A 56,359-nucleotide genomic window follows, 5' to 3' on the forward strand; every position below is an offset into this window, starting at 1 on the left:
CGAGGCCGGGGTGCCGTCGGCGTGGGTCAGCTCGATGCCGCGCATCGCGCCGACGCCGGTCAGGCGGCCCAGGTAGGGCGTCAGCCCACGGTTGCGCCAGGATTGGTAGCGGCTGACGATCGCCTCTTCCTGTTGCGAGCCCCAGGCGTGCAGGTTGGCGTCGGTCATTTCATCCAGGGTCGCCAGGGCGGCGGCGCAGGCGATGGGGTTGCCCGAGTAGGTGCCGCCGAGGCCGCCCTTGGGCAGGTTGTCCAGCAGCGCCTTGCGTCCCACCACCGCGCCCAAGGGCACGCCGCCGGCGATGCTTTTACCGAGCAGGATCAGGTCCGGTTCGATGCCCAGTCGCGAGAAGGCAAAGCGCTGGCCGGTGCGGCCGAAGCCGGACTGGATTTCATCGATGATCAGCACAATGCCCTTGTCATCACAGAACTGCCGCAGGGCCTGGGCGAAGGGCACGTCCATCGCCAGGAAGCCGGCTTCGCCCTGCACCGGTTCGACAATGAAACAGGCGACGTCATTCACGTCGATCTCGACGCTGAACAGCCGCTCCATGGCCTTCAAGGCTTCTTCGCCGGTGACGCCGTTGTCCTGGCTGGGGTACGGCAGGTGATACACCGGCCCGGGCAGTACGCCGACTTTCTGCTTGTAAGGCGCGACCTTGCCGTTGAGGTTGAGGGTCGCCAGGGTGCGGCCGTGAAAGGCGCCATCAAACGCGATTACGGCGGTACGGCCCGTGGCGCCGCGTACGATCTTCAAGGCGTTCTCCGCCGCTTCGGCGCCACTGTTGGTGAGCATGCCGCTGACCGGATAATCCACCGGGACAAACGCCGCCAGGCGTTCCATCAATTCAATGTAGGGCGCGTGGGGCGCGGCATTGAATGCGTAGTGCGTCAGCCGGGTGGCCTGTTCACGGATTGCCTCGACAATGTGCGGATGGCAATGGCCGAGGTTCAACACACCGATGCCGCCGACGAAATCGATGTAGCGTTTACCGTCGATGTCCCAAACCTCGGCATTCTTGCCGTGGCTGAGGCTGACGGGATGCACGATGGAGATCGATTGGCTGATGGTTTCGCTGCTCATGGATGACGGCTCGGACGATGGAGAAATTTCCGTTATCTAAGCCGCGAGCAGAGGGGCCCGGCAAACGAAATAAAGTTGCCGGGTCAATCTTAAAAGTCGGGATGTGGAGCGGGAGGATTTATTTGCGGGAGGAAGACCTGTGGGAGCATGGCTTGCCCGCGATGAACGATAACGCGGTTCGGCTGTTAAACCTCGGCGCGCCCATCGCGGGCAAGCCATGCTCCCACAGATGAATGCCCTCGCCACAGAAGAGGGCTGCAAGAATTTGTGGATCAGCGCCGCTGCAGCGGCTGTGCCTCGAACGTCACGCCGGCCAGCCCATGGGCCATCAGCGCGCGGATATTGCCGTGATCGCTGCCTTCTGGCGTGGTCAGCACCGAACGGTAATGTTCGCCGAACGCCAGCAGTGCTTCTTCATCGCTCAAGCCTTCGAGCAGCGCCAGGCCCAGGGTCTTGCACGAGCCTTCGTTCTGCCCGGCGGCGTTTTCCACGCCACCGTTGTTGAAGGCCTGGGGCTGGTAGTCGTAACCGGCGGCGATGAAGGCCAGGGTGTCGGCGAAGGCATGTTCGCCACTCTTGAGGCGGGTACGCAGGGTATTGAGATCAGGCATCGGGTTTTCCTTTGGCGAACGCCGCCTGTTGTTCGGCGCTGGCTTCTTTCTGGTATTGGGCTTTCCACTCGGCGTACGGCATGCCGTAGACCACTTCGCGGGCGTCGTCGAGGCTGACCTCGACCTGGCGTTCATCGGCGGCGGCCTTGTACCACTTGGACAGGCAGTTGCGGCAGAAGCCGGCGAGGTTCATCAGGTCGATGTTCTGCACATCCTTGCGGCTGTCCAGGTGGGCAACCAGCCGACGGAAAGCGGCGGCTTCGAGTTCGAGGCGTTGTTGGTCGTTCATGGTGTTCCCTGACGGGCAGCTGCAAGCGGCGAGCTTCAAGCTGCAAATTGGATGGCGTTGATCAGGCTTGAAGTTTACCGCTTGAAGCCAGTAGCGGCTACGAAGCCGCCCGGCTTGCCGCAAGGGTAATCGACACCGACTCGGCAAATCGCAAGGCGTGGGGTTTGTCGACTTCGACTTCGGCGTACAGCACCGATTCGTTGGCCATGACCAGGTCGAGCAATTCCTGGGTCAGGCGTTCGAGCAGGGCGAAGCGGTTGCCTTCCACGTGGGCGATGATCGCCTTGGTGATGGTGCGGTAGTTCAGCGCGTGGTCGATGTCGTTGTCGCGCACCGCTTCCTGGGCGGCGTAGAGGATGGTCAGGTTGATCAACACATCCTGCTTGTTGAGGATTTCATCCTCGTTGATGCCGATGAAGGTGCGTAGGCGCAGGTCCTTGACCTTGATGCGTGCCATGGCTGGCTGAAGTTGTGGCATTTAATTGCTCCGTCGAATCAATTGCAGGAACTCCTGGCGCGTGGTGCTGGAGTCGCGAAAGGCGCCGAGCATCACCGAGGTGTTCATGGTCGAGTTCTGTTTTTCGACACCGCGCATCATCATGCACATGTGCTGGGCCTCGATCACCACCGCCACGCCGGCGGCCTGGGTGACCTGCTGCACCGCGTCAGCGATTTGCCGGGTCAGGTTCTCCTGGATTTGCAGGCGGCGGGCGAACATGTCCACCAGCCGGGCGATCTTCGACAGCCCCAGGACCTTGCCCGTAGGAATATAAGCCACATGGGCCTTGCCGATGAAGGGCAACAGGTGATGTTCGCAGAGTGAATAGAGTTCGATGTCGGCGACGATCACCATTTCATCGCTGTCAGAGGCGAACAGCGCGCCATTGACGATCTGCTCGACGCTTTGTTCATAGCCATGGCAGAGGTACTGCATGGCCTTGGCGGCACGGACCGGGGTATCGAGCAGACCCTCGCGCTCGGGGTTTTCCCCCAGGCCTATAAGGATTTCGCGGTAGTTCTGGGGCAGGGATAGCGTCATGGTGCATCCTCGAAACAAGGCTATTTGACGTGCCGCCCGCCGTTGACGGTCAGGGTCGTGCCGGTGACATAAGGGTTGTCCAGCAGATAACGCAGGCTCTGGTAGATCACTTCGCTGCCGGGTTCGATGCCCAGCGCGGACTTGGCCAGGGCCTTGGCGCGGTAAGCCGCGTCGTCTTCGGGGTTGAACAGTAGCAGGGCCGGGGCGATGCCGTTGACCTTGATCGCCGGGGCGAACTTCGCCGCGAACGACAGGGTCAGGCTTTCCAGGCCGGCCTTGGTGGCGCAATAGGCGATATGCCGGGCGCTGCCCTTGCGGGTCACGTCATCGCTGATGTGCACGATATCCGCCGGAGTTGAACGCTGCAGCAGCTCGGCGCCGTGCAGGTTGATCAGGTAAGGCGCAAGCATGTGCACGCCGAACATGGCGTTGAAGGCCGCCGCTTCGCTGCCCGGGCCCTCGGCCAGCCAGGCCGAGGCGTTGTGCACGATGGCCCGCAGCCGGTCGGTGTGCTGCTTGAGTTGTTCGATAAAGGCCAGGATCCCCGCTTCGCTGGAGAAGTCGGCAAACAGCATGACCGCGCCCAGGTCTCGCAACGTTTGCACGCCTGGGCGTTCGCTTCGATAGGTCGCGATCACCGGTTGTCCGTCTTCCAGCAATCGCCGGGCGCAATGCAGGCCGACGCGCTGGGCTGCGCCAGTGATCAGGATCGGAGCGGTGGCGCTGGACATAGGACGGCTCGGTTCACGGCAAGAGCAAAACTATAACAGCGACGGGTAGTGTGTACCTATTGATGGCTAATCCAGCGGATATATCGCCGTATTCCACTGTGGGAGCGAGCCTGCTCGCGATGTGCTGGGTCAGCCAACACAAATATCGCCTGACACACCGCTATCGCGAGCAGGCTCGCTCCCACAGAAACCGCTGCCAAGGCTGGCAGCATCACCGATTCTGTGTGAAAGGCTTGGCCGGCAACGTCCGCTGTGGCGCGCCGTTGAGCCAGTTCGCCAGCAGATGGGTCGACATCGGGATAAACAGATAGACCATCAGTGGCGTCAGGATCAGCGTGCTGATGAACACCCGGCTCAACAGGCCCAGTTCGCTCAGCAGCGGCCCCAACAGGAAATTGAACAACAGCGAGACGGGAAAAAACGCCAGCCAGATGGCCACGGCCTGTTTCCAACGTGGCGGACGCTGACCGACTGCGCCGAACCAGCCATCGATGCCACGCACCCGGTGTTCGGAGGGATGGGCAAACAGATCGCTGCCCCGTCCCAGCCAGGCCGTGCGGGAGGCCGAGTGTTCCCAGGCGTGCAGCGTCTGCTCGTCGGCAAAACGGAAGATGATCTGGAATTCATCGTCCTCGGGCGGTGGAGCGAGCACGCCGGAACCCAGGTAGCCAGGAAAGTCGGTTGCCAGTTGTTCGCCTTCGCGCAACCAGGCGATCAGGTCCTGATAACGTCCATTGGCAACGCGGCGGGCAACCATCAAAGTGACGGGTGAGGTAGACATTATGTATCTCCGTAAGACAGGCGCGGCACTCCGGGTAGGAGGTTCGCTGGGGACGCCCCGGGGTGGTGGGTAGCGTCTGGTCGCCAAAAAACAGGCAAGGATTATTCCTGATTGTGCGTAAAACAACAAAACCGCACATCGAGTACGTTTATCCTTGTCATGACATGTCCTGGGAGGGGTAAACTAGGATCCAATTTGCCAGCCGGAATTGTCTGCCAAAATGAGTGTAATCACAGAGGATGGCTTCGTTTTCCAGGCATCAGGTGCCTTGAAGCGGGAAGACCTGTTTCCCATTCGCGAAGTCGCGCGCATGACCGGCGTTAACCCCGTGACCCTGCGTGCCTGGGAGCGGCGCTACGGTTTGATCCAACCTACCCGCACCGAAAGCGGGCATCGCCTGTACTCGTTGGGCGATATTGAAAAAGTGCGCAGCATTCTGGCTTGGATAGAGCGCGGGGTGGCCGTCAGCAAAGTGGGAAAGATCCTGGCGAAGACCGAGTCGGTGCAACCGGTTTCCACGCTGATCTCATCCGATCTGGTCAGGGCCGATCACGCCCGCTGGCAACAACAGGTGGCGGACGCGGTTAGCACCTTTGACGATGTGGAGCTGGATCGCGTCTACGGGCAGGTCTTTTCCACTTACACCGTGCCGGTCGTATTCCAGGACATCCTGATGCCGCTCTGGCGACAAATGCTGTATCGCCAGCCAGAGTTCGGGCAAATCAGCGAATGGGTGTTTTTCGATGGGTTCCTGCGTTCGCGCATCATCCAGCGGCTTTTGCTCAAGCGCGAAGCTGGGGCGCCGCGTGTCCTGGTCTGTGCCATTGCCGGCCAATGCCGTGAGCTGGAGTTGCTGGTCGCGGCGCTGTTCCTCTCCAAGGCGGATGTGGGCGTCAGGGCGCTGTCGATCGGCCTGCCATTCAACGAGCTGACCCTGGTGTGCCAGAAGATCCAGCCGGTGGCATTGGTGCTGGTTTCCAATCATGCGCCGCTCCCGGATTTGCCCAAGCGCCTGGGCAAATTGGCGATGAGCCTGGACTGTCCGGTGATGCTGGCCGGTGAAGCATCCGACTTGGCGCAGGAAAGCCTGGCTAGCTCGTCAATCGGCTGCCTGGGCAATGAAGGAACGGTGATGCGCCAGCGCCTGTGTCAATTTCTGGCAGGCAACCTCGACACCTAGAGATGCATGGAAGGATGGGTCAGGCGATGTTGCTGCAGGATGTACTGGCGCAGGCGCTCCGTCTCGTCCTGGTCATTCTGGCTCAGGTGGTAGGCAAACAGGCCGCGATCGGTTTCCCGTTCGAAGGTGCCTCGCAACGAAATTCTCTCGTAGCCTGATGGGCTGAACCACAAGGCAAACTGCTTTGGCGGTTTGGTCCGACTGCGGTTTTCCAGCAATACGCCCTTGCAGGAGACTTCGTGGACCCACAGCGGTCCCGGCTGACCCTTGATATTTTCCAGCGCCACCGGCTCTTCGAGCGCCAGACGCCATGGGCGTATCTTCGGTCCGTCCTCGTAGATGCTTGGTACACCCAAGCGCAGGTGCATCGCATGGAATTCGTCTTCCACCAGATGCAGCGGAAAGGTCATTTGCTGGTTTTCGAAATTGGCTTGCAGCGTAACCTGCTCATTTGCCGCCAGACGTGTCAGCAAGTCACGGATCTGCGACCCACCGTTTACCAGCAAGCTCGACGTGACATCCCGCTCGTTCAGCTGCGGGTTGTGTTGCATGGTTCGGATGAAATCCAGTTCATCCTGCGTCAGAAGGGCATCGCGCTGCATGATCTGCTCGAAATAATAATTTACGTGTTCACTGGTGATTGTAGTGACTGACCATTAATTCGTGGTTTTGTTTGAACCGTTCGTCGCTTCGAGCCGGGCAATTGTCTCCCGCGCGTCGGCCAGCTCCTTTTCCAGCTGTGCGACGCGTTGTTGAGCCTTGACCTGGGTTGTGACGTCTTTTTGCACACCCACGAAATAGGTATGTCCGTCAGCCTGGTTTTTTACCGTGGACAGTGACAACTCATTCCAGAACGGCGTGCCGTCCTTGCGGTAATTGCGCAGCACCTCACGACAGGTACCGCCCTCTTGCAAGGCTTTGCGAATCGGCTCCAGCGAGGGCTGGTCCCGATCACCCGATTGCAGGAACCGGCAATCCTGATAGAGGATTTCGTCGCGGTGATAACCGGTCAATCGTTCGAAGGCCGGGTTCACGTAGATCAGGATATTGTCTTCACCTTCTTTTTCGGCGATGACAATCCCGTCGTTCGAAGCATTGATGACCAGTTGCATCAGTTGAGCGTTGATCATGGGGAGAACCCTTTGAACATCCTTGTAGAAGCAGCATTCTAAAAGAAATCGATAGACTGTCCACTGGCCATTAGGGCCGTTGAGAGCCATTCGCAGCCTGACAGGTGCAACTGTTACTATCCCGGCTCTTTTTTCAGGTTCAGGATCAGATTGATGAAAGTCGCCATTCTTTCCGGCTCGGTGTATGGCACCGCCGAAGAAGTCGCCCGGCACGCCGCCAAACTGCTTCGCGAGGCAGGTTTCGACGCCTGGCACGACCCGCGTGCGACCCTGGCGGATGTGCAGGCATTCGCCCCAGAGGCCGTGCTGGCAGTGACTTCCACCACCGGCATGGGTGAGTTGCCGGACAATCTGATGCCGTTGTATTCGATCATCCGCGACCAATTGCCGGGGTTCTTTCGTGGTTTGCCTGGCGCGGTGATCGGCCTGGGCGACGCCAGTTATGGGGATACCTTCTGCGCCGGCGGCGAGCAGATGTGCGAACTGTTCGTCGAATTGGGCGTACGCGAGGTGCTGCCGATGCTGCGCCTGGATGCCAGCGAAAGTGTCACGCCGGAAACCGACGCCGAGCCATGGCTCGCTGAGTTGATCGACACATTGCGCGCTTGAAGCGGGTGCGCTGACTCGTTCGGCCAGTAAGCTGGCTGCCAACGCAACTACCGCCTCTTAAAGAGCTGACTAGACTGATTTTCTTGCGTACGACGTTTCGATCGAGACATATAACAAGAAACCAGAGGTCAGAGCCGTGAGCGTAGCGCCCGTCCAAACGATACTCAGCATCAAGGATCAGGTCAGTGCGGCCGAATGGCAAACCCGGGTGGACCTTGCCGCCTGTTATCGGCTTGTCGCGCTGCATGGTTGGGATGACCTGATCTTCACCCATATTTCCGCAAAGGTTCCCGGTACCGAGGATTTCCTGATCAACCCGTTCGGGATGATGTTCCATGAAATCACCGCCTCGAGCCTGGTCAAGGTCGATCAGGCCGGCAACAAATTGATGGACAGCCCCTACGAGATCAACCCGGCCGGCTACACCATCCACAGCGCGGTGCATGAGGTGCGCCATGATGTGGCCTGTGTGCTGCACACCCACACCGCTGCTGGCGTGGCGGTATCGGCCCAGAAGCAGGGGGTGCTGCCGATCAGCCAGCAATCGCTCTTCGTGCTGTCGAGCCTGGCTTATCACGCCTACGAAGGGGTGGCCTTGAATCACGAAGAAAAGGCTCGCTTGCAGGCGGACCTGGGCGAGAGCAACTTCCTGATGCTGCACAACCATGGCTTGCTGACCTGCGGCGGGACCATCGCCGATACCTTCCTGATGATGTTCACCTTTCAGCGGGCCTGTGACATTCAGGTCCTGGCGCAGAGCGGCGGGGCCGAACTGATTGCCATCGAGCCGCAGATCCTGGCTGGCGCCCGGGCGATGATCGCCGGGGTGACCAAAAGCGCCCAGGGCATGGGTGGCGCGTTGGCCTGGCCGGCGTTATTGCGCAAGCTCGATCAACAAGATGCCGGGTATAGAAGTTGATGGCCCTGGCCCAGATTCCCCTGCGTATCTGGCGCCAGCGCAGCCAGATCTTCATGTTCCGTGGCCATGCCATTCGTTACTGGGTGGCCGGGCAGGGTGAGCCGCTGCTGCTGATCCACGGTTTTCCCACCGCCAGCTGGGATTGGCATTACCTGTGGCAACCGCTGGCGCAACGCTACCGGGTGATCGCGTGTGACATGCTCGGTTTCGGTGACTCCGCCAAACCGACGGATCACGTCTACAGCCTGCTGGAGCAAGCCGATCTGCAACAGGCCTTGCTCGCGCACCTGAATGTGCGGGGCGCGCTGCATGTGTTGGCCCACGATTACGGCGACAGCGTGGCCCAGGAGCTGCTCGCACGGCATTACGAAGCGCGCATCCACCTCGCCAGTTGTGTCTTTCTCAATGGCGGCCTGTTCCCGGAAACCCACCGCCCGGTCTGGGTCCAGAAACTCTTGCTCAGCCCTCTGGGGTGGCTGTTGGGGCGGGCGTTCTCCCGGGAAAGCCTGGTCAGCAGCTTTCGGCAGATTTTCGGCCCCAGGACCACCCCCACTGAAAGCGAGTTGGATGATTTCTGGAGCCTGGTGCAAGCCCATCACGGTCCGAGGATCATGCACAAGCTCATCGCCTATATTCCCGAACGCCGTGTGCAGCGTGATCGCTGGGTGCAGGCGATGCAGCGCGGCGACGTGCCGTTGCGGGTGATCGACGGCGCGCTCGACCCGATTTCCGGTGAACACATGGTGGCGCGCTACGAGGCCCTGATCCCAAACCCTGACACGGTGTTGTTGCCCGACATCGGTCATTACCCGCACATCGAGGCACCCGTGCAGGTGCTCAAGCATTACCTGGCGTTTCGCGAAGCCATCGCCGCACCGCACAGACAAATGGCCTGTTCATGACGACTTGGCATTGCAGCAGACCTGTGGGAGCGGGTTTGTGTGGGAGCGGGCTTGCTCGCGAAGGCGTCAGCACATCCAGCATCTATCCTGACTGAAAGACCGCTTTCGCGAGCAAGCCCGCTCCCACAGTTTTTCGGGTGTTTACGAGATTGCATTCCACTGCAAATCCCTTGTGGGAGCGAGCCTGCTCGCGATAGCGGTGCCTCTGCCAGCAGGAACATCGAATATGCCGCTGTGGCCTGGGCCTGCATCATCCCCTCACCTTATCGGTCACTATTCACTTGCAACCGTGTTGATTGTGACCGGCCGACTTGTGCCGGACACTCGTGCCCATTGTCCTGTCCGCCTGCTGGAGTTCTGCCATGAGTGAGTCTGTGCGCTTCGAAGATAAAGTCGTGATCGTCACGGGGGCCGGCGGAGGCCTGGGACGCGCCCATGCGCTGCTGTTCGCCAGGCAAGGTGCGAAAGTGCTGGTCAACGACCTTGGCGGCTCGGCTCAAGGGGAAGGGGCCAACGCCTCGGCAGCAGACCGGGTGGTCGCCGAAATCCGCGAGGCGGGCGGCATCGCCGAGGCCAACCACGACTCGGTGACCGATGGCGACAAGCTGGTACAAAACGCCCTCGACGCGTTTGGTCGCGTCGATGTGGTGGTCAACAACGCCGGGATCCTGCGGGACAAGACGTTCCACAAAATGGACGACGCCGATTGGGACCTGGTCTACCGCGTCCACGTCGAGGGCGCCTACAAGGTGACCCGGGCCGCATGGCCGCACTTGCGCGAGCAAAACTACGGGCGGGTGATCTTCACCGCTTCCACCTCGGGCATCTACGGCAACTTCGGCCAATCCAACTACGGCATGGCCAAGCTCGGCCTCTATGGTTTGACTCGGACCCTGGCTATCGAAGGCCGCAAGAACAACATCCTGGTCAATGCCATCGCCCCCACCGGCGGCACGCGCATGACCGAAGGCCTGATCCCGCCGCAGGTGTTCGAACAACTCAAGCCCGAACTCGTCAGCCCGCTGGTGGTGTACCTGGCCAGTGAGAATTGCCAGGAAACCTCCGGCCTGTTCGAAGTGGGCGGCGGCTGGATGGGCAAGGTGCGCTGGGAGCGCAGCCTGGGGGCGGGCTTTGATCCGCGCAAAGGGTTTTCGCCCGAAGACGTCGCCGCCCGTTGGCAGCAGATCTGCGACTTCGAGGATGCGGTGCACCCGAACGACAACCTGGAAGCCTTGAAAGAAATGATGGCGAACCTGCAACGCCACGCCATCTAGACCTCACTGCCCGGGTCGGTTGCCGTCAGCCGCGGCAACCGTGCTCATGGACAATACTTTCGCCAGGGCCGCCGGGTTCTCGGCGGTCTCGATACCCATCACACCGTCATATCTCGCCGGGCGGAAGTGCCCTTGGGAATCAGTGACGAGGTCGACGATTTCAATGCGGTCGAAGTCTCGTTCAGGTTGCGTCGATTCCCCCAACTGCTCATCCCCGAATGCCAGGCGCACTGTTTTTGTCCGCATAAAAAAGGCCGCTGCAAAAAGCAGCGGCCTAAACATGACGTTGCAAAGGAGCTACAAATCAACGTCGGTCAACACGGGATGATGGATCGATGCGCCAATCCATCCGAAGGACGGTGCGCCAGGCGTGAGGGATGCCGTGGCGGCTTGGGCTTGCAGGCCCGTTGCCCTGAAAGCCCCGCCAGCATAAGGATCGAGTGCTTCGGGAAACAGCCTGGATTCGGACATGCACCGTTACGGGGGCCGCAACAGTCGCGAGGGCTGTGATGAATATGCGCGCGGCTGATAACCCATCATCCAGTCCGTCGATGCTCGACGCAGAGGCCCGCCCCGCATGGGCAGTAATCCTTTTTAGGTACAGCGCGAATACCTCCTTGGTGCGCTTATCGCCCATGGCGTGCGGCAGTAGGGTGAAGCTTCTGTCACTCACCGGGGAAGACGCATGACAACAATAACAATGCGCGCCATCTTCAAGCCGCAGGCGCTGGCCGTTGCGGTGGCCTTGGGTTGCTGTGCCCAGGCGCAGGCCGTTTCATTCAACATTGGCGAGATCGAGGGTCAGTTCGATTCGTCGCTGTCCGTGGGCGCGAGCTGGGGCATGCGCGACGCGGACAAGGACCTGATCGGCACGGTCAACGGCGGTACGGGCCAGTCCTCCACCGGTGACGATGGGCGGCAGAACTTCAAGAAAGGCGAGACCTTTTCCAAAATCTTCAAGGGCCTGCACGACCTCGAACTCAAGTACGGCGATACCGGCGTGTTCGTGCGCGGCAAGTACTGGTATGACTTCGAACTCAAGGACGAGAGCCGTCCGTTCAAGGACATCAGCGACAGCAATCGCAAGGAAGGCGCCAAGTCCTCGGGGGCGCAGATTCTCGATGCCTTCGTCTATCACAACTATTCCATCGCCGATTTGCCGGGCACTGTGCGCGCCGGTAAGCAGGTGGTCAGTTGGGGGGAAAGTACCTTCATCGGCAATTCCATCAACAGCATCAACCCGGTGGACGTGTCCGCGTTCCGTCGCCCCGGTGCGGAGATCAAGGAAGGCCTGATCCCGGTGAACATGCTGTTCGCCTCCCAGGGTTTGACTGACAAGCTGACCATCGAAGGGTTCTACCAACTGGAGTGGGACCAGACGGTTGTTGATAACTGCGGTACGTTCTTCGGCAATGACGTGGTGGCCGATGGTTGCACCAGTGGCTACACCGTGGGCAGCCCGGCGATCGCGCCGTTCGTGCCATTGACTCAGGCCTTTGGCCAGGGCATTGAGGTGAATGACGAAGGCGTTGTCATTGCTCGCAGCGGCGACCGTGACGCCCGTGATTCCGGCCAGTGGGGCACGGCGTTGCGCTGGCTCGGCGATGACACCGAGTACGGTTTGTACTTCATGAACTATCACAGCCGCACGCCTACTGTCGGCACCACCACGGCAGACGCCTCTACGCTGGCCGTGCTTGGGAACCTGGGGCCAGGGGGTATGATCCCGATTGCCGAAGGACTTGCCCCCGGCAGCGGTGCGGGCCTGGCGCAAAGCGTGATGCTGGGACGCGGTCAGTACTACCTCGAGTACCCCGAGGACATTCGCCTGTACGGCGCCAGTTTCTCCACGACGTTGCCCACCGGTACCGCGTGGACCGGCGAAGTCAGCTACCGCCCCAACGCACCGGTGCAGGTCAATACCAACGACCTGACCCTGGCGCTGCTTAACCCGATTGCCGGTGGCGCGGCTTCACCCATCGCGACCTCGGCCGGGGCGGATAACACCGGCTACCGCCGCAAGGAAATCACCCAGGTCCAGAGCACCCTGACGCACTTCTTCGATCAGGTACTGGGCGCCGATCGCCTGACCCTGGTCGGCGAGGCGGCGGTGGTGCACGTCGGCGGTTTGGAATCGAAGGACAAGCTGCGTTACGGCCGCGATTCGGTCTACGGCCAGTACGGGTTCAATGGCGACACCGATGGCTTCGTCACCTCGACGTCCTGGGGCTATCGCGCCCGGGCGATTCTCGATTATTCCAACGTGATCGGCGGGGTGAACTTCAAGCCCAACGTGTCCTGGTCCCATGACGTGGCCGGCTATGGCCCCAACGGCCTGTTCAACGAAGGCGCCAAGGCCGTCAGCCTCGGTGTCGATGCCGATTACCGCAACACCTACACCGCCAGCCTCAGCTACACCGACTTTTTTGGCGGCGATTACAACGTTCTCGAAGACCGCGACTTTCTCGCGTTGAGCTTCGGCGTGAACTTCTGATCTGGCTGACAAGGAAAACCCAATGCGCAAGATGATCCTGCAATGCGGTGCCCTGGCCTTGAGCCTGCTGGCCGTGAACGTGATGGCGGCAGTCTCGCCGGATGAAGCGAACAAACTGGGCACCAGCCTGACGCCGTTGGGCGCGGAAAAAGCCGGCAATGCCGATGGCTCGATTCCGGCCTGGACCGGCGGCATTGCAAAAAACGCCGGGGCCGTGGACAGCAAGGGCTTTTTGGCCGACCCATTCGCCAATGAAAAACCGTTGTTCACCATCACCGCCGCGACTGTGGACAAGTACAAGGACAAGCTGTCCGAAGGCCAGGTCGCGATGTTCAAGCGCTACCCGGAAACCTATAAGATCCCGGTCTACCCGACCCATCGCAGCGTCGGCCTGCCGCCGGAAATCTACGAGTCGGCCAAGCGCAGCGCCCTCAACGTGACGTCCATCAATGACGGTAACGGCCTGTCGAATTTTACCGGCAACCGCTACTACGCTTTCCCGATCCCCAAGAACGGCGTGGAAGTGCTGTGGAACCACGTCACCCGTTATCACGGTGGCAACCTGCGCCGGGTCATCACCCAGGTCACGCCGCAGACCAATGGCAGCTTCACGCCGATCCGCTTCGAAGAAGAAATCGCCGTGCCGTTCCTGATCAAGGATGCCGACCCGGAAAAGGCCAGCAACGTGCTGACCTATTTCAAGCAGTCGGTCACTGCCCCGGCGCGCCTGGCCGGTAACGTGCTGCTGGTGCATGAGACCCTCGACCAAGTGAAGGAACCGCGCCTGGCCTGGATCTACAACGCCGGCCAACGCCGTGTGCGTCGCGCCCCGCAAGTGGCCTACGACGGCCCGGGCACCGCCGCCGACGGGTTGCGCACCTCCGACAACTTCGACCTGTTTTCCGGCGCGCCGGACCGTTACGACTGGAAGCTGATCGGCAAGAAGGAAATGTACATCCCGTACAACAGCTACAAGCTCGATTCGCCAAGCCTCAAGTACGACGATGTGATCAAGGCCGGCCACATCAACCAGGACCTGACCCGTTATGAGTTGCACCGCGTCTGGGAAGTGGAAGGTACGGTCAAGCCCAGCGAGCGGCACATCTATGCCAAGCGCCACATGTACTTCGACGAGGACAGCTGGCAGGCGGCGCTGGTGGATCACTACGACGGTCGCGGCCAACTGTGGCGCGTGGCCGAAGGTCATGCCCAGTTCTACTACGACCATCAGAACCCGGGCTACACCCTCGAGGCGCTCTACGACATCATCGCCGGCCGCTACATCGCGCTGGGGATGAAGAACGAAGAGAAACACAGCTACCAATACGGTTTCGAAGCCAAGGCAGCCGACTACACGCCGGCGGCGCTGCGTTCGGAGGGGGTTCGATAAGTCTGACTGTTGGAAAGATAACTGTGGCGAAGGGATTTATCTGTGGGAGCAAGGCTTGCCCGCGATGGCCACACCGCGGTCTGAAAGCTGAACCGCGTTATCGTTCATCGCGGGCAAGCCTTGCTCCCACAGTGAATCCTTTCCCCACAAGGTTGTGTCTGATTTGATCATCGTGATCGACCGGCAGCGCTCCTGCCGGTCGTTTTTTTATGGGCGCCAATCAGCGCGCTGAATACTTCTCCAAAGCTCGGCGACACAGGACTAGGGTGGTGAGATAACAATAAACAGGATCTTCCCCCATGACCGCCATGACTCCGTGTCCGGACCGTCCAGGATTGCTGCCGCGCCTGTCCTCGACGCATCTGCCGCGGCGGTCCCTGAGCGAGCCGCTGCTGACGTCCGAAGCGCGGGTAAAACTGCTCTGCGCGCCCGCGGGCAGTGGCAAGAGTGCGTTGTTCGCCGAGTGCTTCCTGCAGGCCCCCAGCGACTGTCGGCTGCATTGGTTGCCATTGGGGGGCGCGGCGTTGAGCGCGGCGCAAATGTGCGAGCAGCTGGCGCAGACCCTCGGGCTGCCCCTGCAGGACGAAGCGGGACTGCTGGCCCACCTGGCGCGTTTGCAAACCCCCACATGGTTGTTCCTGGATGATTACTGCCGGGCGCCGAATCCCGAACTGGACCAGTTGCTCGACCGTCTGTTGAACACCAGCAGTCCGGCGTTGCACCTGTGGTTGAATGGCCGCCGCCGTCCCCACTGCAACTGGCCGCGGCTGTTGCTTGATGACGAGCTGCACGAGTTTGATGCGCAGGCGTTGTTCTTCACCCCTGACGATATCCAGCCACTGCTTCGTCATCTGCCCGGCCCCCAGGCTGCCCGCACCGCCCGCGAGGTGATTCAGCGCAACGGTGGCTGGTGTGCCGGGGTGCGCATCACCTTGCTTTCGCGCTGCGAATGGGCGCGCAGTCAGGCGACGCCAGGACGACCGGGGACCTTGCTCGACTACTTGGAGTACGAACTGTTCAGCACCCTGACCCCGGATCTGGCGCAGGCCTGGCGTGTGCTGGCGCATCTGCCGCGCTTCAATGCCCGGTTGTGTGAGCACCTGTTCGGCGACACCGTGGGCGCGCAATGCCTGCCGTTGTTGCTGGAGCTGGGGTGTTTCATCGAGCCGTGGGAACAGACCACGGACTGGTTGCAGATCTTCCCGGCCCTGGCCCGACTGGTACGCGAAGAGCCCTGGTCGCAGGGGCGTTCCTGGCATCGACGGGCCTGTCAGTGGTTTGCTGCCGAGCAGGACTGGCAAATGGCGTTCGAGCAAGCCATGTTGGCCGAGGAGTTCGAGACTGCCGTGAGTTTCTTGCAGCATCTGAGCTTCGAGCACGTCTTGCAGCGCCGCAACGTGGTGCTGTTGCTGGGCTTGCACGATCAACAAGGCGAAGCGTTGAGCCTCGGTACGCCGCAATCGGTGGGGTTGGTCACCGCTGCGCTGTTGTTCGCCGGGCGCTTCGACGCGGCATCGACATGCATTGAGCAACTGGCCCGGTTCATGCCGCAGCCTTCGGCCTGCCGGCAGCGACAGGTGCTGGCCAGGTGGCTGGTCTTGCAGGGCTGGTTGTCGCACCTCTCGGGTGATGGTGAACTGGCGCGCGAGCATTTCCTCCAGGCCCAGGCCAGTCTGGACCCCGACGCCTGGGCCCAAAGGGTGCTGTGCCTGGGAGGGCTGACGCAGCAGGCGCTGCTTGCAGGCGAACTGGCTTCTGCGCATCGGATCAACCGCCAGGCACTGTGCCTGGCGCGTGCGCAAGGCTCGCTGGTATTCGAAGGGTTGCTGGAACTGGACCACGCCCAAGTCCTGGAACAACGTGGCGCGCCTCACCGAGCGGATCATCTGCTGGCCGCCGTTCAGGCGCTGCTGGATAAACCGGGCCAGGATTTTTCCCCGTTGTTGGGACGTATTGCCCTGCGGCGCGGGCGCCTGGCATTGCGCATGGGCTTCGAGGAACGGGCCGCCGAGCAGTTTCAAACGGGCCTGGAAACGGGCCTGCACAGCCAGGACAAACAGGTGCTCTATGGCTTTCTCGGCAAGGCCAGCCTGGCGGCCAACCAGGGCGACTATGGCGAGGCTTTCATGCAATTGCGCGATGCCGAGCGGATCATGCAGCAGCGGCACATCCCCGACACCGTCTACCGTGGCGTGTTGTTGCAAACCAGTTGCCAGTTCTGGTTGCAACAGGGGCGGGCGGAACTGGCCCATGAGGCCTTGATCCGCGTCCTGCGCCATTTTCACGGACCGCAGGCCAAGCACGCACCTCCCGCGACCCTGGAGTTGATTGCGCGGCTTGAATACCTGCTGGTGCTGGCCGAGGTCTACCTGCAACGGGCACAGGATCCGCAGGCGCGCCTGCAAGCCATGATCGACCGGGCACAGCAGAGTGAAATGCACAGCTTGGAAACCGAACTGCATCTGGTATTGACGGAGGTTGTCTGGTTGTCCGGCGATCGTTCCCAGGCCCGGACACTCCTGCAAGAGGGGCTCAAGCGAGTCACTTGCTGGCGGGCCCAGCAAGCCTTGTGCGAGCTGCGCTTGCGCCAGCCCGAGCTGGTGCGCGGGGCACAATCGGCAGAGCCGGTCGAGCTACCTGCCAGCGCCGAGGACACCTTGCTCAGTCATCGCGAACTGGAAGTCCTGGAGCTGATTGCGCAAGGTCATTCAAACCAACAGATTGCCGAAAAACTGTTCATATCGTTGCACACGGTGAAAACCCATTCGCGGCGAATCCACAGCAAGTTGGGCGTCCAGCGGCGTACGCAGGCGGTGGCAAAAGCCAAGGTCATGGGGGTGATGGGCTAATGTCCCCATCGGCAACTGATCACCCTCATCTCAATGATCTAGTGATCAGGATTGTCCCAGATTTACTGGGCTGATCCCGGACTCGCTTCATACCCCATCCGCCAACTCACGGCCCGGGTCGCCGCCAACAGGCGTTGCGCCGCCGGGCCGTTTTCGTCGGCGTGGAACAGCGAGGTCGGACCAACGATGGTCATCACCGCTTTCACCTCGCCGACGGCATTGAAGACCGGAGCGGACAAGGCATCCACGCCCGGCATCAGCAAACCATGCACATGGTGCAGGCCGCGACTGCGAATCTGCTCGCACAGGGCGGCATAGACGTGGTCGTCGGCCAGAGCGTGGCGCTCGGTGCCTTGTACTTCCTGCTCGCGCAAGCCGATGGTCTCGCGCGCCGGCAGATAAGCGCTGAACACCAGCCCAGTGGACGAACTGAGCAGTGGCAATACCGAGCCCAGTTGCGTCACCACGGTCACGGCCCGCACGGCGGGTTCGATGCGCACCACGGTCGCGCCATGGTTGCCCCACACCGCCAGGAAGCAGGTTTCGTTCAAGTCGTCGCGCAATTCGGCCAGGGGCAGGGCGGCCACTTGCAGCACGTCCATGCCGTTGAGCGCTGCCAGGCCTACGCGCAGGGCCTCGCGGCCCAGGCCGTAGTGGTTGGTGGCGGCGTTCTGCTCGGCAAACCCACTGGCGATCAAGGCCTGCAGATACCGATGAACCTTGCTCGCCGGCATTTGCACGTGTTCGGCCAGCCGCGACAGCGACGTGGAGGGCGACAGTTCGGCCAGGGCCTTGAGGATGTCGGTGCCGACTTCGGCCGAGCGGACTTTCTGTTTACCGTTGCTGAGCGGGGTTTCCATAAAGGCGCAGGGTCCAGAGGCGAATGGGCGTCTTTATAGCTTGACGGTCGCTGTCGAGCAAATTACGTTATGCGTAATCGAATTACGATAAAAATAACCCGGTGCGCCTCAACCACTCCGTTGAGTGACGGGCCGCATTCCTGGAGGCTCCATGAACCTCGATTCCCCAGCGTCGGACCTGGCTTACCAATCAGGCTTGGGCAACGAATTTGCCAGCGAAGCTTTACCCGGCGCACTGCCCGTCGGCCAGAACTCGCCGCAGAAAGCCCCGTACGGCCTCTATGCCGAGTTGTTCTCTGGCACGGCGTTCACCATGGCCCGCAGTGAAGCGCGGCGTACCTGGATGTATCGCATCCGGCCGTCGGCCAATCACCCGGCCTTCACCAAGCTTGAACGGCAACTGGCGGGTGGCCCGTTGGGCGACGTCACACCCAATCGCCTGCGTTGGAACCCGCTGGAGATCCCCGCCGAGCCCACCGATTTCATCGACGGGCTGGTGTGCATGGCGGCCAATGCCGGCGCGGACAAACCGGCCGGCATCAGCCTTTATCAGTACCGGGCCAACCGCTCCATGGAGCGGGTATTTTTCAATGCCGACGGTGAATGGCTGATCGTGCCGCAACTGGGACGGCTGCGGATCACCACCGAGTTGGGCGTGCTGGAACTGGCACCGCTGGAAATCGTCGTGCTGCCCCGGGGCCTGAAATTTCGCATTGAACTGCTCGACCCGCAGGCCCGTGGTTACCTCGCCGAAAACCATGGCGCGCCGCTGCGCCTGCCGGACCTCGGGCCCATCGGCAGCAATGGCCTGGCGAACCCGCGGGACTTCCTGACGCCGGTCGCCCATTACGAGAACCTCGCGCAACCGACCCCGCTGGTGCAGAAATTTCTCGGTGAGTTGTGGGGTTGCGAGCTGGATCATTCGCCCCTCGACGTGGTGGCCTGGCACGGCAACAACGTGCCGTATAAATATGATCTGCGCCGTTTCAACACCCTTGGCACGGTCAGCTTCGATCACCCGGACCCGTCGATTTTCACCGTATTGACCTCGCCCACCAGCGTCCACGGCCTGGCCAACCTCGATTTCGTGATTTTCCCGCCTCGCTGGATGGTGGCAGAGAACACCTTCCGTCCACCGTGGTTCCACCGCAACCTGATGAACGAATTCATGGGCCTGATCCAGGGTGCCTACGATGCCAAGGCCGAAGGTTTCCTGCCGGGCGGCGCGTCCTTGCACAGCTGCATGAGTGCCCATGGCCCGGACGGCGAGACCTGTACCAAGGCAATCAACGCTGAACTTCAACCAGCGAAAATCGACAACACCATGGCGTTCATGTTCGAGACCAGCCAGGTGCTGCGTCCCAGCCGTTTCGCCCTGGACTGCCCGCAGCTGCAAACCGACTACGATGCTTGTTGGGCCTCGCTGCCTGTCACGTTCGACCCGACCCGGAGATAACCCATGACTCAACTTTCCCCTGCCCGTAGCTGGGTCGCCTGTGCCAACGGCCATGCGGACTTTCCGTTGCAGAACCTGCCATTGGGTATCTTCAGTGTCGATGGCGGTGCCCTGCGCAGCGGCGTGGCGATTGGCGAGCGGATTTTCGATCTGCAGGCGGCGCTGCACGCGGGCTTGTTTGACGGCGCGGCACGCCAAGCTGTCGAAGCCATGGCCGACGGCCAGTTGAATGGGTTTTTCGACCTGGGCCGAGGCGCCCGGGTTGCCCTGCGTGAACGACTGCTGGAACTGCTGCGCGAGGACAGCTCCCTGCGTGGCAAGGTAGAAGCCCAGGGCGCGAAATTGCTGCTCCTCGCTGCCGACTGCCAAATGCACTTGCCGGCCAGGATCAACGACTACACCGACTTCTACGTCGGTATCGAGCACGCGCAGAATGTTGGCAAGCTGTTCCGCCCCGACAATCCGTTGCTGCCCAACTACAAATACGTCCCCATCGGTTACCACGGTCGCGCCTCGACCATTCGCCCGTCTGGCACCGACGTGCGCCGCCCCAAGGGCCAGACCCTGCCGGCCGGCCAGACCGAGCCGACCTTCGGCCCGTGTGCGCGGCTGGACTATGAGCTGGAGCTGGGCATCTGGATCGGCAAGGGCAATGCCCTGGGCGAACCGATCCCCATCGGCGATGCCGCCGAGCACATCGGCGGGTTCTGCCTGCTCAACGACTGGTCGGCCCGAGATATCCAGGCGTGGGAATACCAGCCCTTGGGACCATTTCTGTCGAAGAGTTTCCTGACCAGTATTTCGCCATGGGTGGTGACGGCTGAAGCCCTGGAGCCGTTCCGCCGCCCGCAACCGGCGCGCCCGCAAGGCGATCCGCAACCGCTGCCGTATCTGCTGGACAAGCGTGACCAGGCCGGCGGTGCCTTCGACATCGAACTGGAAGTCCTGTTGCTGACCGAGGCCATGGGCGAGCAAAACCTGCCGGCCCAGCGCCTGACCCTGAGCAACACCCAGTACATGTACTGGACCGTGGCGCAAATGGTTGCGCACCACAGCGTCAACGGTTGCCAGTTGCAGGCCGGCGACCTGTTTGGCTCGGGCACCTTGTCGGGCCCTGAAAACCATCAATTCGGTAGCCTGCTGGAAATCACCGAAGGCGGTAAAAAGCCGATCGAACTGGCGTCTGGCGAAGTGCGCCGATTCCTCGAGGACGGTGACGAAATCATCTTGCGAGCCCGCTGCCGCCGCGAGGGTTTCGCGTCCATCGGCTTCGGCGAGTGCCGGGGCAAGATTCTGCCGGCGCGTTGAGGGGCAGCGCATGGAACTCTATACCTACTACCGCTCCACCTCGTCCTACCGGGTACGCATTGCGTTGGCGCTCAAGGGCCTGGATTACCAAGCCTTGCCCGTCAACCTGATCGCTGCGCCTGGGGGCGAGCATCACCAGCCGGCCTACCTGGCGATCAACCCCCAGGGCCGGGTACCGGCGTTGCGTACCGATGAGGGTGCGCTGCTGGTGCAATCGCCCGCCATCATCGAATACCTGGAAGAACGTTATCCACAGGTGCCGCTGCTCAGCGCCGACCTGGCGGTGCGCGCCCATGAGCGTGGCGTCGCCGCGCTGATCGGTTGTGATATTCACCCCCTGCACAACGTCAGCGTGCTCAACAAGCTGCGGCAGTGGGGCCACGATGAAACGCAGGTGACGGAGTGGATCGGGCACTGGATCAGCCAGGGATTGGCGGCGGTGGAGCAGTTGATTGGCGACGACGGCTATTGCTTCGGTGCAGTGCCGGGGCTGGCGGATGTGTACCTGATCCCGCAGTTGTACGCGGCCGAGCGGTTCAATGTTTCGTTGCTGGCATATCCGCGGATCCGTCGCGTCGCGGCCTTGGCGGCTGGGCATGCGGCATTCCAACAGGCGCATCCGGCGAAGCAGCCGGATACCCCTGCTTGATATTGATGTTGGCTGGTCTGCCGTCTTCGCGAGCAAGCCCGCTCCCACATTGATTCGGGTGTACGCCGATCAAATGTGTGGGAGCGGGCTTGCTCGCGAAGGCGATTCAACCGTCGACAAAGATGTGCAGCCTTACGACCACTCAATGCACCACCGAATTCGGCGGCAAATGCCCCAGCCGCTCCGTCAGCCGGATTCGCTGGATCGGATCGTCGCTGAGCATCAGGGCATGCTCCAGGTCGAAGCGTTCGGCGTTGGGGCAATCGAGTCGTTGATACAGGCTGGCGCGGGCCAGGTAGTCGGCGGCGCTGGCGTTGCCCAGTTCCAGCACCCGTTCGGCGTCGATCAGGGCCGCGATGTAATCGTCGTTCGCCAGATGCAATTGACGCAGGTTGCGCGACAGGCGTTGCAGCATCTGCATCGGCTCGGCGTTGACCAGGTGCTCAGCCTTGAGCGGCATGTTCGCGCCGTATTGGCGCTGTAGCAGTTCCCGGCAGTCATTGGGGTACAACCGCCGGCCACCGCACGGATCGAGCAGGTGATCGGCGCCGGGTACCTTCAACAGGAAATGCCCGGGGAAATTGACACCGACCATCGGAATTTCCAGGCCTCGGGCCAGTTCCAGGGCAATCAGGCCGAGGGCCAGGGGTTGCCCGCGTTTGCGTGCCAGGACTTTGTCCAGCAGCGCCGCTTGCGGCCGTAGAGGTGTGAAGTCGTCCTGGGCGAAGCCCAAGTCATTGAGTCGCCGCAGCAAGGGCTGGCCCAGTTCGCTGACTGGCAGCATCGGCAGGCCATGGCTGACCCGCTGTTGCAGCTCCTTGAAATCCTTCAGCAAGGCCGGTACGTCGACCTCGCGATCATGTTCGGCAGCGATCCACAGCGCCGCTTCGAACAGCGCCGGTGGCGAGCGGTGCAGACAATCAAAAAAGGCTTGGCGCGGTTTCATCAAACTCTCCGGGCTATGCTCCCGTTTTAGCCCTGCCATGGATTTTCGTCCAGTCTCGGAAAGAGGCTGTAACAGGTTATGCCGAAAAAGACTGATCACCCTGGGTACTTATTCCGGCGTGCTCCAGCAAATTTCGACCGCACGCCTATACTGGCGAAACAAACAAAAGTGATTCGGGAGCCTTTCGATGTTTGCTCTCATGCAAAGCTCCCGCCTTGAATCGCTGCACCTAAGCGTAGACCCGGCAACCGGGTTGAAGGCGGTGATTGCCATTCATTGCAGCCGTCCGGGGCCCGCCCTGGGGGGCTGTCGTTACCTTGCCTACCCCGACGACGAAAGTGCCGTGGTCGATGCCGTGCGACTGGCCCAAGGCATGAGCTACAAGGCGGCGCTGGCCGGCTTGCCCGTGGGCGGCGGGGTGGCGGTGATCATGCGCCCGGCCCATGTCGAGAGTCGGGCCGCGTTGTTCGAAGCTTTCGGCCGTTGTATCGAGCAATTGGACGGTCGCTACATCACGGCCATCGACAGCGGCACGTCGGTGGCCGACATGGATTGCATCGCCCAGCAGACTCGTCATGTCACCAGTACCACGGCCTCGGGAGACCCCGCGCCCCATGCGGCGATGGGAGTCTTTGCCGGCATCCGTGCCACCGCCATGGCCCGTCTGGGCAGCGATAACCTCGAAAGCCTGCGGGTAGCGATCCAGGGCCTGGGCAATGTCGGTTATGCCCTGGCCGAACAGCTGCACGCGGCGGGTGCCGAACTGCTGGTCAGTGACATCGACCCCGGCAAGGTGCAATTGGCGATGGAGCAACTGGGCGCCCACCCGATCGCCAACGACGCGTTGCTCAGCACGCCCTGCGACATCCTTGCCCCCTGCGGACTGGGTGGGGTGCTCAACAGCCAAAGTGTGGCGCAACTGCGCTGCTCGGCCGTTGCCGGCTCGGCCCATAATCAGTTGAGCAACCTGCAAGTGGCCGACCAGTTGGAAAGACGTGGAATTCTCTATGCGCCGGATTACGTGATCAACTCCGGCGGGCTGATCTACGTCGCGCTGAAGCATCGCGGCGAAGAACTGTCGACGATCACTGCGCATTTGTCGAAGATCGGTGCCCGGCTCACGGAAGTCTTTGCCCACGCCCAGGCGGAGAAGCGCTCACCGGCGCGGGTGGCCGATGAGCTGGCGGAGCGTTTGTTGTACCGCTGAAAATCAAAAGGAAGTAATGGGTAGCAGTGAAGCAGCCTATCTGTGGGAGCAAGGCTTGCCCGCGATGCAGGCGCCGCGACTGTTCAGGCTAACCGAGTCATCGTTCATCGCGAGCAAGCTTTGCTCCCACAGATGCAATTACCTCAGCAGATACACCGGAAAGCACTCGCACAAATGCATCACTCGGCGTCGGGTGTTTTCCAGACGCGCCGCGTTGTCCGGCTGTTCCAGCAGGTCGGCGATCAAGTTCGCCACTTCGGCACATTCCGCTTCGCCAAAGCCGCGCGTGGTCAGTGCCGGCGTGCCGATGCGAATGCCGCTGGTGATGGCCGGTTTCTGCGGATCGTTGGGGATCGCGTTTTTGTTCAGGGTGATGTGGGCACTTTCCAGCAGCGCCTCGGCGTCTTTGCCGGTGATGTTCATCGAGCGCAGATCGAGCAGGAACATGTGGCAGTCGGTACCGCCGGACACCACCCGCAAGCCGCGTCGGGTCAGGACGTCGGCCATGACCCGGGCGTTGTCGATCACCCGCTGCTGGTAATGCTTGAACCCGTCGCCCAAGGCTTCGTTGAACGCCACGGCCTTGGCGGCGATGACGTGCATCAGCGGGCCGCCCTGGTACACCGGGAAAATCGTCTTGTCGAGCAGGGCGCCATATTGCGCCTTGGCCAGGATCAGACCGCCGCGCGGGCCGCGCAAGGTCTTGTGGGTGGTAGAGGTGATGAAGTCGGCAATCCCCACCGGCGACGGGTACACGCCGGCAGCGATCAACCCGGCGTAGTGCGCCATGTCCACCATCAGGTAGGCGCCGATTTCATCGCAGATTTTGCGAAAGCGCTGGAAGTCGATGGTCCGCGAATAGGCCGAGGCCCCGGCGATGATCATCTTCGGCCGGTGTTCCCTGGCCAGGGCTTCCATTTGTTCGTAGTCGAGGGTTTCGGTTTCCGTGTCCAGGCCATAGGAAAATGCCCGGTAGATCTTGCCGGAAAAATTCACCGAGGCGCCGTGGGTCAGGTGGCCGCCATGGGCCAGGGACATGCCCAGGATGGTGTCGCCGGGTTCAAGTACCGCCAGGAAAACCGCCTGGTTGGCCTGGGAACCGGAGTGCGGCTGCACGTTGACGTATTCGCAGTTGAACAACTTGCGGGCGCGTTCGATGGCCAGGTTCTCGATTTCATCGACGACCTTGCAGCCGCCGTAGTAACGCTTGCCTGGATAACCTTCGGCGTACTTGTTGGTGAGCACGGAGCCTTGGGCCTGGAGCACTTGCTCGCTGACATAGTTTTCCGAAGCGATCAGCTCCAGGTGGGTTTCCTGGCGGTTGCGCTCGCGGTCGATCAGGCGGGCAATGGCGGGGTCGAAATTGTGCAGGCTCATGGTTTGATTCCTTGGGTAAGTGCTTCGGCCAGTGGCGCAGTCACGTAGTGCGGCAACACCCATGGCTGGCTTCAGTCGAGTCGGTCAGGCTGGTGGATGGCAAGCGTTCGATTGGTTGCATCGAGCGGTCATGGTCGGCTGCCCTCGGCGATAACGGCGGCTTTGCGTTCGCGGGTGTAGGTCAGCACGAAGTGCGCCACGAGGCCGAAGATCAAGCCCCAGAATGCAGCGGCCAGGCCGAGGAAGCTCATGCCCGAAGCTGTTACGAGGAAGGTGATCAGCGCGGCTTCGCGTTGTTTCTCGTCAGCCATGGCGCCGGTCAGTCCGGCACTGATCGCGCCAAACAAGGCGAGGCCGGCGAGGGAGGCGATCAATTCTTTCGGCAGTGCGGAGAACACCGAGGCCAGGGTGGCGCCAAAGGTGCCCATCAGAATGTAGAACACCCCGCAGGCGATCCCGGCCATGTAGCGTTTATCGCGGTCTTCGTGGGCTTCGCGGCCGGTGCAGATCGCTGCGGTAATGGCCGCCAGGTTAAAACCGTGGGAACCGAACGGGGCCATCAGGATCGAGCCAATCGCGGTGACCGAAATGATCGAGCGTGCTGGCGTGTTGTAGCCCGAGGTGCGCAACACGGCCATGCCTGGCACGTACTGGCCGGTCAAGGTCACCAGCGCCAGGGGCAGGCCGATATTGATGATTGCGTGCCAGCTCCATTCAGGGGCGATGAAGACCGGCTGGGCCACGGCGATGGTGATCGAGGTGCTGTTGAGTTCACCGAACGAGGCGGCCACCGCGCAACCGACGATCAGCACCGACAGGATCGCGTAGCGTGGCGAAAAGCGCTTGAAGATCAGGTACGCCGCGATCATCGCCAACACCAGCGCCGGCTGCAGCTTGATCGAGGTGAACAGCTCGGCGCCGAAGCGGAACAGGATCCCGGCGAGCATGGCGGCGGCAATGGCCTTGGGCAGGCGGCTCATCAATTTGTCGAACGCACCGGACAGGCCGACCAGCGCGATGATCACCGACGCCACCACATAGGCACCGATGGCCTGGGGCAGGGTCACGGTGGGCAGCATCGACACCAGTAACGCTGCCCCCGGTGTCGACCACGCGGTGATGACCGGAACACGCAGGCGCCAGCTCAGGAGCAGGCCGGTAATCCCGCTGCCAATGGAAATGGCCCAGATCCATGAAGACACCACGTCGTTGGGCAGGTGCGCTTCCTTGGCTGCCTGGAACACGATGATGAGCGGGCCGGCGTAGGAAATGATCACGGCGATGAAGCCCGCGATGATCGCCGACAGGGATAGATCCTTTCTGAATGTGTCCATGATGTCTCGACTTGGCGCGACAGGAGCGCGCAGTGAATGATTGAGTCGATTGCTTTGATTCGAAATTAGTGTATTTGAATGAATTGAGTTGATTCAATAGGGGGCGGGATTGTTAGGAGATATTTTTCTGCTATGACGGGTTGTTTTCGCGTCTTTTAATAGTTAACTATTTGATTTTAATTAATATTATTTACTGTAAAAAATTCTCAATGTCGCATCGAGAAACGATTCAATAATCGTATCAATCGATTCAATGGGTTGATTGTGTCGAATTATTAGTTGCCTAACCTCCATGTGATATGCTCGGATATTCATCATTTCTACGATGGGCAGTGATCATTCATGTGGGTTCCCCAGCTAAGCGAGTTCAGCCAGCCGATGTATTTGTCGATTGCCGATGCATTGGCGCGCGATATCAACAACGGCGTGCTGAACGAGGGCGATCGCCTGCCGACCTTGCGTGAGCTGGCCACCACCTTGAATGTCACGCCGGGGACCATCAGCCGGGCCTATAGCGAGGCTCATCGGCGTCGGTTGGTGCAGGGGGAAGTAGGGCGCGGCACCTACGTGCTCAACCAGAAGCAGCTGGAACTGCCGGCCAGCAACAGCGCCTCCGCGCCGCTGAACCTGGGGCAATCCGAACTGCTCGATCTTTCGATCATCAAGCCCTACAGCGAAACCCTGGAGTACTGGTTGCGCGGCGCGCTGGTGGGCATGGCAAAAAGCACCGATTTCGCGCGTGCACTGGATTACGCGCCGGATGGCGGGCACCCGGCGCATCGCGAGGCGGGGGCGCAATGGTTGCGTCATTCATTGCCCGACGCGCAATGGCAGCAAGTGGTGATCACCGCAGGGGCCCAGCATGGCTTGATGGTCGCGATGAGCGCCCTGACCAATGCGGGTGACCTGGTGCTCTGCGAAGCGCTTTGCTACCCCGGCATCATTTCCCTGGCCCATGGCCTGGAGCGCCGCCTGCGTGGCGTGCCGATGGATGACGAAGGCATCATTCCCGAAGCCTTGCGCGAACTGTGCCTGCGCGAGAAACCGGCGATGCTGGTTTGCGTGGCGACCTGCCAGAACCCGACGGCGGCGATCATGTCGCAGAAACGTCGGGCCCAGATCGCCGCGCTTGCCGAGGAATTCGACTTCATCATCCTGGACGATGATATCTATGGCTTCCTCGCCACCGATCCGTCGATCAAGCCACTGTCGGCCTTTGCGCCGGACCGTTCGGTGTACCTGACCAGCCTGTCGAAATCGGTCATGCCGGCGCTTCGCGTCGGTTACATCTACAGCCCGCCTAAATTGCTGTCGCGCCTGACCTCGATGGTGCGCAGCAGTGTCTGGATGCCGTCGCCGTTGACCGCGCAGTTGGCCAGCAATGTGATTACCGAAGGCCTGGACAAGAAACTGATCCGCATCCAGCGCAACGAGGCGGCGGGGCGGCAAGCCATTGCCCGGGAAATCTTTGCCAATTTCGAGCTCAAGACCCAGCCATATTCCTATCACGTCTGGTTGACGCTGCCGGAGCCATGGACCAGCGACGAGTTCACCATGCTCGCCCGGGCCAACGGCGTACTGCTGCTCAGCGGCACCCAGTTCCAGGCTGAGCGCTCAGGCACCACTCGGTGCGTGCGGCTGGTGTTGATGTCCCCCACCAGCCAGGACGAACTGCGCTTTGCCCTGACCAAGCTGGCCAGCTTGATCGATTCGGATCCGCGCCGTTATTACTAAAAAGATCGCAGCCTTCGGCAGCTCCTACGCGGTGTAGGCGCTGCCGAAAACTGCGATCTTTTTGGTCATTCGTCCGACGGATTGAGCAGTTCGGACAAGGCGTCCGGTTGGCTCTTGAATGCCTTGGCGAACACATCACGATTCTTCGCCATGTAGATCCCGGCTTCCTCGACCTGTTGCTCGCTCAGCGATGGAACGGCTTTTTGCAACACCTCTGCCAGCAATTCGGCGAGTTCCAGCATTTTGTCATGACGGTCAGCTTCGGCTTTATCCATGAACAAGCGCTCCAGATCTCGGCTGCTGCGGTATACCACTTCGACGGCCATTCACCACCTCACATGCCTTCACATTGGTTGTCTTTGTGACTACTGTATTTATATACAGGCAAAAGGATAAGCGAATCCTCTTGCTTTGGATAGTGGCTTTTTAATGTAGACCGATTTCGGCATGTGAGGGCAAAGCTAATGTGAGCAAAGCTTGTGTGGGAGCAAAGCTTGCTCGCGATCCGGCCGCATGAAGCCCCCAAAAGTGCCGCATACCAGCCTATCGCCATCTCACCCCCAGGCGCTGGCCTTTTTTCTGCATGCAGAACAACCGTCACGTCCAACCCGCATCATCCGGTCGAACCGACCTAAGGAAACTACATCGTGAAAATCAACTGGGCCGAGAACCTGCGCCAGAACGTCCATCAACTGGCCGAGTCCCTGGGAAACCTGTTCGTCGAGACCTTCCACTACCTGGCGCTGTTCGCCATCGGTGCGGTGACCGCGTGGGCGGCGGTGATGGAGTTCTTGCAGATGCTCGAGACTGGGCACATCAAGATCGACGACATCCTGCTGCTGTTTATCTACCTGGAATTGGGGGCCATGGTCGGGATCTACTTCAAGACCAACCACATGCCGGTGCGGTTTCTGATCTACGTGGCGATCACGGCGCTGACGCGGCTGCTGATTTCCAACGTCTCCCACCACAGCCCGCCCGACCTGGGGATCATTTACCTGTGCGGTGGCATCCTGCTGCTGGCGTTTTCGATCCTGGTGGTGCGCTACGCTTCGTCGCAGTTCCCTTCGGTGAAGATCGAGCACCCGCACCGCAAGGTCGGTGCGGGTACCAGCGAGCATGCCGAAGTGGAGAAAGGAGAAATCTAAATCCCGACGGCAGAGGGCGCCGGCCCCTGGGCGTGCGGTGGTGGCAGCTTGATGTTGTCACCGCCAGTCATGGCTTCGAGGATGGCCACGGCGCTGTGGCCCTGCTCGATGGCGATCCCGAACTGAATACTTTGCACCAGGCGCTTGAGCCGTTCCGGGTCGTTGCGCTGCTGGGCGCTGATCATGCGTTTGGCGACGACGCGCCCGCTCTTGGACAGGGTCAGCATGATGCTGCCATCCAGGCCCTGGATACTCAGGTTGATTTGATAATGCGGCGCAAAAGCGTCGGTAATGATCTGAAAAGGGTTGTCCATGATGCGTCACCGCCTGATTGAACGTGCAGTTGTTGACCGGCCGTGATCGGGATTAGTTCGCAACACCAGACCATCGGCCATTCCATGATCGTGTTCATCGCAAGATTCCTGGGGGCCAGGCAGGCCTCAGGATCAAAAGATCGCAGCCTGCGGCAGCTCCTACAGGGAGTTAGCAAGTGGCATGCCGGAAAAACTGTCGGACAATGATCCCGGAGCCTAAGCGCCGGACGCTCTGGAATGCGGCTATGGCCGCTGCCCGTTTCGGGGCAATAACGCGCGGATGTTCGTTGACGGTGCAGGCGGGGGGATGATTTGCGGTGGGTAGGCAGGGCAGGGGTAACTCCCGACATTAACAGCGCTTTTGCCCGTTGTCTGGCTTTATTTGCGTATGAATATTTATCTTTTTCTAGGGGTTGAATTGTTCTTCCGCCAGCCCGACTCTGTATTCAAGGGGCCGTTGCATCAACGTCGACGGCCCCCGGCGAGCTAGCTGAAATAAGGGATGAACTATGCAAATCCAAGTCAACAGCGATAACCATATTCAAAGCAGCATCCGACTGGAGGAGTGGGTACGTACTACCATCGAAAGCACGCTCGAACGTTATGAAGAGGACCTGACACGGGTTGAGGTTCATTTGCGGGACGAGAACGGCGACAAGCCCGGTCCCCATGATCTGCGTTGCCAGCTTGAAGCACGGCCGAAGGGCCATCAGCCGATTTCCGTGACGCACAAGGCCGACTCGCTGGAACTGGCGATCGAAGGCGCGGCGACCAAACTTGAAAGTGCCCTGGAGCATTTGTTCGGCAAACTGCGCGGCAAGCGCGCCGCCGTTGAGAAATCGAGCGAATCCGTAGCCTTGGCCGATGCGATGCTGGAAGAGGAGTTCCTGGAAAACGAACGGGCCGCGCTTCACGGCTAAACCCTCGTTCATTTCACTTGCGACTGAAAAACGGGCCTGCAATCGCAGGCCCGTTTTGTTTTATTGGTTTGGTTTGCGCTTCTGCATTGATCACATTCTCCTGTGGGAGCGAGCTTGCTCGCGATGGCGATAGCCGGGGCTAACGCAAAAACGCCTGCCGATACTCCCCAGGCGTCGCGCCCAGGGCCTGGCGGAAACGGTTGGTGAAATGACTGGCGCTGGCAAATCCGCAGGCCAATGCCACCTCGCCCAACGGTTGTGAAGTGCTGCGCAACAAATGCCGCGCGCAGGTCAAGCGTCTAGCCAGCACATATTGATGAGGAGGCAGCCCGAAGCTTTCGCGGAACATTCGCGCGAAGTGGTATTCGGACAACGCACACAACGCCGCCAATTGGCCGAGGCTGATGGCATCGGCCAAGTGGCTGTCGACGTAATCCACCAGCAACCGCCGCTGATGAGCGGCCAGGCCGCCTTTGAGGCGAAGTCCCTGACGCTGGCCCACCTGGCTGAGCAGCAGGTGATTGAGCAAGTCATGGGCCAGGCTGGTGGTCAGCAGGCGTTCACCGGGTTCGTCCCAGTTCAGCGCGATCAACTGGCGAAAACGCTGTGCCTGTCGCGGGTCGTCGAGGAACGTCTCCTCGTGCAGTTGCACCTGCCGCGGTTCGCGGTCCAGCAGCGTGACGCACCCCAGGGCGAATTGTTCAGCGCTGAAATACAGGTGGGCAAGGCGAATGTCGCCGTTGATGACCCAGGCCGATTGATGTCCGGCGGGCAGTACGCAGAGTTTGCCCGGCGCGCCCGTGGTGTCGGGCCGCTCGCGGCGAAACGTACCGGTGCCGCCAGCGATGTAGCATGACAGCGTATGGTGGGTCGGCGCCTCGTAGTCCTGGGCGTCGTGGTGATTGCTCCACAAAGCGGCCGCCAAGCCGTCCCCGAGCTCGGCGCTGTGCTCCAGGCGAGCATTGGGCGAGCTGTTGAGGGCTTGAAAGACTTGCAGGGTTTGCAGTGTGGGCATGATCGGTTCTCCAACGCTTGCATCCTACTCCGTCGGCCGATCCACACCAGCCAGCCTGCCGAAAAAACCGCAAGTTTATGCAAGCGCCGGGTCAATGGCGGCGTGACACTGGGGGCCATTGCCAGGAGTCGCCGTCATGAACCTCTCGTTGTACCTGCTCACCGTGCTCATCTGGGGCACCACCTGGATTGCCCTGAAACTGCAACTGGGCGTGGTCGCCATCCCGGTTTCGATCGTTTATCGGTTTGGCCTCGCGGCGTTGATCCTGTTCGCGATGCTCCTGCTCAGCCGGCGCTTGCAGGCGATGAACCGGCGCGGCCATTTGATTTGCGTTGCCCAGGGCCTGTGCCTGTTCTGCATCAACTTCATGTGCTTCCTGACCGCCAGCCAATGGATTCCCAGTGGGTTGGTCGCGGTGGTGTTTTCCACCGCCACGCTCTGGAACGCCCTCAATGCCCGCGTGTTCTTCGGTCAGCGGATTGCGCGCAACGTGCTGTTGGGTGGCGCCCTGGGGCTTTCGGGGCTGGCGCTGCTGTTCTGGCCGGAACTGGCCGGCCATAGCGCAAGCCCGCAAACCTTGCTTGGCTTGGCGCTGGCGTTGCTGGGCACCTTGTGTTTCTCGGCGGGCAACATGCTCTCGAGCCAGCAACAGAAAGCCGGCCTCAGGCCGTTGACCACCAATGCCTGGGGTATGGCCTATGGCGCGGCGATGTTGGCGGTGTGGTGTGCGTTCAAAGGCATCCCGTTCGACATGGAATGGAACACGCGCTACATCGGCTCGCTGTTGTACCTGGTGATCCCGGGGTCGGTGATTGGCTTTACCGCCTACCTGACGCTGGTGGGGCGCATGGGGCCGGAGCGGGCGGCGTATTGCACGGTCCTGTTTCCGGTGGTGGCGTTGAACGTCTCGGCGTTTGTCGAGGGCTACCAGTGGACGGCGCCGGCATTGGTGGGGTTGGTGCTGGTGATGCTGGGGAACGTGCTGGTGTTTCGCAAGCCTCGGCCAGTGGCCGCGAAAGTCGCGCTGGGCGCGTAGGAGCTGGCGAAGCCTGCGATCTCTTGATCTTTCGCTCACGACTTAATTGTCTGGAACAAGATCGCAGCCTCGCTTCGCTCGGCAGCTCCTACAGGTGCAGCCCAGCGGGAGCAAGCTCCCTCGCCATGGTGTGTTCTATTTCCAGACTTGCGGGTTGACCAGGTTCTTCGGTCGCTCGCCCAGCAATGCACTGCGCAGATTATCCACAGCCAGATCGGCCATGGCGGCGCGGGTTTCGTGGGTGGCCGAGCCGATGTGGGGCAGGGTGACGGCGTTTTTCAACTGGAACAGCGGCGATTCGGCCAGGGGTTCTTTCTCGTAGACATCCAGCCCGGCGCCGCGGATGCGATTGTTCTGCAGGGCTTCGATCAGCGCTGGTTCATCCACCACCGGGCCCCGGGAAATGTTGACCAGGATGGCGCTCGGTTTCATCAGGCCCAATTCGCGCTGGCCGATCAGATGGCGGGTCTTCTCGCTCAATGGCACGACGAGGCAGACGAAGTCCGCTTCGGCCAGCAACTGGTCCAGTTCGCGAAATTGTGCGCCCAATTGGCTTTCCAGTTCGGTCTTGCGGCTGTTGCCGCTGTAGAGGATCGGCATGTTGAACCCCAGCCGGCCACGTCGGGCAATGGCCGCACCGATGTTGCCCATGCCGACGATACCCAGGGTCTTGCCATGTACATCGCTGCCAAACAGTTGCGGGCCGACTGTCGCCTGCCATTGCCCAGCCTTGGTCCAGGCGTCCAGTTCGGCCACGCGCCGGGCGCTGCTCATCAGCAGGGCGAAGGCCAGGTCGGCGGTGCTTTCGGTGAGCACGTCGGGGGTGTTGGTGAGCAGGATCCCGCGCTCATTGAAGTAGGCCAGGTCATAGTTGTCGTAGCCCACCGATATGCTGGATACCACTTGCAGGTTCGCGGCGCCTTGCAGTTGCTCGCGCCCGAGCTTGCGACCGACTCCGATCAGCCCGTGGGCGTGGGGCAGGGCTTCGTTGAACTGTGCGTTGATATCGCCCTTGGACGGGCTCGGCACGATCACGTCGAAGTCCTGTTGCAGGCGCTCGACCATCTGGGGCGTGATACGGCTGAAGGCAAGTACGGTTTTTTTCATCGTGCAAGGCTCGTCGGGGAGAAGATACCAAGCACGCTAACATTCCTGGCGAGGGTTAGGCGAGGGGGAGTTTGATTGGGAATGTAGCCAACCCCTGTGGGAGCGAGCTTGCTCGCGAAGGCGTCGGGTCAGCTTGCATTGATTTTGAATGCCAGACCGCTTTCGCGAGCAAGCCCGCTCCCACATTTGATTTGTGGTGGGCTCAGATTTTGTAACCACTAAAAATTCTTACGCCGCCCGCAGTGAAATAAAGGCGTAATTGACCGGCGCCTCAGTGACCACCCGCGCGCCGCTGGCCGATACCTGGTGGGCCACATCATCGCCAGACAGATGGAACTGCCACTCACTGATGTGTTGTTGCGCAGGTTGCAGGCGCGCCTGATCGAGGGCGGCCACGAATGCGCTCATGTCCGGCAGGTACGCGGTGAAGCCGTCGCCCTTGAGCGCGGTAATGCGGATGCCCAGGGCGGCGCAGATGCGGTCCTTGATGGCGATTTCTTCACGGTCGGCCTGGCGTGAACGCTCGATCAACCGGACCAGTTCCTGGTCGACCAGTTCACCGCCGAGTATCAGTTGTGGCCCGGTTTCCCACGACTCTGGCGGGCATTCCTTGATGGCGATATTGAGGGGGATGTGCGGGTTGATTTCCATCGGATAGATGCGGCACACCAAGGGTCGGCGCTCGTAGATGCGGCACAGGTTTTCTTCGTCAAGATTACGACAACGGCCGACGTTGTAGGCGGCAAAGGTGATCGCCACCAGGGCCTCGGTGCTGCCGCTGTGAACCACCGCCGAGCGGCGCTCGGCATGCTCGCGTTGCCCTGCCGGCAGGCCGAGGCCGTTGGGCAGGAAGGCTTCCACCAGGACAATCACCTGGCCGCCGTCGCCAGCCCACATCCGGGCCTCGTCGAGAGTCAGGGGGACGTGGTGATCGGTGCAGCATTTGCCGCACCCTACACAGGAAAACGTTGTGTTCATTGAGCGCCCGGTCGCAGGAAGCTGGGGACGGCGACAGAAAAACGCCGTGATGGACCGTGCGAAGCAAGTTATGCGCCACTCACCGGTCGGTAGCGGCAGGGCGGATCGAGTCCCACTCGGTCACGTAGGCGGTTTTGGTTTGTTTGCGGTAGAGGCACAACTCGGTGCCGATCGCCCCTTTCATGTGCTTCTGCGGATATTGACCTTGCAGCAACAGCGCGGTGTAGCCGACCCGGTCGTCGAATTGAGCGGCGCTACCCACCGGCTCAGCACTCTTCAAACCGCTGGCCTTGATGCAACTGGCCAGCACGGCTTTGTCGTGGGTGGCCCAGGCGTCCGGGCTGGAGGCATGAGCCTGGGAGGCCAGGACAGTGAGGCCAAGGAGAATCAATAGACGGTTTTTCATCAGGGCGCCTTGTTCCGGGAAGCCAGGACAAGAGTATGCCTGAGGTTGTCGGACGGTGATCGCTCCCGCGCTGGAACGCAGAAGCGAGCAACCGATATGACTCAGTGACCTTGTTCGGCAACGGCCTTGGCCGCCGTGATCAGGCACTTGGTCAGTTCCGGTGAGGAAAACTTGGTGAGCACACCGTTGGCGCCGGCCAGCCGGGCTTTTTCGCTGTTCATGGCGCTGTCCAGCGAGGTGTGCAGCAACACGTAGAGGTGGGCGAAGTCCGGTGTTTCGCGCAGGGTCCGGGTGAGGGCGTACCCGTCCATCTCCGACATCTCGATGTCCGAGACGATCAGGTTGATCTGTTCGGCCGTGCCTTGCAGGTCCAGCAGACACTCGATGGCTTCCTTGGCACTGCGGGCGGTGTGGCATTGCAGGCCGAGGTTGCGCAGGGTGTGCACCGATTGCTGCAGCGCGACCTGGCTGTCATCGACCACCAGGATCCGTGCGTTGCCCAGCACCTCGGCGTCTTCCATGCTCAGTTCGGTCGGCGCGGTTTCGATCTGTGCCGGTGCGATGCCGTGGATGACCTTTTCGATGTCCAGTACCTGCACCAGCGTGCCGTCCACCGAGGTCACGCCGGTGATGTACGAACGCACACCGCCGGAGCCGTAGGGCGGCGGTTTGATGTCGGTGGTCAGGCAATGCACGATCTTGCTCACCGCTTGCACATGCAAGCCCTGTTTGGAGCGGCTGACGTCAGTGACGATCAGGCAGCCGCCATCCGGGTCTTCCAGGGGCCGCTCGCCAATGGCGCGGCTCAGGTCGATCACCGACAACGATGTCCCGCGCAGGGTGGCGATGCCTTTGACGTGCGGATGCGACTCCGGCAGCTTGGTCAAGGGGGGGCAGGGAATGATTTCGCTGACCTTGAGCAGGTTGATTGCCATCAGCTTGCCGCTGCGCAAGGTAAACAGCAAAAGCGAAAGTGAATCTGCGCGGGCTTTGTTGGAAGACATAAAAACCTTCTGTGGAAAAAGGTGGGGCGAGCATAGCGATCGCCAGAACAGCTTGTGATATTGGGTTATCGACTTGTTGGGGACAGGCTTTAGGACGAAAGCCGTCGACAGTCAATTTCAAGTCAATGAGTTGTGAGTACACACCTTGCGGCGAGGGGATTTATCTGTGGCGAGGGGATTTATCCCCGCTGGGTTGCGTAGCCCCCCCCCCCCCAGAAAGATTGAACGCATTTAGCCGGGTACTCCGAGGCGAGAGGTTTCAGGGCTGCTTCGCAACCCAGCGGGGATAAATCCCCTCGCCACAACAGCGGTCGGCAGCAACAGACGGGATTATTTAAGCCCCAACCGCCGGGCCATCCGCCCCAGGTTCGCCCGGTCCAGCCCCAGCTCCCGGGCGGCGCTGGCCCAGTTGTGCTGGTGACGCTCCAGGCAAGTGGCGATCAGCGTGCGCTGGAATTCGTCCACCGCTTCGCGCAAGTCCCCTGTTATGCCCTGCGCGGTCGGTACCGGGTTGATGGACGAAGGTGTGGGGCTGTCTACAGGCGCCTGGGGCAAATCCAGGTCCTGGGCGCTGAGGCTGAGAATTTTCGGGCGCGTCGCGCACCGGCCCAAGGCCTTCAAGGCGCTGCGGCCGATCAGGTGTTCCAGTTCGCGCACATTGCCCGGCCAGTCGTAGGCCAGCAGCGCGGCCTGGGCGTCGCTGGTCAGGCGCAGGCTGCCCAGGCCCATGCGCGAGCGATTGTGTTCCAGGAAAAAACCGCTGAGCAGCAGCACGTCCCGGCCGCGATCGCGCAGCGCCGGCACCTGCAGCGGATACACACTCAAGCGGTGATAGAAGTCGGCCCGGTAACGGCCGTTGCGCACTTCTTCGGCCAGGTCGCGATTGGTCGCCGCGATCAGGCGCACATCGACCCGGTGTTCCTTGTCCGAGCCCAGGCGTTGCAGTTGACCGCTTTGCAGTACCCGCAACAACTTGGCCTGGACGGTCAGGGACAACTCGCCCACTTCGTCGAGGAACAGAGTGCCACCGTCGGCCAGTTCGAACTTGCCGTGCCGGTCGTTCGTGGCCCCGGTGAAGGCGCCTCGTACATGGCCGAAGAGTTCACTTTCCACCAGCGTATCGGGCAGGGCGGCGCAATTGAGGCTGATGAGTGGCTGCTCGGCACGTTTCGACACGGCATGGATGGCCTGGGCGACCAGTTCCTTGCCCACGCCGGTTTCGCCGGTGATCAATACCGTCAGGTCGCTGCCGCCCACCAGCGCGATCTCTTCCACCAAGCGCTTGTGGGGCTTGCTCTGGCCGACCATGTCGCGAGGTTGCTGGCCGCTGGCCTGGCGATAGACCTCGGCGCGACGGTGCTCGTCCTCGGCCTTCAGGGCCAGGCGCTCGATGCGCTCGGCGGCGCTGACCGTGGCGGCGGCGAGGCTGGCGAAGGCTTGCAGGGCACTCAGGTCGATGGGCTCGAAGCGCTCCGGATCCAGCGAATCCAGGGTCAGCAGGCCCCAGGGCCGTTCGTCGACGAACAGCGGGCAGCCCATGCAGTCATGAACCTCCAGATGCTCGGCGAGCCCCTCGACCAGTCCGTCGTACGGATCGGGCAGGCCGCTGTCGGCGGCGAAGCGGGTGGGTTGCGGGTTGGCCAGCAACGCTTCGAAGCGCGGGTGTTCGCTGACCCGGAATCGCCGGCCCAGTGTATCGGTGCTCAGGCCATCCACGGCGAGCGGCACCAGGCAGTCGCCGTCCAGGCGCAACAACGCCGCCGCATCGCACGGCAGCAGGGTTCGCAAGGTGCCGAGCAGGCGCCGATAACGTTCGCCTTCAGGCAGTTCGCGGGACAGATCGGCCACCAGTGGCAGCAGGGAGGTCAGCAGGGCGGTTGCGGTCATAATGACTCCATGTAGTCGTAACGACTATAAGACTGGCCGTGTCGATATGACTACATTGTTTTTAACTGGCTGATTTTAAAGACAAAAATTTATGGCATGGAAACTGATATGACTTACCTAACTGTTATCGGTCATACGCCAGGAGTCACCCTATGCTCAGTCGAGAAGAACGCGCCATCATTCGCTCCACCGTTCCGTTGCTTGAAAGTGGTGGTGAGGCGCTGATCACTCACTTCTATCGCATGATGCTGTCCGAATACCCGCAGGTGCGCCCGCTGTTCAACCAGGCTCACCAGGCCAGTGGCGATCAACCGCGGGCCTTGGCCAACGGTGTGTTGATGTATGCGCGGCACATTGACCAACTCGATCAATTGGGCGACCTGGTGGCGAAGATCGTCAACAAGCACGTTGCCCTGCAGATCCTGCCGGAACATTACCCGATTGTCGGTTCGTGCCTGCTGCGAGCTATCGCCGAAGTGCTGGGCGCGGAGATCGCCACACCCGAAGTGATTGCGGCGTGGGGCGCAGCCTACAATCAGTTGGCCGATATCCTGATCGGCGCCGAAGCCGGCATGTACGACAAAAAGGCCGAGGCCCCGGGCGGCTGGCGTGGCGAGCGTGAATTCATCCTGACGGCCAAGGTGCAGGAAAGCTCGGAGATCACTTCGTTTTACTTTGAGCCGGCGGACAAGGGCCCGATCCTGTTGGCCGAGCCGGGCCAGTACATCGGCATGAAGCTCATGCTCGATGGCGAGGAAGTACGCCGCAACTATTCACTGTCAGCCCTGGCGGACAATGGTCAATACCGTATCAGCGTCAAGCGCGAGCCGGGCGGACGGGTGTCCAATCACCTGCATCATCATGTCGACGTCGGCAGCCGCATCCAGTTGTTCCCGCCGTCCGGGGATTTCTACCTGACTGCCAGCGACAAACCGCTGGTGCTGATCAGTGGCGGCGTTGGCATCACCCCGACCCTGGCCATGTTGCAGGCGGCGCTGCAAACCGAGCGACCGGTGCATTTCATTCACTGCGCGCGCAACGGCCGTGCCCATGCCTTCCGCGACTGCATCGACGACCTGGCCAAGCGGCATCCGCAGCTCAAGCGCTTCTACTGCTACGACGAAGACGACGGCTTGAGCCCGGCCGCCGACAAGGTGGGGCTGTTGAGCCAGGAACAACTGGCGCAATGGCTGCCGCAGCAACGTGACCTGGATGCCTATTTCCTCGGGCCGAAGGGCTTCATGGGCGCCGTCAAGCGCCACCTCAAGGCCTTGGGCGTGCCGGAGCAGCAGAGCCGTTACGAGTTCTTCGGGCCGGCGGCAGCGCTGGAATAAGGTCGCGGCCAACTTGGGAACCCGGGTTGGCCTCATCGCGAGCAGGCTCGCTCCCACAAGGGGTTTGCTGTGGACACGATTCCTGTGAACACCGCAAAAAAAACTGTGGGAGCGAGCCTGCTCGCGATGGCGGCGGCAGGTCCATCCTGGGTCCAACTGACCAGAATTAATCCGCACTTAACCTTCTTGCGCTCTATTCCCCTTTCAATGTCGACGCCCGCTGCTCGTTCACTGTCATGGTCTGCGTGTAGACTTCGGGCATCCGACCGCGCGCGAGTGTCGCCGTGCTGCGCGTCGATCCATGCAGACAAAGGGAAACGCAATGAGTGAGGAAATGATGCGCTTAGGCCGTGAGCGGCGCTATCTGGTGCTACTGGGGCTGATCTGCCTGGCGCTGATCGGCGGTGCGCTGTACATGCAGGTGGCCCTCGGTGAGGCACCGTGCCCACTGTGTATCCTGCAACGCTATGCACTGTTGCTGATCGCGATCTTCGCCTTCATCGGTGCCGCCATGCGCACCCGCCGCAGCCTGACGATCTTCGAAGGCCTGGTGGTGCTCAGCGCCTTGGCCGGGGCCGGTGTGGCAGGGCATCACGTGTACACCCAGTTCTTCCCCGCGGTCAGTTGCGGCATCGACGTGTTGCAGCCGATTGTCGATGACCTGCCGCTGGCGAAGATTTTCCCGCTGGGGTTCCAGGTCGATGGCTTTTGCTCCACACCCTACCCACCGATCCTGGGACTGTCCCTGGCGCAATGGGCACTGGTGGCCTTCGTGTTGACCGTGGTGCTGGTGCCATTGTTGGTGTCACGTAACCGCAAACCGCTTCGCTGAAACGCCTTGATGAAACGCCCCGGTTTCTCTCCTGGAGAACCGGGGCGTTTTACGTTTCACTCTCGAACCGGATCGTCCTTGATCCGAGGCAAGAATAGACCGCGACAATGTGCGACATGTTGTCACATATCTTGAGGCGCTCAGCCTTTTCAGGGGCGATTAGGCGCTGCTTCCTGTAATAAAAAACCGTCTGGTTTTGCAACCTGCGTATTGCCTGCAGCAGGCATTTCTAACAGCGAAGCGTCAGGTGCCAGAGGCCCCGAAAACTGGGCGCTTGCCGGGTAAAAAACCTCCTCGCGATCCCCCCGAGCTGTCTAAATCGGGCGTAGTAGCCCTACGTTTTTTGGGGTTCTTGTTGAGAATTAATTTCGATAACATGCTGGCTTGTTGCAATATCGGCGAAAGATTGTTGCCGGATCGGATAAAAATTATTTCGGGATGAGACATGGTCTACAGCGCCTCAGCTCACTACAATCGCCCGCACCGATTTTCCGACCCGGCTCAAGCTTGAGCACGAGAGTGGTCGAAGGGCGCCAGCGCCCCATGCGACCCCAAGGTGTCGGTGCCTCCAACTACCCGCACCAAATGGAATTGGGCTTGAACTAGGCCTTTGACCAACGAATAAGAACTCACTGCTGGCCCAGGATGTGTCGAACAGCCTCTGACGTTCGACGGGCAGCCCTTATTCAATCCAAGAAAATGCCAACCCTTGGCAGGGTGAAGTGTTGGCGATCAAAACCCAACTGCATTGCGCAAGCTGCTTTAGAGGTCGTGAGATGAGTAAAAACAGGTACCCCCGATTACTAGGCTTGTTGCCGCTGCTCGGCACGTTGCTGCTGGGAGGCTGCAACATGACCTTGCTCGATCCCAAGGGCCAGGTCGGCCTGGATGAGCGAAACCTGATCATCACCGCCACGCTGCTGATGTTGCTGGTCGTTGTGCCGGTCATCGTCATGACCTTCCTGTTCGCCTGGAAGTACCGCGCAACCAACACCCAGGCCACCTACACGCCGAAGTGGTCGCATTCGACCAAGATCGAAGTGGCGGTGTGGACTATTCCGGTGCTGATCATCATTGCCCTGGGTTACATCACCTACAAGTCGACCCACGCCCTGGACCCGTATCGTCCGCTGGATTCCGACGTCAAGCCGATCACCATTGAAGTGGTCTCCATGGACTGGAAGTGGTTGTTCATCTATCCAGAGCAAGGCATTGCAACGGTCAACAAGATCGTGTTCCCGGCTCATACGCCGATCAACTTCAAGGTCACTTCCGACACCGTGATGAACTCGTTCTTCATCCCGGGCCTGGGTGGCCAGATCTACGCGATGGCGGGCATGCAGACCAAGCTGCACCTGATCGCCAACCAGAACGCCGAACTCGACGGTATCTCCGCCAACTACAGCGGCGCGGGCTTTACCGGCATGAAGTTCAAAGCAATCGCCACGACCCAGGAAGATTTCGACGCCTGGGTCAACGATGTGAAGAAGGCACCTAAACAGCTTGAAAAAGCTGAATACGAAGCCCTTTCCAAACCGAGCCAGAACAACCCAGTCGAACTCTACTCGTCGGTTACGCCGAACCTGTTCCAGACCATCATCGACAAGTATGAAGGGATGAATCCGGGCAAGCCGATGCACCACGAGAAGAACGAGAAGGAAGTGGCTCACAACATGGAAGGGATGGACATGAGCTCGCATTCAGCTGCCGGGGCAGAGGAGTAAACGATGTTTGGTAAATTAAGTTGGGAAGCGATCCCGTTCCACGAGCCGATTGTCATGGTGACCCTCGCCATCATCGCGCTCGGCGGTCTGGCGCTGTTCGCGGGGATCACTTACTTCAAGAAGTGGACCTACTTGTGGACCGAGTGGTTGACGTCGGTCGACCACAAGAAAATCGGCGTGATGTACATCATCGTCGCCATGGTCATGCTGCTGCGCGGTTTTGCCGACGCCATCATGATGCGTACCCAACTGGCCATGGCCACCGAGGGTTCGCCTGGCTACCTGCCACCTGAACACTATGACCAGATCTTCACCGCCCACGGTGTGATCATGATCATCTTCATGGCGATGCCATTCTTCACCGGCCTGATGAACCTTGCTGTGCCGCTGCAGATCGGCGCCCGTGACGTTGCCTATCCGTTCCTGAACTCCCTGAGCTTCTGGCTGCTGGTGTCCGGCGTGGTGCTGATCAACCTGTCCCTGGGCGTCGGCGAATTCGCCAAGACCGGCTGGGTTGCCTATCCACCGCTGTCGGGCCTGCAATACAGTCCGGGCGTGGGCATGGACTACTATATCTGGGCGCTACAGCTATCTGGATTGGGGACAACGCTGACGGGGGTCAACTTCCTCGCCACCGTGCTGAAAATGCGTACCCCGGGCATGAAGCTGATGGACATGCCGATCTTCACCTGGACCTGCACCTGGGCCAACGTCCTGATCGTCGCTTCGTTCCCGATCCTGACCGCTACCCTGGCCCTGCTGACGCTTGACCGCTACATGGATTTCCACATTTTCACCAATGAACTTGGTGGCAATCCAATGATGTACGTGAACCTGTTCTGGGCCTGGGGTCACCCTGAGGTGTACATCCTGATCCTGCCGGCGTTCGGGATTTTCTCCGAAGTCATCTCGACCTTCTCCGGCAAGAAACTGTTCGGCCACCACTCGATGATCTACGCCAGCGGCGCGATCTCGGTGCTGGGCTTCATGGTCTGGCTGCACCACTTCTTCACCATGGGCTCGGGTGCCAGCGTCAACGCCTTCTTCGGCCTGGCGACCATGCTGATCTCGATCCCGACGGGTGTGAAGCTGTTCAACTGGCTGTTCACCATCTACCAGGGCCGCCTGCGTTTCACCAGCCACGTGCTGTGGACCCTGGGCTTCATGGTGACCTTCGCCATCGGCGGCATGACCGGCGTACTGCTGGCCATTCCAGGTGCTGACTTCGTCCTGCACAACAGCCTGTTCGTGATCGCGCACTTCCACAACGTGATCATCGGCGGTGCGGTGTTTGGCTATATCGCCGGCTTCGCCTTCTACTTCCCGAAAGCGTTCGGCTTCAAGCTGCACGAAGGTTGGGGCAAGGCAGCGTTCTGGTTCTGGATCTCGGGCTTCTTCGTCGCGTTCATGCCGCTCTATGCACTGGGCTTCATGGGCATGACTCGTCGCCTGAACGCCACCACCAACCCTGAGTGGGTGCCGTACCTGTACGTTGCCATGTTCGGTGCGGTGATGATCGCTGTCGGTATCGCCTGCCAGCTGATCCAGTTGTACGTCAGCGTGCGCGATCGCAACAAGCCAGAGAACATGTGCGAACACGGCGACCCGTGGAATGCTCACACCCTGGAATGGTCGACCTCTTCGCCACCGCCGTTCTACAACTTCGCCGTGCTGCCCAAAGCAGACGTCATCGACCCGTTCACCGAAGCCAAGGAAGCCGGCACTGCGTACCAGGCTCCGGCCAAGTACGAGCCGATCCACATGCCCAACAACACCGCTACCGGTGTGGTCATGGGCGCGCTGCTGACCGTGTTCGGTTTCGCAATGATCTGGCACATCTGGTGGCTGGCCATCGCCAGCCTGGTTGGCACTGTCGTGTACTTCACTATCCATGCCGCCCGTGACGATCAGGGTTACATGGTGCCGGTGGATGTCATCGAGCGCATCGAAGCCGAGCAGCACAAGCGCCTGGTAGCGGCCGGGAAAGTCCCCGCCACCGCCACCCGTGTTGAAACCTCGTTGGAACAGGCTTAAACCATGTCGAATTTAGTGACCACTGTTGGACACGCCCATGGTCATGACCATGGGCACGATGACCATCACCACGACTCGGGCGAGATGACCGTATTCGGTTTCTGGCTCTACCTGATGACCGACTGCATTCTGTTTGCGTCGATCTTCGCGGTGTACGCGGTGCTGGTAAACAACGTTGCCGGTGGCCCGTCGGGCCACGACATCTTTGAACTGCCGTACGTACTGGGCGAAACCGCGCTGCTGCTGTTCAGCTCGATCACCTACGGCTTCGCCATGCTGGCGTTGTTCAAGGGCAAGAAAACCCAGGTGCTGGGCTGGTTGGCCATGACCTTCCTGCTGGGCGCCGGCTTTATCGCCATGGAGATCAACGAGTTCCATATCCTGATCGCCGAAGGCTACGGTCCAAGCCGCAGCGGCTTCCTGTCCGGGTTCTTCACCCTGGTCGGCACCCACGGCCTGCACGTGACCAGCGGCCTGATCTGGATGGCGATCATGATGTACCAGGTCCATAAAAACGGCCTGACTGCCACCAACAAGACGCGCCTGAGCTGCCTGAGCCTGTTCTGGCACTTCCTGGACGTGGTGTGGATCTGCGTATTCACCGTTGTTTATCTGATGGGGACCCTGTAAATGGCTAACGCACATTCCCATGATGGCCATGACGCCGGCCACGGCAGCGTCAAGTCCTACGCCATCGGTTTCATCCTGTCGGTGATCCTGACCGTCATCCCGTTCGGCCTGGTGATGTACCCGTCGCTGCCCAAGAGCCTGACCCTGTGGATCATCCTGATCTTCGCCGTGGTCCAGGTACTGGTGCACCTGGTGTACTTCCTGCACCTGGACCGCTCCGCCGCCCAACGTAACAACGTGGTCGCGTTTGTCTTTGCCGCGATCGTGATTGTCCTGCTGGTCGGCCTGTCGTTGTGGATCATGTTCAGCATCCACACCAACATGATGGCGCACTGAGGAAAGTCCGGATGTCCCTGAAGCACTTTATCCAAATCACCAAGCCGGGGATCATTTTCGGTAACGTGCTTTCTGTGGCAGGCGGGTTTTTCCTGGCCTCGAAAGGGCATGTCGATCTGGCCATCTTCCTGGCGGCGATGATCGGCACTTCCCTGGTGGTGGCGTCCGGTTGCGTGTTCAACAACTGCATCGACCGCGACATCGACATCAAGATGGAGCGCACCAAGAATCGCGCGCTGGTCCAAGGCCTGATTCCGGTGCAACTGGCCCTGGCATTCGCCACGGTGCTGGGCGTGGCCGGCGTGGCGCTGTTGTACTGGGTGGCCAATCCGTTGGCGGCGTTGTTCGCGGTGATCGGTTTTGTCATCTACGTCGGCTTCTACAGCCTGTACCTCAAGCGCAAGTCGGTCCACGGCACGCTGGTGGGCAGTCTGTCGGGGGCGATGCCGCCAGTGATCGGCTACGTAGCGGTGAGCAACAGCTTCGACATGGCGGCGCTGACGCTGCTGGTGATGTTCAGCCTGTGGCAGATGCCGCATTCCTACGCCATCGCGATCTTCCGTTTCAACGACTACCTGGCGGCCTCGATTCCGGTGTTGCCGGTCAAGCGCGGTATCCGCGTGGCCAAGAAGCACATCCTGCTCTACATCCTGGCTTTCCTGGTGGCGACCTTGATGCTGACCTTCAGCGGCTACGCCGGCATGAGCTACCTCGCCGTCGCCGCTGCCATGGGTATGTACTGGCTGTACATGGCCTGGACTGGCTACAAGGCGGTGGATGACACGGTCTGGGCACGCAAGCTGTTTGTGTTCTCGATCTTCACCATCACCGCCCTGAGCGTCATGATGTCCCTGGACTTCAAGGTGCCGAGTGAGCTGCTGCTGACCTACGCGCCTTAAGCTTCAGACGCTGCAAAAAAAGCCCCGCCTTCGAGAGAAACGCGGGGCTTTTTCTTGGGTATTACTTCGGACTTGTGTAGAGCGAGTACATATCCATTGCTGCGGTAACGGCGGCTTATGGTTCCGCTCTTACAGCGGGTCACTTTTGGAAGAGCCGGGAGCCGGACCAGCCAAAAGTAACCAAAAACGCTTTGCCCCACCACTCGGTGCCTCGCCTAGGCTCGGCATGCCCGAACGAAGGCATTGCTCCGTGGGCCCGCCGCGAAGGGCCATCCATGGCCCTGCGCGGCTATCCCGGCATCCATGCCGGGATGCCCACTCCACAATGCCTGCGTTCGGCCAGCGTGGTTAACGGGGCGCCGAGATCAACGTCCACCGCGAGGCGGCCTAGTAGCCGGCCTGGCTCTCCCGGTCGTACACCCATCAGATCTGTGGGAGCAAAGCTTGCTCGCGATAGCGGTGTGTCAGCTTGCATGGATGCTGGATGTGCCGACGTCATCGCGAGCGAGCTCGCTCCCACAGGTGCCGGTGATGGAGCCTGACTGGCAAATGCCGGAAAGCTCTACTGTGGGAGTGGGCTCGCTCCGCAAGGGAGCCTCGATTTGGGCTTATTGCTGGGCGATGCTGTAGCCGTCGAAGGCTTTCTGCTGTTGCAGGGCGGTGACGATGCCTTTGCGGGTGGCCGGTTGTTCGGTGCCGTCGTTGTCCAGGAAGGTTTCGCTTTCCAGCTCGGCTTCGTCGCCTTCGCCTACGAAGTTGAAGCCCAGGAACTCGAAGGCCTCGCGGTCGACGTTCGGCTTGGAGCGTGGTGTGCGCAGGGGCAGGGTGACGCTGATGCCGTCCTTGCTGATGACAAACACTTCGGCTTCCTTCTTGGCCCGCGAGGCCTTGCCCTTGCTGCCGCTCGGGTTGCTGATGGCCTGGTGGGTCTGGTTCAGCACTGTCAGGGCCAGGCCGTAGACCAGCTCCTGGAACGACGGGTCGTCCTTGTAGCTGGAGAGGATGCGGCTGATCGGGAAGCGGCTGCTCAGGTCTTCCAGGGCCGCGAAATCGGCGGCTTCGGCGTCCTTGAGTTGTTTGAGCTGGCCCATCAGTTCGTAGGCCTTGTCGTCGTCGAAGGCATCGTGAGCCTGGCGGATGGCGTTGCGCAGCTCGCGGATCTGGTCGCTTTCGCGGTTCGACTGGAACGCATCGAGGACCATTTCGCTGATGGTTTTAGCCTGGGGCAGATGCTGTGAAAGATTGATGGAGTTTTCGTATTCCGCTTTGGACGACAGGGTGACTACGGATTCAGCGGTGTTGGAATCGGACATTGAAATTTCACTACTTCTGTTAGCGGGATGAGGCGAGAAAGGCATTGAGCTTTTTTCCGGTCGCCTAATCTATTGGACGCGGGCGGTGTTGTCACGGTCGGCGCTCATTCACAAATCACATTCTTGCCCGACAGCTTGGAGCGATACAGCGCCTGGTCCGCCCGGTGCAGCAACGTCGCGTGCTGTTCATCGTCGAACCGCTGCACCACGCCAAAACTCATGGTGATCTGGAAGTCGCCCACCGGCAGCAGGTCGGACAGGCCCCGGCGAATGCTTTCCGCCAGCAGGCGGGCATCGGCCAGGGTGGTGTTGGGCAAAATCATGATGAATTCGTCACCGCCCCAACGCACCAGCAAATCGCCGTCGCGCTCGCAGCGCTTGACGCTCTGCACCACTTGCACCAGCGCTGCGTCGCCGAAGGCGTGGCCGTAGCGATCGTTGATGTCCTTGAAATCATCCACGTCCATGGCGATCAGCGACAACGGCTCGCGGAAACGTTGCGTGCGTTCACAGGCCAGTGGCAGCGCCTGATCCAGGCGATAACGGTTGGCGACCCGCGTCAGGGAGTCGGTTTCGGCAAGCCTGCGGTTCTCGTCGAGCTGGATCTGCAACTGATGGTTGACTCGGGACAGTTCACTGGTGCGTTCTTCGATGATGGCTTCCAGGGATTTGTTGCGCCGTTCCAGCTGTTCGAACAGGCGCTTCTTGTCATCGATGCTGCGATGGGCGCCGATCATGCGCGCCACCGTGCCGTCCGGGTTGCGGGCGATCACGTAGCCGCGATCCTCGATCCAGATATAGGAACCGTCGTGGGTGCGGCAGCGGTATTCGGCTTGATAGACGTGGGATCGGTGTTCCAGGTAATCGTCGAACAACGCCATGACCCGTGGGTAGTCATCCGGGTGGATCACGCTTTCCCAGGTCAGCACGGTGTTGTCCAGTGAGTGGGGCAGGTAGCCAAGCATCGTGTACCAGCCGGGGTTGCGGTAGACGAAGCCGGTGTTGGCATTCCAGTCCCAGATGCCATCGCTGACCAGTTCCAGGATGGTGTGCAGTACGCCTTCGTCCAGATCGGACAGGTCGAACCGCAGCATGTCGATGTTCGAGGCATCTCCCATCGTTGTTCCCTCAATCAGCCTTGATATCAAAATGCTCGTCCAAGGAGGAAGAGTAGCTGATGGGGTGCGGGGTCACTAGCGGGGGACGCCTGGAACGTAGGAGCTGTCGAGCGAAGCGAGGCTGCGATCCTTTGATCTTTCGCTTGGGACTCAAGTGTCTGGGAAAAGATCGCAGCCTCGCTTCGCTCGGCAGCTCCTACGTCATCATTCGGCTGGGGTTTGGGGTTTGCCCCATTTCTCCAGCGCGAACTCGACAAAGCTGCGCAGTTTCGGCAGGCGGTAGCGATCCTGCGCGTACATCAGGCTCATTGGGCGATGGGGCAACTGATAGCCCTGCAACAAGGTCACCAGGTGACCATCCTTCAGGTCCTGGGCCACCAGCGCATCGGGCAGCATCACCACGCCCATCCCGGCCAGGGCGGCGCGATGCAGGCCCGAGGAACTGTTGATCAGCATCGGTCCGTTCACCGGTACCTTGATCTCGCCGTCCGGGCCGTTGATCGGCCAGTGATCCTGGGCGAAGCGCCATTCGTCTGCTGCCGAATAGGCGAACGACAGGCAATCGTGCTGCTGCAGGTCCGCGGGTTGTTCCGGCGTGCCGCGCCGAGCCAGGTAGGCAGGGGAGGCGCAGATGGTCAGGGTGTAGTCCACCAATGGACGGGCAATCAGTTTCGGGTCGGGATGGCCGAGGCGGATAGCGACGTCGAATCCATGTTCGAGCAGGTCCAGGCGCTGGTTGGTCAGCACCACATCGAGTTTGACCTGGGTGAAGCGCTGGCTGAATTCGGCCAGCGCCGGTGCGAGGCGTTCGGAGCCGAAGGTCAGCGGCGCGGTGATGCGCAGGGTGCCGTTGGGCTCGCCCTGGGTCTGTTCGGCCAGGCGTTCGGAGTCGGCCACCAGCCCCAGTACTTCCAGGCAGCGTTGGTAGTAGGCCGAGCCGAACTCAGTCAGGCGCTGGCGCCGCGTCGTACGGTTGATCAGGCGCACGCCGAGACGTTGCTCCAGCGCACGAAGATGATTACCCACCATGGTGGTGGACATTTCGCACGCCTGGGCCGCCGCCGTCAGGCTTCCGGTTTCGACCACCTTCACGTAAACGGTCATCGCCTGGAATAAATCCATTATCAAGCTCGGCTTTTAAATGATTGAAGTAAAGCAGCGTTTATCCAGCCTTGGTGGCTAACCATACTGGAAAAAACCAACCAAATGGAGCTTGATGCCATGACCGCTGCCTGCCTGATGACCACTTACCAACCCCTGGCGCTGAGTTTCACCCATGGCTTGGGGACGCGCCTGTGGGACCAGGACGGCCGCGAATACCTCGATGCGGTGGCGGGCGTGGCGGTGACCAATGTCGGCCACTCTCACCCGCGGCTGGTGGCTGCCATCAGCGAGCAGGCCGGCCTGCTGTTGCACACGTCCAACCTGTACAGCATCGATTGGCAACAACGCCTGGCGCAAAAGCTCACTCAGCTGTCGGGGCTGGAGCGGGCGTTTTTCAACAACTCAGGCGCCGAGGCCAACGAAACCGCACTGAAACTGGCACGCCTCTATGGTTGGCACAAGGGCATCGAGCAGCCGTTGGTGGTGGTCATGGACAATGCGTTCCACGGGCGCACCTTGGGCACGATGTGCGCCAGTGACGGCCCGTCCGTGCGGCTGGGCTACAACCGGTTGCCGGGGGATTTCATCAAGGTGCCGTTCGGCGATCTCGCGGCGTTGGAAGCGATCCAGCAGGCTCATGCCGAGCGCATCGTCGCGGTACTGGTGGAGCCGATCCAGGGCGAGAGCGGTGTGCAAATCGCCCCGCCGGGTTACCTCAAGGCCTTGCGGCAGTTGTGCAGCCGGCGCGCCTGGCTGTTGATGCTCGATGAGATCCAGACCGGCATCGGCCGTACCGGCCAATGGTTCGCGTTCCAGCACGAGGGCATCGTGCCGGACGTCATGACCCTCGCCAAAGGCCTGGGCAACGGCGTGCCCATTGGGGCCTGCCTGGCGCGGGGCAAGGCAGCCGAGCTGTTTACCCCTGGCAGCCATGGCAGTACGTTCGGCGGTAATCCGCTGGCCTGTCGGGTCGGCTGCACGGTGCTGGACATCATTGAGCAACAAGCGCTGGTGGACAACGCCAGGCATCAGGGCCAACAGTTGCTGAGCCGGCTGCGGGCCGAGTTGGCGGACAATCCGAATGTCTTGGCGATTCGCGGCCAGGGTTTGATGATCGGTATCGAACTCAAGCAACCGGTCCGCGACTTGGCCCTTCGCGCCGCCCGGGACCACGGCCTGCTGATCAATATCACTCGGGGCCAGACCATCCGCCTGCTGCCGCCGTTGACGATCGATGGACGGGAAGTGGAGATGATTGTCCGGGGCGTGAGCCGCTGTCTGGCGCAGGGGTGAGGGGCGTTCGCCCGGACGACGAGTTCTTATGGGTCAGCCGGGCGAAGCGCGACGCAGCGCGACGGAATTTTTAACGATTGCCGCGTTCCAACGCCTGCCAGAGTCGATTGCCTACACTTTGGCATTCAGACTGAAAACCCAGGAGCATCTTCATGTTCACCTCGCGTCGCTTGATCGTTGTCGCAACTGCCGTGGCCTTGTTGTCCGGCTGTGCGTCGCCCAACCCCTATGACAACCAGGGCCAGGCCTCTACCGAATCGTCGGGCATGAGCAAAACCGCCAAGTACGGCGGCCTCGGTGCACTGGCGGGTGCGTTGGCCGGTGCGGCCATCGGTCACGATAACCGTGGCAAGGGTGCGTTGATCGGTGCAGCGGTGGTGGGGGCTTCCGCGGCCGGTTACGGCTACTACGCCGACCAGCAGGAAAAGAAGCTGCGCGCGAGCATGGCCAATACCGGCGTTGAAGTGCAGCGCCAGGGCGACCAGATCAAGCTGATCATGCCGGGCAACATCACCTTCGCCACCGACTCGGCGAACATCGCCTCCAGCTTCTACCAGCCGCTGAACAACCTGGCCAACTCCCTCAAGGAGTTCAACCAGAACCAGATCGAAATCGTCGGCTACACCGACAGCACCGGCAGCCGCCAGCACAACATGGACCTGTCCCAGCGTCGTGCGCAGAGCGTGGCGACCTACCTGACGTCCCAGGGCGTGAGCGGTGCCAACCTGTCGGCCCGTGGCGCCGGCCCGGACAACCCGGTGGCCAGCAACGCCGACGTCAATGGCCGTGCGCAAAACCGTCGTGTCGAGGTCAACCTCAAGGCCATTCCCGGCCAGCAGTACCAGGCGCCGCAGCAGCAGGGCCAGACTTACCAGCAGTATCCGTAAGCGCTGGGCGGTAAATGAAAAGGGGGCTCTGGAAACAGGGCCCTTTTTTTGTCAGTCAGTTTCTATCCGCCTGATGCAGCCCCTTGTGGTGAGGAGATTTGTGGGAGCAAAGCTTGCTCGCGATGGCGGTGTGTCTGAGACGGTGATGTTGGATGTGCCGGCGTCATCGCGAGCAAGCTCGCTCCCAGAGGGGGATTTTCTTGAGGCAATAAAAAAGCCCGCCCGATCATGTGATCGGGCGGGCTTTTAGGTGTTGCCTGGAGATTACTTCTTCAAACCGTAATGCTCATCGAGCATGCCGGGCGAATTCGGGGCCTTGGGGGCGTAGTCCCGGGGCGGTTCCTGATCCTTTGGCGGGGTCAGGCGTTCCCGTGGCGTCTGTGCCGAATCGGCTTGCAGGGCGGCCAACAGGCGTTGGCGAGTCTGCTCGTCCAGGGCCAGGCGATTGGCACCCTCGGACAAATGATCCTGGACTTCCTGGTAGCTCTGGGTGAGTTTTTTCACCAGGGACGCGGTGCTGTTGAAGTGGGTGACCACTTCATTCTGATAACTGTCGAAACGTTCCTGGATGTCGTCCAGCTGACGTTGCGTGCTGTTGGGCACCGCGTTGGGCAGCAGTCGGGCAAGCAGGAATCCAATGGCGACACCGGCAACCAGGGCAAGAGTCGGCAACAACCAAACTAAGAGCGAGTGTTCCACGAGTCCTTCCTCTATAAACGGCTTTGCTTTACGTTAACGGCTCGGACCTGCGCTGTATACCGCGAAGAACATCGCAATCATGCCAGGCACAGACTTTAGCTAGACGAGTCGACCCAATTCGAGGTCACGGAGTTCTTTCCCTTGCTTATGCGCGAAACCCCTGTAGTCATCGATGGCCCGGTGGGCCAACTGGAAGCCTTGTACCTGGACAGCGAGGCTCCCCGTGGCCTGGCGCTGATCTGCCACCCGAACCCGGTGCAGGGCGGGACCATGCTCAACAAAGTGGTCTCGACCCTGCAACGCACTGCCCGCGATGCTGGCCTGGTTACGTTGCGTTTCAATTATCGTGGCGTGGGTGCCAGTGCCGGCACTCATGACATGGGCACCGGCGAAGTGGACGACGCCCAGGCTGTCGCCCAATGGCTGCGGGAAAAATACCCGCAATTGCCGCTGACCCTGTTCGGTTTTTCCTTTGGCGGCTTTGTCGCCGCCAGTCTGGGCGGGCGCCTGGAAGCCCAGGGCCAGCCGGTCAAGCACCTGTTCATGGTGGCCCCGGCGGTGATGCGCCTGGACGAGCAGTCGCCCTTGCCGACAGGTGGCGAGTTGACCGTGATCCAGCCGGAAACCGACGAAGTGGTCGATCCGCAACGGGTTTACGAATGGTCCGACACGCTCCAACGCCCCCATGAGCTGCTGAAAGTGGCAGAATGCGGACACTTTTTTCATGGCAAGCTGACCGATCTCAAGGATCTGATCCTGCCGCGCCTCTCGAATTGACAGCAGTCTGACAAGCGATAACCCATGACGACGCGTACCCGTATCCTGACCGGCATCACCACCACCGGCACCCCGCACCTGGGCAACTATGCCGGCGCCATCCGTCCGGCGATCCTCGCCAGCCGCGACAGCAACGCCGATTCGTTCTACTTCCTGGCTGACTACCACGCCCTGATCAAGTGCGATGACCCGCTGCGTATCCAGCGTTCGCGCCTGGAAATCGCCGCTACATGGCTGGCCGGCGGCCTGGATGTGGACCGCGTGACGTTCTATCGCCAGTCCGATATTCCCGAGATCCCGGAGCTGACCTGGCTGCTGACCTGCGTCGCCGCCAAGGGTCTGCTCAACCGTGCCCACGCCTACAAGGCGTCGGTGGACAAGAACGTCGAGACCGGCGAAGACCCGGACGCAGGCATCACCATGGGGCTGTACAGCTACCCGGTGTTGATGGCCGCCGACATCCTGATGTTCAACGCCCACAAGGTGCCGGTCGGTCGCGACCAGATCCAGCACGTGGAGATGGCCCGCGACATCGGCCAGCGCTTCAACCACCTGTTCGGCCAGGGCAAGGAGTTCTTCACCATGCCCGAGGCGCTGATCGAAGAAAGCGTCGCCACGCTGCCGGGCCTCGATGGCCGCAAGATGTCCAAGAGCTACGACAACACCATCCCGTTGTTCAGCAGCGCCAAGGACATGAAGGACGCGATTTCGCGAATCGTCACCGACTCCCGCGCCCCGGGCGAAGCCAAGGATCCGGACAATTCGCACCTGTTCACCCTGTTCCAGGCCTTCGCCACTGCCGGACAGTCCGCGGAGTTCCGCAGCGAACTGCTACAAGGCCTGGGTTGGGGCGAAGCCAAGAACCGCCTGTTCCAGTTGCTCGACAGCGAGCTGGGTGAAGCGCGTGAGCGTTATCACCAGTTCATCGAGCGTCCGTCGGACCTTGAAGACATCCTGCAACTGGGCGCGAAAAAAGCCCGGGCCGTGGCTACACCGTTCCTCAACGAACTGCGCGAGGCTGTTGGCCTGCGTTCGTTTGTCAGCCAGGTCCAGGTGGCCGCCAGCACCAAGAAGAAAGCCGCCAAGGCTGCACGCTTTGTCAGCTTCCGCGAAGACGACGGCAGTTTCCGCTTCCGACTGCTGTCCGCCGACGGCGAGCAACTGTTGCTGTCGCGCAACTTTGCCGATGGCAAGGCGGCCGGCCAGGTCACCAAGCAACTGCAAGCCGGCCAGCCGCTGGATGTACGAAGCGACGACCTGGGTTTCAGCGTCTGGCTCGACGGCGAGTGCGTGGCGAATAGCCCGGCCTTTGCTGACAGCGCCGCGCGGGATGCCGCCGTCGATGCGTTGCGCGTTGCCTTGACGCCTGCCCAGGACTGATCCCGACACGTCACCCGACCATCGGCCCGAATAAGGGCCGATTGCCATTCCTCTGGGCCGTCGCTACAGTGACGGCCCGTTTTTGTTGCCTTGCTAACGAATATGACGCCCCTAGAACGATATCAAGCTGATCTGAAACGCCCGGAGTTCTTCCACGACGCAGCCCAGGAAACGGCGGTGCGGCATTTGCAGCGCCTGTACGACGACCTGGTCGCGGCAGCGAACAACAAGCCTGGCCTGTTGGGCAAACTGTTCGGAAAAAAAGACCAGGCACCGGTCAAGGGCCTGTATTTCTGGGGCGGCGTGGGCCGTGGCAAGACCTACCTGGTGGACACCTTCTTCGAAGCGTTGCCGTTCAAGGAGAAGACACGGACGCACTTCCACCGCTTCATGAAGCGCGTGCACGAGGAAATGAAGACCCTGGGCGGCGAGAAGAACCCGCTGACCCTCATCGCCAAGCGATTTTCCGACGAGACCCGGGTGATCTGCTTCGATGAGTTCTTCGTTTCCGACATCACCGACGCCATGATCCTCGGCACCTTGATGGAAGAGCTGTTCAAGAACGGCGTGACCCTGGTCGCCACCTCGAACATCGTGCCGGACGGCCTGTACAAGGACGGCCTGCAGCGGGCGCGTTTCCTGCCGGCCATTGCGCTGATCAAGGAACACACTGAAATCGTCAACGTCGACAGCGGCGTCGACTACCGCCTGCGTCACCTCGAACAAGCGGAGCTGTTCCACTTTCCGCTGGATGCCGCTGCCCAGGAGAGCCTGCGCAAGAGCTTCCGCGCCCTGACGCCGGAATGCACCCAGGCCGTGGAAAATGATGTATTGGTCATCGAAAATCGCGAAATCCGCGCCGTGCGTACGTGCGATGACGTGGCCTGGTTCGACTTCCGCGAACTGTGCGACGGCCCCCGCAGCCAGAACGACTACATCGAACTGGGCAAGATCTTCCACGCCGTGCTGCTGAGCAATGTCGAGCAGATGAGCGTCACCACCGACGACATCGCCCGTCGATTCATCAACATGGTCGACGAGTTCTACGACCGTAACGTGAAGCTGATCATTTCGGCCGAAGTCGAACTCAAGGACCTCTACACCGGCGGTCGCTTGACCTTCGAATTCCAGCGGACCTTGAGTCGCTTGCTGGAGATGCAGTCCCACGAATTCCTGGCGCGGGCGCATAAGCCGTAGGGAAATTCGGAACACCAAAAAAGGCCTGCGATTGCGGGCCTTTTTTGTACGCGTGAGTTTGAGCAGTTCACTGCATAACCCTGTGGGAGCGGGCTTGCTCGCGAAGAGGGCGGCATGTTCAGCATCGATGCAAGCTGACCCACCGCTTTCGCGAGCAAGCCCGCTCCCACACTGGATCGTATTCAGTTTCGGTTCACGCCGCCTGCTGAAACTGCTGCCGATACTGGTTCGGCGACAGGTCGGTATGTTGCCGGAACAGCCGGGCGAAAAAGCTCGCGTCGTCGTAGCCGACTTCATAGCTGATGGTCTTGATGCTCTTGCGGCTGCCGGAGAGCAGGCCCTTGGCGGTTTCGATCCGTAGCCGTTGCAGGTAATGCAGCGGTTTGTCACCGGTGGCGGTCTGGAAGCGGCGCATGAAATTGCGGATGCTCATGCCATGTTCCCGGGCAACATCCTCGAAGCGGAATTTATCGGCGAAGTGCTCTTCGAGCCATTGCTGGATCTGCAGGATGATCACGTCCTGGTGCAGTTTCTGCCCGCCGAAACCGATCCGCCCCGGCGAATAGCTGCGTTGCACCTCATACAAGATGTCCCGCGCCACGGCCTGGGCCACGTTGGCGCCACAGAAGCGTTCAATGAGGTAAATGTAGAGGTCGCAGGCTGAGGTCGTGCCACCGGCGCAGAACAGGTTGTCGGCGTCGGTCAGGTGCTTGTCCTGGTTCAGGTATACCTGGGGGAAGCGTTCCTTGAAGGCGTTGAAGAAACGCCAGTAGGTGGTGGCTTCCTTGCCATCGAGCAGCCCGGCCTCGGCCAGCCAGAACACCCCGGTGGCTTC

Annotated in this window: 55 protein-coding genes (1 of these 55 cut by a window edge); 28 read left to right on the forward strand and 27 right to left on the reverse strand. The window is 61.0% G+C overall.

What is annotated here, in order from left to right; all coding sequences use genetic code 11:
• The 7 genes from CFII68_RS18760 to CFII68_RS18730 all read right to left on the reverse strand — a co-directional run.
• Positions 1-1,083: aspartate aminotransferase family protein (locus tag CFII68_RS18760; protein WP_018604143.1), on the reverse strand; the 1,083-nt coding region annotated here is incomplete at its 3' end.
• Between the two features lie 272 nt (positions 1,084-1,355).
• Positions 1,356-1,694 carry a HopJ type III effector protein gene (locus CFII68_RS18755; protein ID WP_018604145.1) on the reverse strand — a complete coding sequence of 113 codons (339 nt, stop codon included), beginning with the start codon at positions 1,692-1,694 and terminating at the stop codon, positions 1,356-1,358.
• Positions 1,687-1,983, reverse strand: coding sequence for a DUF1244 domain-containing protein (locus CFII68_RS18750; RefSeq protein ID WP_003205454.1), 297 nt, complete (start codon positions 1,981-1,983; stop codon positions 1,687-1,689). Before CFII68_RS18750 ends, CFII68_RS18755 begins: the two co-directional genes overlap by 8 nt.
• Before the next feature lie 97 nt (positions 1,984-2,080).
• On the reverse strand, positions 2,081-2,461 hold the full coding sequence (gene folX, locus CFII68_RS18745) for a dihydroneopterin triphosphate 2'-epimerase (protein ID WP_014340149.1): 381 nt from the start codon (positions 2,459-2,461) through the stop codon (positions 2,081-2,083).
• Entirely contained in the window at positions 2,462-3,022 is a 561-nt protein-coding gene (folE, locus tag CFII68_RS18740; RefSeq protein WP_003205453.1) for a GTP cyclohydrolase I FolE, read from the reverse strand. It abuts the gene before it with no gap.
• A gap of 20 nt (positions 3,023-3,042) precedes the next feature.
• A complete protein-coding gene (gene folM / locus CFII68_RS18735) occupies positions 3,043-3,753 on the reverse strand; it encodes a dihydromonapterin reductase (RefSeq protein WP_018604177.1) in 711 nt (236 codons plus the stop codon).
• Between the two features lie 211 nt (positions 3,754-3,964).
• Positions 3,965-4,534 carry an antibiotic biosynthesis monooxygenase gene (locus CFII68_RS18730; protein WP_018604180.1) on the reverse strand — a complete coding sequence of 190 codons (570 nt, stop codon included), beginning with the start codon at positions 4,532-4,534 and terminating at the stop codon, positions 3,965-3,967.
• Positions 4,535-4,754: 220 nt separating this feature from the next.
• Here CFII68_RS18730 and CFII68_RS18725 point away from each other — a divergent pair, with 220 nt between their 5' ends.
• Positions 4,755-5,714, forward strand: a complete 960-nt coding sequence (locus tag CFII68_RS18725) for a MerR family transcriptional regulator (RefSeq protein WP_018604182.1) — start codon at positions 4,755-4,757, stop codon at positions 5,712-5,714.
• On the opposite strand, the gene CFII68_RS18720 is transcribed toward CFII68_RS18725, so the two are convergent.
• Complete coding sequence (locus tag CFII68_RS18720) at positions 5,711-6,316, reverse strand: hypothetical protein (protein ID WP_018604184.1); 606 nt, start codon at positions 6,314-6,316, stop codon at positions 5,711-5,713. The genes CFII68_RS18725 and CFII68_RS18720 overlap by 4 nt on opposite strands.
• A 54-nt stretch (positions 6,317-6,370) precedes the next feature.
• On the reverse strand, positions 6,371-6,844 hold the full coding sequence (locus CFII68_RS18715; RefSeq protein WP_018604186.1) for a PAS domain-containing protein: 474 nt from the start codon (positions 6,842-6,844) through the stop codon (positions 6,371-6,373).
• Between the two features lie 153 nt (positions 6,845-6,997).
• Between CFII68_RS18715 and CFII68_RS18710 the strand changes: the two genes are divergently transcribed.
• The 4 genes from CFII68_RS18710 (at position 6,998) to CFII68_RS18695 (ending at position 10,548) form a co-directional block, all read left to right on the forward strand.
• On the forward strand, positions 6,998-7,453 hold the full coding sequence (locus CFII68_RS18710) for a flavodoxin (protein ID WP_018604188.1): 456 nt from the start codon (positions 6,998-7,000) through the stop codon (positions 7,451-7,453).
• Positions 7,454-7,589: 136 nt separating this feature from the next.
• Complete coding sequence (locus CFII68_RS18705) at positions 7,590-8,372, forward strand: class II aldolase/adducin family protein (RefSeq protein ID WP_018604190.1); 783 nt, start codon at positions 7,590-7,592, stop codon at positions 8,370-8,372.
• Positions 8,372-9,274, forward strand: a complete 903-nt coding sequence (locus tag CFII68_RS18700) for an alpha/beta fold hydrolase (RefSeq protein WP_018604192.1) — start codon at positions 8,372-8,374, stop codon at positions 9,272-9,274. Before CFII68_RS18705 ends, CFII68_RS18700 begins: the two co-directional genes overlap by 1 nt.
• Before the next feature lie 362 nt (positions 9,275-9,636).
• Positions 9,637-10,548, forward strand: a complete 912-nt coding sequence (locus CFII68_RS18695) for an SDR family oxidoreductase (RefSeq protein ID WP_018604193.1) — start codon at positions 9,637-9,639, stop codon at positions 10,546-10,548.
• A 3-nt stretch (positions 10,549-10,551) separates the two neighbouring features.
• Here CFII68_RS18695 and CFII68_RS27860 read toward each other — a convergent pair whose 3' ends face one another.
• The gene (locus CFII68_RS27860; protein ID WP_256211712.1) at positions 10,552-10,794 is read right to left on the reverse strand and encodes a hypothetical protein; all 243 of its coding nucleotides are present in this window, start codon (positions 10,792-10,794) and stop codon (positions 10,552-10,554) included.
• Between the two features lie 439 nt (positions 10,795-11,233).
• Between CFII68_RS27860 and CFII68_RS18685 the strand changes: the two genes are divergently transcribed.
• The 3 genes from CFII68_RS18685 to CFII68_RS18675 all read left to right on the forward strand — a co-directional run bounded on the left by CFII68_RS18685 (position 11,234) and on the right by CFII68_RS18675 (position 17,281).
• Positions 11,234-13,042 carry a DUF1302 domain-containing protein gene (locus tag CFII68_RS18685; protein WP_033062544.1) on the forward strand — a complete coding sequence of 603 codons (1,809 nt, stop codon included), beginning with the start codon at positions 11,234-11,236 and terminating at the stop codon, positions 13,040-13,042.
• A 22-nt stretch (positions 13,043-13,064) separates the two neighbouring features.
• Positions 13,065-14,432 carry a DUF1329 domain-containing protein gene (locus CFII68_RS18680; protein WP_018604199.1) on the forward strand — a complete coding sequence of 456 codons (1,368 nt, stop codon included), beginning with the start codon at positions 13,065-13,067 and terminating at the stop codon, positions 14,430-14,432.
• Between the two features lie 299 nt (positions 14,433-14,731).
• On the forward strand, positions 14,732-17,281 hold the full coding sequence (locus tag CFII68_RS18675; RefSeq protein ID WP_018604202.1) for a LuxR C-terminal-related transcriptional regulator: 2,550 nt from the start codon (positions 14,732-14,734) through the stop codon (positions 17,279-17,281).
• Positions 17,282-17,343: 62 nt separating this feature from the next.
• Here the strand turns inward: CFII68_RS18675 and CFII68_RS18670 are convergent, their stop codons facing one another.
• Positions 17,344-18,141 carry an IclR family transcriptional regulator gene (locus tag CFII68_RS18670; RefSeq protein WP_018604204.1) on the reverse strand — a complete coding sequence of 266 codons (798 nt, stop codon included), beginning with the start codon at positions 18,139-18,141 and terminating at the stop codon, positions 17,344-17,346.
• A 151-nt stretch (positions 18,142-18,292) separates the two neighbouring features.
• On the opposite strand from CFII68_RS18670, the gene hmgA reads away from it, so the two are divergent.
• From hmgA to maiA, 3 genes are read left to right on the forward strand one after another with little or no spacing between them, the layout of a single operon-like run.
• The gene (gene hmgA, locus CFII68_RS18665) at positions 18,293-19,597 is read left to right on the forward strand and encodes a homogentisate 1,2-dioxygenase (protein ID WP_018604206.1); all 1,305 of its coding nucleotides are present in this window, start codon (positions 18,293-18,295) and stop codon (positions 19,595-19,597) included.
• A 3-nt stretch (positions 19,598-19,600) separates the two neighbouring features.
• The gene (gene fahA, locus CFII68_RS18660) at positions 19,601-20,905 is read left to right on the forward strand and encodes a fumarylacetoacetase (protein ID WP_018604208.1); all 1,305 of its coding nucleotides are present in this window, start codon (positions 19,601-19,603) and stop codon (positions 20,903-20,905) included.
• A gap of 10 nt (positions 20,906-20,915) precedes the next feature.
• Complete coding sequence (gene maiA, locus CFII68_RS18655; RefSeq protein WP_018604210.1) at positions 20,916-21,554, forward strand: maleylacetoacetate isomerase; 639 nt, start codon at positions 20,916-20,918, stop codon at positions 21,552-21,554.
• Between the two features lie 142 nt (positions 21,555-21,696).
• On the opposite strand, the gene CFII68_RS18650 is transcribed toward maiA, so the two are convergent.
• Complete coding sequence (locus CFII68_RS18650; RefSeq protein WP_018604212.1) at positions 21,697-22,500, reverse strand: SirB1 family protein; 804 nt, start codon at positions 22,498-22,500, stop codon at positions 21,697-21,699.
• Between the two features lie 187 nt (positions 22,501-22,687).
• Between CFII68_RS18650 and CFII68_RS18645 the strand changes: the two genes are divergently transcribed.
• On the forward strand, positions 22,688-23,707 hold the full coding sequence (locus CFII68_RS18645; RefSeq protein WP_018604214.1) for a Glu/Leu/Phe/Val dehydrogenase dimerization domain-containing protein: 1,020 nt from the start codon (positions 22,688-22,690) through the stop codon (positions 23,705-23,707).
• A 138-nt stretch (positions 23,708-23,845) separates the two neighbouring features.
• On the opposite strand, the gene glyA is transcribed toward CFII68_RS18645, so the two are convergent.
• Entirely contained in the window at positions 23,846-25,084 is a 1,239-nt protein-coding gene (gene glyA, locus CFII68_RS18640) for a serine hydroxymethyltransferase (protein ID WP_018604216.1), read from the reverse strand.
• A gap of 128 nt (positions 25,085-25,212) precedes the next feature.
• Positions 25,213-26,418: a benzoate/H(+) symporter BenE family transporter gene (locus CFII68_RS18635; RefSeq protein ID WP_018604217.1), complete on the reverse strand. Its 1,206-nt coding sequence runs from the start codon at positions 26,416-26,418 to the stop codon at positions 25,213-25,215.
• Between the two features lie 342 nt (positions 26,419-26,760).
• Between CFII68_RS18635 and CFII68_RS18630 the strand changes: the two genes are divergently transcribed.
• Positions 26,761-28,152 (forward strand): PLP-dependent aminotransferase family protein, encoded by a 1,392-nt coding sequence (locus CFII68_RS18630; RefSeq protein ID WP_018604218.1) that lies wholly within the window; start codon positions 26,761-26,763, stop codon positions 28,150-28,152.
• Between the two features lie 65 nt (positions 28,153-28,217).
• Here the strand turns inward: CFII68_RS18630 and CFII68_RS18625 are convergent, their stop codons facing one another.
• On the reverse strand, positions 28,218-28,478 hold the full coding sequence (locus tag CFII68_RS18625) for a YebG family protein (protein ID WP_003205410.1): 261 nt from the start codon (positions 28,476-28,478) through the stop codon (positions 28,218-28,220).
• Positions 28,479-28,799: 321 nt separating this feature from the next.
• On the opposite strand from CFII68_RS18625, the gene CFII68_RS18620 reads away from it, so the two are divergent.
• Complete coding sequence (locus tag CFII68_RS18620) at positions 28,800-29,300, forward strand: phosphate-starvation-inducible protein PsiE (RefSeq protein ID WP_018604220.1); 501 nt, start codon at positions 28,800-28,802, stop codon at positions 29,298-29,300.
• Here CFII68_RS18620 and CFII68_RS18615 read toward each other — a convergent pair.
• Entirely contained in the window at positions 29,297-29,614 is a 318-nt protein-coding gene (locus CFII68_RS18615; RefSeq protein WP_018604222.1) for a DUF3509 domain-containing protein, read from the reverse strand. The genes CFII68_RS18620 and CFII68_RS18615 overlap by 4 nt on opposite strands.
• A 509-nt stretch (positions 29,615-30,123) precedes the next feature.
• Between CFII68_RS18615 and CFII68_RS18610 the strand changes: the two genes are divergently transcribed.
• Positions 30,124-30,534, forward strand: a complete 411-nt coding sequence (locus CFII68_RS18610) for an HPF/RaiA family ribosome-associated protein (RefSeq protein WP_018604223.1) — start codon at positions 30,124-30,126, stop codon at positions 30,532-30,534.
• 139 nt (positions 30,535-30,673) lie between these two features.
• Here CFII68_RS18610 and CFII68_RS18605 read toward each other — a convergent pair whose 3' ends face one another.
• Positions 30,674-31,549, reverse strand: coding sequence for a helix-turn-helix domain-containing protein (locus CFII68_RS18605; RefSeq protein WP_018604226.1), 876 nt, complete (start codon positions 31,547-31,549; stop codon positions 30,674-30,676).
• Positions 31,550-31,685: 136 nt separating this feature from the next.
• Here CFII68_RS18605 and CFII68_RS18600 point away from each other — a divergent pair, with 136 nt between their 5' ends.
• Positions 31,686-32,585, forward strand: coding sequence for a DMT family transporter (locus tag CFII68_RS18600; RefSeq protein ID WP_018604228.1), 900 nt, complete (start codon positions 31,686-31,688; stop codon positions 32,583-32,585).
• 135 nt (positions 32,586-32,720) lie between these two features.
• Here CFII68_RS18600 and CFII68_RS18595 read toward each other — a convergent pair whose 3' ends face one another.
• The 5 genes from CFII68_RS18595 to norR form a co-directional block, all read right to left on the reverse strand.
• Entirely contained in the window at positions 32,721-33,692 is a 972-nt protein-coding gene (locus CFII68_RS18595) for a D-glycerate dehydrogenase (protein WP_018604230.1), read from the reverse strand.
• A gap of 228 nt (positions 33,693-33,920) precedes the next feature.
• Positions 33,921-34,670, reverse strand: coding sequence for a YkgJ family cysteine cluster protein (locus CFII68_RS18590; protein ID WP_033062545.1), 750 nt, complete (start codon positions 34,668-34,670; stop codon positions 33,921-33,923).
• Positions 34,671-34,749: 79 nt separating this feature from the next.
• Positions 34,750-35,076 carry a hypothetical protein gene (locus CFII68_RS18585; protein ID WP_018604234.1) on the reverse strand — a complete coding sequence of 109 codons (327 nt, stop codon included), beginning with the start codon at positions 35,074-35,076 and terminating at the stop codon, positions 34,750-34,752.
• 101 nt (positions 35,077-35,177) lie between these two features.
• Positions 35,178-36,080 carry a chemotaxis protein CheV gene (locus tag CFII68_RS18580; protein ID WP_014340109.1) on the reverse strand — a complete coding sequence of 301 codons (903 nt, stop codon included), beginning with the start codon at positions 36,078-36,080 and terminating at the stop codon, positions 35,178-35,180.
• Between the two features lie 330 nt (positions 36,081-36,410).
• Positions 36,411-37,967, reverse strand: coding sequence for a nitric oxide reductase transcriptional regulator NorR (norR, locus tag CFII68_RS18575; protein WP_018604236.1), 1,557 nt, complete (start codon positions 37,965-37,967; stop codon positions 36,411-36,413).
• Positions 37,968-38,119: 152 nt separating this feature from the next.
• On the opposite strand from norR, the gene hmpA reads away from it, so the two are divergent.
• The 7 genes from hmpA to cyoE all read left to right on the forward strand — a co-directional run bounded on the left by hmpA (position 38,120) and on the right by cyoE (position 45,756).
• On the forward strand, positions 38,120-39,301 hold the full coding sequence (gene hmpA, locus CFII68_RS18570; RefSeq protein ID WP_018604238.1) for an NO-inducible flavohemoprotein: 1,182 nt from the start codon (positions 38,120-38,122) through the stop codon (positions 39,299-39,301).
• Positions 39,302-39,623: 322 nt separating this feature from the next.
• Positions 39,624-40,133: a disulfide bond formation protein B gene (locus CFII68_RS18565; protein ID WP_033062546.1), complete on the forward strand. Its 510-nt coding sequence runs from the start codon at positions 39,624-39,626 to the stop codon at positions 40,131-40,133.
• 776 nt (positions 40,134-40,909) lie between these two features.
• Positions 40,910-41,857: a ubiquinol oxidase subunit II gene (gene cyoA / locus CFII68_RS18560; protein WP_024616398.1), complete on the forward strand. Its 948-nt coding sequence runs from the start codon at positions 40,910-40,912 to the stop codon at positions 41,855-41,857.
• Positions 41,858-41,860: 3 nt separating this feature from the next.
• Positions 41,861-43,891: a cytochrome o ubiquinol oxidase subunit I gene (gene cyoB, locus CFII68_RS18555; RefSeq protein ID WP_014340104.1), complete on the forward strand. Its 2,031-nt coding sequence runs from the start codon at positions 41,861-41,863 to the stop codon at positions 43,889-43,891.
• Positions 43,892-43,894: 3 nt separating this feature from the next.
• On the forward strand, positions 43,895-44,521 hold the full coding sequence (locus CFII68_RS18550; protein ID WP_014340103.1) for a cytochrome o ubiquinol oxidase subunit III: 627 nt from the start codon (positions 43,895-43,897) through the stop codon (positions 44,519-44,521).
• Positions 44,522-44,857 (forward strand): cytochrome o ubiquinol oxidase subunit IV, encoded by a 336-nt coding sequence (gene cyoD, locus CFII68_RS18545; RefSeq protein WP_014340102.1) that lies wholly within the window; start codon positions 44,522-44,524, stop codon positions 44,855-44,857. It begins immediately after the preceding gene.
• An 11-nt stretch (positions 44,858-44,868) separates the two neighbouring features.
• Positions 44,869-45,756 carry a heme o synthase gene (gene cyoE, locus CFII68_RS18540; protein ID WP_018604246.1) on the forward strand — a complete coding sequence of 296 codons (888 nt, stop codon included), beginning with the start codon at positions 44,869-44,871 and terminating at the stop codon, positions 45,754-45,756.
• A 608-nt stretch (positions 45,757-46,364) separates the two neighbouring features.
• Here the strand turns inward: cyoE and CFII68_RS18535 are convergent.
• From CFII68_RS18535 to CFII68_RS18525, 3 genes are all read right to left on the reverse strand, one after another.
• Positions 46,365-47,069: a hypothetical protein gene (locus tag CFII68_RS18535; RefSeq protein WP_018604248.1), complete on the reverse strand. Its 705-nt coding sequence runs from the start codon at positions 47,067-47,069 to the stop codon at positions 46,365-46,367.
• Positions 47,070-47,173: 104 nt separating this feature from the next.
• Positions 47,174-48,187 carry a sensor domain-containing diguanylate cyclase gene (locus CFII68_RS18530; protein ID WP_018604249.1) on the reverse strand — a complete coding sequence of 338 codons (1,014 nt, stop codon included), beginning with the start codon at positions 48,185-48,187 and terminating at the stop codon, positions 47,174-47,176.
• A 204-nt stretch (positions 48,188-48,391) separates the two neighbouring features.
• Entirely contained in the window at positions 48,392-49,309 is a 918-nt protein-coding gene (locus CFII68_RS18525) for a LysR family transcriptional regulator (protein ID WP_033062547.1), read from the reverse strand.
• Positions 49,310-49,408: 99 nt separating this feature from the next.
• Between CFII68_RS18525 and CFII68_RS18520 the strand changes: the two genes are divergently transcribed.
• Complete coding sequence (locus CFII68_RS18520) at positions 49,409-50,584, forward strand: aspartate aminotransferase family protein (RefSeq protein WP_018604254.1); 1,176 nt, start codon at positions 49,409-49,411, stop codon at positions 50,582-50,584.
• Positions 50,585-50,736: 152 nt separating this feature from the next.
• A complete protein-coding gene (locus CFII68_RS18515) occupies positions 50,737-51,471 on the forward strand; it encodes an OmpA family lipoprotein (protein WP_018604257.1) in 735 nt (244 codons plus the stop codon).
• A 264-nt stretch (positions 51,472-51,735) separates the two neighbouring features.
• Here CFII68_RS18515 and CFII68_RS18510 read toward each other — a convergent pair whose 3' ends face one another.
• Positions 51,736-52,170, reverse strand: coding sequence for a YhcB family protein (locus tag CFII68_RS18510; RefSeq protein WP_014340085.1), 435 nt, complete (start codon positions 52,168-52,170; stop codon positions 51,736-51,738).
• Between the two features lie 147 nt (positions 52,171-52,317).
• Here CFII68_RS18510 and CFII68_RS18505 point away from each other — a divergent pair, with 147 nt between their 5' ends.
• The 3 genes from CFII68_RS18505 to zapE all read left to right on the forward strand — a co-directional run bounded on the left by CFII68_RS18505 (position 52,318) and on the right by zapE (position 55,524).
• Positions 52,318-52,947 carry an alpha/beta hydrolase gene (locus CFII68_RS18505; RefSeq protein WP_018604259.1) on the forward strand — a complete coding sequence of 210 codons (630 nt, stop codon included), beginning with the start codon at positions 52,318-52,320 and terminating at the stop codon, positions 52,945-52,947.
• Between the two features lie 24 nt (positions 52,948-52,971).
• Entirely contained in the window at positions 52,972-54,327 is a 1,356-nt protein-coding gene (locus tag CFII68_RS18500; RefSeq protein WP_018604261.1) for a tryptophan--tRNA ligase, read from the forward strand.
• A gap of 102 nt (positions 54,328-54,429) precedes the next feature.
• Positions 54,430-55,524: a cell division protein ZapE gene (gene zapE / locus CFII68_RS18495; protein WP_018604262.1), complete on the forward strand. Its 1,095-nt coding sequence runs from the start codon at positions 54,430-54,432 to the stop codon at positions 55,522-55,524.
• A gap of 193 nt (positions 55,525-55,717) precedes the next feature.
• Here the strand turns inward: zapE and CFII68_RS18490 are convergent, their stop codons facing one another.
• On the reverse strand, positions 55,718-56,359 hold the 3' portion of the coding sequence (locus tag CFII68_RS18490; RefSeq protein WP_177325039.1) for a GlxA family transcriptional regulator. The gene runs 255 nt beyond the window's last position; only the last 642 of its 897 coding nucleotides appear in the window; the start codon falls outside the window, past its right edge; it ends in the stop codon at positions 55,718-55,720.

This window comes from Pseudomonas sp. CFII68, from assembly GCF_000416195.1.
Lineage (GTDB): Bacteria > Pseudomonadota > Gammaproteobacteria > Pseudomonadales > Pseudomonadaceae > Aquipseudomonas > Aquipseudomonas kilonensis.

Coding starts and splice junctions, on each gene's coding strand:
- CFII68_RS18755 (WP_018604145.1), bottom strand. CDS start 1,694: ATGCCTGATCTCAATACCCTGCGTACCCGCCTCAAGAGTGGCGAACAT.
- CFII68_RS18750 (WP_003205454.1), bottom strand. CDS start 1,983: ATGAACGACCAACAACGCCTCGAACTCGAAGCCGCCGCTTTCCGTCGG.
- folX (WP_014340149.1), bottom strand. CDS start 2,461: ATGCCACAACTTCAGCCAGCCATGGCACGCATCAAGGTCAAGGACCTG.
- folE (WP_003205453.1), bottom strand. CDS start 3,022: ATGACGCTATCCCTGCCCCAGAACTACCGCGAAATCCTTATAGGCCTG.
- folM (WP_018604177.1), bottom strand. CDS start 3,753: ATGTCCAGCGCCACCGCTCCGATCCTGATCACTGGCGCAGCCCAGCGC.
- CFII68_RS18730 (WP_018604180.1), bottom strand. CDS start 4,534: ATGTCTACCTCACCCGTCACTTTGATGGTTGCCCGCCGCGTTGCCAAT.
- CFII68_RS18725 (WP_018604182.1), top strand. CDS start 4,755: ATGAGTGTAATCACAGAGGATGGCTTCGTTTTCCAGGCATCAGGTGCC.
- CFII68_RS18720 (WP_018604184.1), bottom strand. CDS start 6,316: ATGCAGCGCGATGCCCTTCTGACGCAGGATGAACTGGATTTCATCCGA.
- CFII68_RS18715 (WP_018604186.1), bottom strand. CDS start 6,844: ATGATCAACGCTCAACTGATGCAACTGGTCATCAATGCTTCGAACGAC.
- CFII68_RS18710 (WP_018604188.1), top strand. CDS start 6,998: ATGAAAGTCGCCATTCTTTCCGGCTCGGTGTATGGCACCGCCGAAGAA.
- CFII68_RS18700 (WP_018604192.1), top strand. CDS start 8,372: ATGGCCCTGGCCCAGATTCCCCTGCGTATCTGGCGCCAGCGCAGCCAG.
- CFII68_RS18695 (WP_018604193.1), top strand. CDS start 9,637: ATGAGTGAGTCTGTGCGCTTCGAAGATAAAGTCGTGATCGTCACGGGG.
- CFII68_RS27860 (WP_256211712.1), bottom strand. CDS start 10,794: ATGCGGACAAAAACAGTGCGCCTGGCATTCGGGGATGAGCAGTTGGGG.
- CFII68_RS18685 (WP_033062544.1), top strand. CDS start 11,234: ATGACAACAATAACAATGCGCGCCATCTTCAAGCCGCAGGCGCTGGCC.
- CFII68_RS18680 (WP_018604199.1), top strand. CDS start 13,065: ATGCGCAAGATGATCCTGCAATGCGGTGCCCTGGCCTTGAGCCTGCTG.
- CFII68_RS18675 (WP_018604202.1), top strand. CDS start 14,732: ATGACCGCCATGACTCCGTGTCCGGACCGTCCAGGATTGCTGCCGCGC.
- CFII68_RS18670 (WP_018604204.1), bottom strand. CDS start 18,141: ATGGAAACCCCGCTCAGCAACGGTAAACAGAAAGTCCGCTCGGCCGAA.
- hmgA (WP_018604206.1), top strand. CDS start 18,293: ATGAACCTCGATTCCCCAGCGTCGGACCTGGCTTACCAATCAGGCTTG.
- fahA (WP_018604208.1), top strand. CDS start 19,601: ATGACTCAACTTTCCCCTGCCCGTAGCTGGGTCGCCTGTGCCAACGGC.
- maiA (WP_018604210.1), top strand. CDS start 20,916: ATGGAACTCTATACCTACTACCGCTCCACCTCGTCCTACCGGGTACGC.
- CFII68_RS18650 (WP_018604212.1), bottom strand. CDS start 22,500: ATGAAACCGCGCCAAGCCTTTTTTGATTGTCTGCACCGCTCGCCACCG.
- CFII68_RS18645 (WP_018604214.1), top strand. CDS start 22,688: ATGTTTGCTCTCATGCAAAGCTCCCGCCTTGAATCGCTGCACCTAAGC.
- glyA (WP_018604216.1), bottom strand. CDS start 25,084: ATGAGCCTGCACAATTTCGACCCCGCCATTGCCCGCCTGATCGACCGC.
- CFII68_RS18635 (WP_018604217.1), bottom strand. CDS start 26,418: ATGGACACATTCAGAAAGGATCTATCCCTGTCGGCGATCATCGCGGGC.
- CFII68_RS18630 (WP_018604218.1), top strand. CDS start 26,761: ATGTGGGTTCCCCAGCTAAGCGAGTTCAGCCAGCCGATGTATTTGTCG.
- CFII68_RS18625 (WP_003205410.1), bottom strand. CDS start 28,478: ATGGCCGTCGAAGTGGTATACCGCAGCAGCCGAGATCTGGAGCGCTTG.
- CFII68_RS18615 (WP_018604222.1), bottom strand. CDS start 29,614: ATGGACAACCCTTTTCAGATCATTACCGACGCTTTTGCGCCGCATTAT.
- CFII68_RS18610 (WP_018604223.1), top strand. CDS start 30,124: ATGCAAATCCAAGTCAACAGCGATAACCATATTCAAAGCAGCATCCGA.
- CFII68_RS18605 (WP_018604226.1), bottom strand. CDS start 31,549: ATGCCCACACTGCAAACCCTGCAAGTCTTTCAAGCCCTCAACAGCTCG.
- CFII68_RS18600 (WP_018604228.1), top strand. CDS start 31,686: ATGAACCTCTCGTTGTACCTGCTCACCGTGCTCATCTGGGGCACCACC.
- CFII68_RS18595 (WP_018604230.1), bottom strand. CDS start 33,692: ATGAAAAAAACCGTACTTGCCTTCAGCCGTATCACGCCCCAGATGGTC.
- CFII68_RS18590 (WP_033062545.1), bottom strand. CDS start 34,670: ATGAACACAACGTTTTCCTGTGTAGGGTGCGGCAAATGCTGCACCGAT.
- CFII68_RS18585 (WP_018604234.1), bottom strand. CDS start 35,076: ATGAAAAACCGTCTATTGATTCTCCTTGGCCTCACTGTCCTGGCCTCC.
- CFII68_RS18580 (WP_014340109.1), bottom strand. CDS start 36,080: ATGTCTTCCAACAAAGCCCGCGCAGATTCACTTTCGCTTTTGCTGTTT.
- norR (WP_018604236.1), bottom strand. CDS start 37,967: ATGACCGCAACCGCCCTGCTGACCTCCCTGCTGCCACTGGTGGCCGAT.
- hmpA (WP_018604238.1), top strand. CDS start 38,120: ATGCTCAGTCGAGAAGAACGCGCCATCATTCGCTCCACCGTTCCGTTG.
- CFII68_RS18565 (WP_033062546.1), top strand. CDS start 39,624: ATGAGTGAGGAAATGATGCGCTTAGGCCGTGAGCGGCGCTATCTGGTG.
- cyoA (WP_024616398.1), top strand. CDS start 40,910: ATGAGTAAAAACAGGTACCCCCGATTACTAGGCTTGTTGCCGCTGCTC.
- cyoB (WP_014340104.1), top strand. CDS start 41,861: ATGTTTGGTAAATTAAGTTGGGAAGCGATCCCGTTCCACGAGCCGATT.
- CFII68_RS18550 (WP_014340103.1), top strand. CDS start 43,895: ATGTCGAATTTAGTGACCACTGTTGGACACGCCCATGGTCATGACCAT.
- cyoD (WP_014340102.1), top strand. CDS start 44,522: ATGGCTAACGCACATTCCCATGATGGCCATGACGCCGGCCACGGCAGC.
- cyoE (WP_018604246.1), top strand. CDS start 44,869: ATGTCCCTGAAGCACTTTATCCAAATCACCAAGCCGGGGATCATTTTC.
- CFII68_RS18535 (WP_018604248.1), bottom strand. CDS start 47,069: ATGTCCGATTCCAACACCGCTGAATCCGTAGTCACCCTGTCGTCCAAA.
- CFII68_RS18530 (WP_018604249.1), bottom strand. CDS start 48,187: ATGGGAGATGCCTCGAACATCGACATGCTGCGGTTCGACCTGTCCGAT.
- CFII68_RS18525 (WP_033062547.1), bottom strand. CDS start 49,309: ATGGATTTATTCCAGGCGATGACCGTTTACGTGAAGGTGGTCGAAACC.
- CFII68_RS18520 (WP_018604254.1), top strand. CDS start 49,409: ATGACCGCTGCCTGCCTGATGACCACTTACCAACCCCTGGCGCTGAGT.
- CFII68_RS18515 (WP_018604257.1), top strand. CDS start 50,737: ATGTTCACCTCGCGTCGCTTGATCGTTGTCGCAACTGCCGTGGCCTTG.
- CFII68_RS18505 (WP_018604259.1), top strand. CDS start 52,318: ATGCGCGAAACCCCTGTAGTCATCGATGGCCCGGTGGGCCAACTGGAA.
- CFII68_RS18500 (WP_018604261.1), top strand. CDS start 52,972: ATGACGACGCGTACCCGTATCCTGACCGGCATCACCACCACCGGCACC.
- zapE (WP_018604262.1), top strand. CDS start 54,430: ATGACGCCCCTAGAACGATATCAAGCTGATCTGAAACGCCCGGAGTTC.